The following is a 57,671-nucleotide window of genomic DNA, read 5'->3' on the forward strand; positions in this document are numbered from 1 at the left end:
TCTGCTTTCATGGCTTATTTGCCTCCCGCAATGCGGATTCTGGGATCGATGATCACATAGAGCACGTCCATGAGAAGCATTGCCAGTATGAACATGACGCTATAGATGAAGCTGATTGCCAGCACCACGTTGTAATCGTTCGACTGTATTGCCGTGATATAGAGGCTTCCAAGGCCAGGGATCGAGAAGATCTTCTCGATGACCAGGCTGCCCGTCATGAGGCTCACCAGAAGCGGGACAAGCACCGTAATGACGCTGATGAGGGTGTTGCGCAGCGCATGGTGAATTACCAGCTTGGCCTTCGGCAGCCCCTTCGACTTGGCCAGCATCATGAAATCGGACTCCATGATGCTCACCATCTCGGAGCGCGTATAGCGCTCGACGCTTGCCAGGGTAAACATGGAAAGCGCGATGACAGGAAGCACCGACGAAACAATGGGATGGGCAGGATCGAATATGATGGGGAAAAGCTTTGCCCTGTAGCCCAGGAAGTAGGAAAGCGCCAGCGCGAAGACGAATGACGGCAGGCTCACGCCCAGCACGGCAATGATGGTCGCTGCGGTATCCCAGCCAGTGCGCTGCCTGAGTGCGGCAATGATGCCCAGCACCACGCCCACAAGCGCACCAAGAATGCCCGCTTCGAGACCGATGCTCACGGACGTCCAGATGCGCGGCCCCACCATGCTCGAGATAGGCATGTTCGTCTGGATGCTGTACGAGACTCCGAAATCCCCGTGCAACATGTTCCACACATAGAGGAAGAACCTCTCCACGACCGGCTTGTCCAGGCCATAGTGGGCCTTGAGCGCGGCAATCTGATCAGGTGAGAGCTTCTCTTCGTTGTTGAAGGGCGATCCAGGCATCAATGTCAGAAGCAGAAACAGCACCAGCAGGATCACGAAGAGCGTCGCCAGGGCAATCAGGAGACGCTTTGCGATATAGCGTCCCATCTCGCTTCTGCCACGCTTTTGGGTCCTCTGGACTGTTGCGCCTTCCTGCGTCATCAAAAACCTCCTTGCCTGTCCTGCCCCAGGCACGGCCTACGGAGAGGAAAGATCTCCGCAGGCGCCTGGGCACGCTATGCCTTGGTGACGAACTTGTAGTAGCAGGGGATGCCGGTGATGTGCTCCGTGATTCCCTTCACGCTGCTCTTCGTAATCGTTGCCGTGCCGGTCTGATAGATCGGGATGCAGACAGCCTGCTCGGTGCAAATCTCGTTGCAGCGCATGAGCTCGGACCAGCGGGCATCGGCATTTCCGGCATCGGTCGTGTTCGCCTTCTCGTAGGTCGCATCGAACTCATCATTCTTCCAGCTCGAGTAGTTGGATGGATGGTTCGACTCATACATGGCGAGGATGGCTGTCGGGTCTGCGTAGTCAGGTCCCCATGCATGGAAGCAGACTTCGAAATCGCGGGTGCCTTCGCGGGCAATCCTGTTCTTCTTCGGCGTCGACTCGAGGTTGATGGTCAGGCCATCGAGTGTCTTCTGGAGCGTATCCTGGATATAGGCGCAGGTCGTCTGCGCAAAATCCTTCTCCTGGTCATACAGGATCGTGAACTCGCGCACATCGGTCTCCTGCTTGGCCTTCTCCCAGGCTTCCTGAGCCTTGGCAGTGTCATAGGCATAGAGCTGCGGGCTTGCCGAGGCGAAGTCCGTGCCATCCTCCTTGCTGTAGAGCCCGACCATGCACATCTGGTTGACTGGAGTGGATCCATCTTTCAGAACGTTCTCGCAGATGTCTTCCCTGTTCAGTGCGTAGGCAATCGCGATACGGAAGTTCTCGTTGCTGAGCCCTTCCTTCGTCGTATTCATCATGAGGTAGTAATTGAAGTTGCCCGATTCCTTCTCGAAGCCCTCATCGTCCTTGTACTGGTTCACGAGCTCGCCCGTCAGCTGGACATAGTCCACCGTGCCGTTCTCGTATGCCATGACTGCCTGCTGGGTATCGGAGATCACCTGCAGGTTCACGACATCGACATCGACATTCGCTGCATCCCAGTAGTCCGGATTCTTCGTCAGGGTGATGGTGTTGCCCGACGTATCGTACTGGGTCAGCGTATAGGGCCCGCAGTACAGCATGTCATCCTTGGTCAGAGCGAAATTGCTGCCCTTCTCTTCACGGAACTTCTTCTGCACTGGCGCCCAGGGCGTGAAGGCAAGAAGATCGAGGAGGAACGGCACCGGATGCTCGAGGGTGACCTCGATCGTCTGGTCGTCTGCCGCCTTGGCTCCGAGCTCGCTGACATCCTTCTTGCCAGCAAGGACATCCTCATAGTTCTTCAGTGCAGCCATCTCGATCTGATACTGGAAATCGGCAGCGCCATTCTCGGCAAGCGCATTGCGCTGCCAGGCATACACGAAGTCATCTGCCGTGACTGCATCCCCATTGCTCCACTTGGCGCCGTCACGGATGTGGAACCGGTAGGTCATCTGGTCATCCGATACCTCATAGGTATCGCAGAGGCCATTGACCGACTGGTTCTTTATGTCCTTCACGAAGAGGCCTTCGCAGCAGTTCGTGATGACGCCCATAGAGACTGCGTCTCCAGCGACGATGGGATCGAGCGCTACCACCGCAGTCGCGACGGCGATGTTCACGGTCTTCTGCTCCTCGGCAGAAGACTCCTGGCTGCTCTGGCTGCCTCCGCAGCCGGCGAGGCCGGCACCCATGAAGACCAGGCCAGCTGCCGAGCTTGCCTTGATAAAGTCACGCCTGCTCATTGTAGGAACGCCAAACTTGAAGTTCATCGTAAGCTCCTTTGTTCCGCCTGCGCCGAAAAGTATGGTGATGGAGCCACGCTCGAAGGGGAGTTTCTTCGCGTGGCTCCGGTGACAGCACGCATAGACCCTAGGGACATATGGCATGCGGGTGTCCGAAAGCTCCGTGGACCGTACAGGTATGCGAAGCACGCTCGGCCGCATATCTGAGAGAGGCACGTACGTCATGGGAATCTGCATAGCTCACCAGGAATGCTGCCGCGAAGGAATCTCCTGCACCCATAGCATCGATTGCCTGGCAAGGGACGATTGGCTGCTCATAGAGCTTGCCGCCGTGCAGCGCTATGCTGCCGCGCAGCCCCTTGGTGACGATCGCGATATCGGGACCCAGCTCCTTGGCCCTTCTGGCAAGGGAGACACACTCGCTATCCGTCAAGCCCTCTCCCGAGAAGAAAGCGATATCGATGCTGGGACAGATCGCTTCCAGCAGCTCCTGCCCATGTCCGACGGAAAAATCGTATGAGACGGGAACGACCTTATGGATGCGCCCGAGCTCGCTATCGATGCCCGCCTCGTTCGTCGTATGGCAGATATCGAATCCGGAGATGAAGTCGAGGTCTTCCTGGGAAATCCCGAGGCGGAGCAGATGCGCTACCGTATCGCGCTTTCCCCGGAAGAAGACCCTGTCCCCATCGATGATGCGCACACCAGGCATAGGGGTCGTGCCGTACGCCCTGCGGCAGCGCTCGAGGCTGACGCCCAGCTCTTCGAGGGCTCCCTCGATATGGCGGGCAGGAGCGTCATCGGCAAGGATGCCGAGAAAGCTTGCTTTCTCGGCTCCATCGAGCATAGCGTTCGCGGCGACATTGACTGCCTGGCCGCCTGGATAGAAGACGCCTTCGTCCAGATAGCCGTCGGCAACGCAGTCGCCTATGCTCACAAGCTTCATGTCCTTGCCTCCTGTCAGTCTTCCGCCCCGCCCCAGGCGCCTTCCCGGCTCTTCTAGTACTCCAGCTGCCACATATAGCGGCGGACAGAAAGGGAGTGTCCGCTGTCATGCGCATGGGCTTCCACAAAGACGCGGATGGCAGCGCTGAGCAGCTCGGGGGCGAAGTACTCCTGCACGTCCTGCGGCACGCCCTCATAAGAGAAGGCATTCTCGTCGAGGACCAGGAGCTCCTGAGAGTACTGCTTCGCGAAAGCCAGGGCACGCTCATCCAGATGCTTCGTCGCACCATTGCCGACAGAGATGATGAAGGGAACGTCGAAGTCCGTGATCTCGAAGGGGCCATGGAAATACTCGCCGGAATGGATGCAGTTCGAATTCACCCACTGCATTTCCATCAGCCAGCATATGGCAAGAGCATACATCTCGCCATAGCTCGCGCCAGAACCCATGGTGTAGATCAGCTTTGACCGCTTGGTCCTGCTGGCAAACCTGACGCAGTCATCGCGGTACAGATCTTGTGCCTTGGCCTTGAGCTCCGGCAGGGCATCGACAGCGCTGGAAGCCTTGGCCCAGCGCTCTGCATGCTCCCCATCAAGGCTCTTGAGGAACTCGAACCAGGCACGGAGCTCCACAGAGCCGCTCTTGTCCGCTTCTTCTGCCCCCTCGCCGTGATCGTAGTGGATGGGATAGGATGCTGCCTTCCAGAGAGGGGAATCCACGGCATTGCTGAATGCGATGGAGAGGGCTCCGGCATCGGTTGCCTTCTGCGCCGCAGCAACGGTCTCCGGCGTCGTGCCGGAATGGGAAATCGTGACCACGATCGAGCTGGCGTCGAAAGCCTTCGGCGTTGCGTAGTTGAACTCGTTCGAGGTGTAGATGGCAGAAGGGATAGCGAGCTCGCGGTCGAACATATACTGTGCCGGCATCATCGATGCCTGCGATCCGCCACATGCCACGAAGTAGACATGCGTTGCCTTGCCAGCCTCCACCCTCTCCCTGATTGCCGAGGCGGCGGCTTCGATCTGGTCGATGTGCTCCTGCTTCATATGATGCCCTCCTACATAACGTTCTATTACGATATAGTGCTTTATATAATGTCACATGATGTATTGTCAATAAGCAATTCGGCGTGGAAACAAATCGCTAATAAATGGGAAGCGAACCCTCGGCAAAGGCCGCGCTGCAGGCAGAAGACGCAGAGTGAAGCGGGTGACAGTCCGGCATTCCCACAGGCTGCACCATGCAAGCGCTGCCGTTTGGCCCTCCAGAATTGCAGCATTCCGGCATGAAACAGGTGCAATCTGCCACAATCTGCATTTCCTTCCTAGACTTTGGGGCAGATCGTAGGTCAGAAGTTCAAAGGAGGTATCTGTGGATGCATTGTTGGGTGCCATGAGCTGGTATGCTGCGCTACCTGCTGCAGTCATGGTCATGATCGGCATCTTCCTGGTAGGGCTCTTGCTGGCAAGGCTTAAGGTTCTTGATGCCCTCCGCTCGGCAATCTATGTCGCGGCAGCGATTGTCGGCATGAATGCGATGGTGGGGATGTTCGCCGGCGCGGCTACGCCCGTCCTGCAGCTGGTGGTGGAATCGACGGGTCTGAAGCTCGACATCATCGATCTGGGAGTCGGCTCGTCTTACGCATCAGTGCTCTTTCCGCTGAGCTTCTATTCCATCCTGTTGGTTGTCGGGCTGCTCGTGAACGTCGCCATGATTCTTCTCAAGTTCACCGACACTTTCGACGTGGACGTGTTCAACTACAGCGTATGGGCGCTTGCTGCCTCCTATGTCTGGGTCATCACCGGAAGCATCCCTCTTGCCATTCTGGCTTATGCCATAAACGAGGTGATCGTGCTGAAGTTCGCCGATCTGACAGCTCCTGCCATCGAGAAGGCATATGGACTGGACGGCGTCTCCATTCCCCATGGCAATGCCGTCATCTTCGCTCCCGTCGGCATGTTCGTGAATTGGGTCATCGAGAAGATCCCTGCCTTGGCAAAGATCGACTGGAGCCCTGAGAAGATCGAGGAACGTTTCGGCGGAATGGTATCGCCTTCCACCATCGGTTTTGTCATGGGCATCGTGCTCGGTGCAGCTGGTGGCAAGGACTTCGGGCAGACGTTGCTTTTGGGCATCACGATTGCCGCATTCATGATCGTGTTCCCGCGTGTCGAGAATATCCTCGTTGAAGGAATCACGCCCGTTGCAGACGGCATGAGGGAAATCTGCACGAAGAAGTTCAACCGCGACCTCCACATCGGACTCGATGCAGCAATCCTGATCGGCATGCCCGATGTCATGGCCACCGGAATCCTTGTGACCCCCTTCATACTGCTGCTTGCTTTCATCCTTCCTGGCAACCGCGTCATGCCAATGGCCGACCTTGCCATTGCAGCGCCCTTCCTCATCAGCTGCTGCATGCCCTACTGCAAGAAGAACATCTTCCGCGGCCTCATTGCCGGCATCATCGTCATGATCATCACTCTGTATGTCTGCACCGCGACAGCGGACTGGTACACCGCGTGCGCTGCAATGAACGGCCTTCCCTTCGAGTCCACATCGACGACGCTGGGCATCTGCTCGAGCTGGGTTGCCTGGGGCATCGCCAAGGTGTTTGCGCTCTTCGTATAGACGCGACCCGTCACATTTCCCTATCCGATACCGTTTCCCAACCGACCGACAGAAAGAGGCAGGAAAATGAAGAAGATCGTTGTTGCCTGCGGAACAGGCGGAGTCACCTCGAAAAACATTGCCATGAAGATCGAGAAGTACCTGAAATCCAAAGGCGTCGAAGCAAGCGTCACGACCTGCAGGGTGCTGGAGGTGGCCGATCTCGTGTCGCAGATCCATCCCGATGTGGTCTGCTCTGCAACAGAGCTTCCGCCGCTCGATGTTCCAACCATCAGAGCAACAGCAATCCTTACAGGCGTCGGCACCGAAAAGGTCTACCAGCAGATCCTTGACCTCGTCAAATAGGTTCTATCCAGAACAAGATGGGAGAGTTCCTGCCATATTCAGGATTCTCCCATCTTCCAGAGAGAAAGGAGACGCCTTGGGTGCACGTATTGCCATTGCATCGTCTCTGGTTGCCTTAGACCTTGCTGCAGAAGACAGCTCGGATGCCATCAGACAGCTGGGTAGCCGCCTGATCGAGGGCGGATTTGCCGGAAAGCAATACATCGATGCCGTGCTCGCGCGCGAAGCGACCTATCCAACGGGGCTTGAGTTCCCATCCTGCGGTGTGGCGCTTCCGCATGGAGAGCCAACCGGGGTACGGGATGCAGCGCTTGCTATTGCCAGATGCAGGCCCGAAGTGCAGTTCCGCTGCATGGACGACTCATCGAGAAGCATACCTGTCAGATTAATTGCGCTGCTTGCAGTGAACGCCCCTGAGGAACACCTGGATGTCATCGGCAGGCTCATAGGCGTGTTTTCTGATGCAGAGCTCTGCGAGAAGCTGCTCGAGGCAAAGAGTCCAGACGAGGCGGCAGCTGTTCTGGACAGGGCGATAAACGGAGGGGAAAGACAATGAACCATATGCAGGAGACACTGCTCAGGTGCAGACAGGATGGAAAGAAGATTCTGGTCGGCTACTTTCCCCTCGCAGATCCGGCTATGGGCGACCCGGTTGCAAGGGTGGGCGAATACCTGGAAAGCGGCGTGGATGTATTGGAACTCGGGCTGCCCTATGAAAAGCCTGCGCTTGATGGCGCCGTTGTCCGTGATTCGATGAAAAGAGCGCTCGGAGTCATGGGAGCAGAAGCCGCACTCAAGTCGATCGGCAGCCTCCGCCAGGCATTTCCGAATGCATGCCTTCAGATCATGACCTATCACGAAATCATCGAGGGCATAGGGCTGGATCGGTTCTGCAGGATGGCAAAAGAAGCGGGAGCTGACGGAGCGATGTCTCCCAATGCTTCGGACAAACAGACAGAAGAGCTGGGCCTCGCCCTCGAAGAGCAAGGCCTCATCATGCCGAGGTTTGCCCCCTTCCATCTGGATAGGTCCACCGCTGCAGATATTGCCCATTCAGCCAAAGGCTACGTGTTTGTGCAGGCACAGGACGGAAAGACTGGTGTCCAGACAGGCATTCCTGGAAAGGTGGGCGAAAACATCTCCCTGCTTCGCAGCTGTTCCGAAGACATTCCGCTGTACGCTGGATTTGGCATATCATGTCCTGAACAGATTCGGACGCTGATAGATATGGGTGCAGATGGCGTGATTGTGGGGAGCAGCATAATATCGGCTGTGCTGGAAGGAAAATCGAAGATCTATATCTCATCACTCAGAGCAGCTCTTGACAATCAGGCGAGATATTGAAGCAAGATGAGCCCGAGAGCATGGAACATATTCCGCATGCTTATGAAAGATCCTTTCGGAGCGACGACGGTCCAGCAGCTGGCGCTCGCACTCGATGTATCCGAAAGGACGATACGCTATGACCTGAATGCGCTCTCAGGCTTTCTGGGAGCGCATGGCATAGTGCTCCAGCGAGTACCTCACAAAGGCATCTCGATCTCTCCTGATGATGTTGCAGCTGCGCTCGACCTGATCCAGGATGAACAGAAGAGCGGCTGCGGCGGATACCTTTCGGCAGAGGAGCGTGAACGAGCAATTGCTTGGGCGCTCCTTGATGGCACGTGCCCCAAATCTCTCGCCGGCATGGCCGAGAGCCTTGAAGTCAGCCGGAGCACAGCCAAGAGAGACTTCGATCATGCAGCTGCCTGGTTTTCCCGACATGGAATACCTGTCTGCTACGATGCAAGGGTTGGATGGCACCTCGAAGCAGACGAATATGCACGGCGCAAGACTATGGTCGACTTCATTCAATCTCTGCCGGATAATAGTGCTGATATCATTTGGAGCAGCAAAGATGCCAAAGCCAGGCTTCCGTTCCAGGCCATCCTTGAACCATCCGATCTGGAGGCAGCTTCGGCAAGCCTGGCAGCTCTCTGCGCCCTTCATGGAGAGCGGCTGACCGATGAATCATTTCAGATGCTTGTTTATTACCTTTGCATAGCGATGTCACGCACGCGGGCTGGCAATTTTGTCAGCTATGGCGCCATCAAAGGACTTGCTAGCGGCTGGCTTGGAGACATCTGCGACATGCTTGCAGATCTCATGCCCGGCCTTCCTCCATCGCACATCGATGCAGAGGCCACGGTCCTGGATGCACTGATCATGGCAGCATCGCGCCAGTCGCTGTCATTGGCGGATTCCGATATGCCTGGCTGGGCTTCGAAGATCGCCGACGATTTCCTGGAGAGCATTTCCAAAGCCTTGGGATTTGACCTGTTTTCCGACAAGGACCTTGTCCAGGCAATGAGCATCCATGCAAAGGCGATGGTGGCACGGGCAAAGCTCGGCATTGCTGCCAGAAACCCGATGCTGGACCAGATAAAGACCCAGTTCACCGGGCTCTACCAGGAGTGTGCATCGACTCTTTCGGTTGTTCTGGGACCTTATGGACTCACTCCTTCCGATGATGAGATCGGATACTTTGCCACCTATGTGGGAGCTGCGCTCGAACGTCTGAAGAAGCAGCCTGCCGTCAGCAGAAAGACCAGGGTAGCCGTCGTATGCGGAGCCGGCATAGGGACAGCATCTTTTCTCTCCCGCGCCCTTGCGAATGAATACCCACACATGGAGGTGGTGGCCCTTCTGTCCACACGAGACTGCCAAAGCTATGACTATGCAGGAGTCGACCTGGTACTGAGCACGGTGAGCATACCCTTTGTCCTGCCGCGACCAGTCCTGCGCGTAAGCCCCATGCTCACCAGATCGGACATCAGGCTCATAGATGCGTTTCTCAATCCCGTATCTGCCACATGCACGGAATCGAGTGCTGCAAAGATATTGGAGATAGTCGAGAAGACCTGCGACATCAGGGACCGCACCGCTCTCGAGCAGGAGCTCAAAGAACTTCTTGAGCCCAAACCCTCCTATATCCTGCCGAAACCTGAAGGATTCATGACGCTCGCACAGCTTATGGAGCGGGGAGAGATCCAGACAGGAGTCAGTGCAAAGAGCTGGGAAGATGCCGTATGGATAGCTGCACGGCCACTTCTGGACGATGGACGGATGACCGAGCGCTATATCCAGCAGGTGTTCGATATGGCAAAGAGGTATGGGCAGCATGGCGTGATATTGGCACCGCTCTGTGCGCCACACGCAGAGCCAGATATCTCGAACAAGGCATCGATATCAGTTGTCACGACCTCCAATGATGTCGTGGTCTCCATGGGAGGCGATGAAGTGCGGCTGAATGTCATCATGCTTCTATGCTTGCAGACTCCAGTTGCGCATGCAGTTGCCCTTGACGAGCTCTTTTCCCTGGCCGATGAATATCCCGGCTTCATAGGCGATCTGCATGATGCCCACACTCCTGCCGAAGCTCTGGGCGTGACAAAGAGATACCTCAAGCATATGCTCCGCCAGCTGCCGGCAGGCTCAACGTCAGACATCTGATTGAATCGATCTGAAGTATTGAGCAAACGCTGCTCCAGTCAGGCTGAACAGCAGATGTCTGGCATCCTGCGCTGCCATCCCGTCTCTCAGATATTGTCCGCGCGGTAAGCCAGATTGCCTGTCCCTCCATCGATGCGGCTGCCAGTAGCTGTATCGACTCGTTTTGCGAGATAGCCCTTTATTCCAAGCCATTCGAACGGAATGTGGTCATCTTCTCCCGAAAGGACTTCGTCACAGATATCCATGTTCTCTTCGAGAACGGCCTTGTCTGATTCGCAGGTGCCATGCTGCCTGAGGACCCGGTCGTATCTGGCTTCATGCTCCTTCAGATGGGCCAGACTCTGCCGAAACTCATGCACAGAACTCGCCTCCGACCTCAAAAGCATCGTGAATACGCCGCAGGCATCGCCGAAGAATGCTATTCGTTCCTGGATATCCAAAAGCACCATCATCCCTGGTGTATGCCCAGGCACGTGGATGGTTTCGATATCAAGATTGCCCAGGTGGAACATCTGCCCTTCCTCGAGCGGCAGATAGCCATCGACCTTCGGCTCAATCCATTCGGATTCGGGAACCTTATCGAGATCGCTCTTCCCCGCCAGCGATTGATGGCGGGCAGCAAAGGTCGTCCTCTCGCGCGCCACAGGCAGATCAGCGAAAGACATATAGACCTTGTCGAATTGGGCAGCCCCCGAAGCATGATCCACATGCCCATGGGTGATGACCACTTCATAAGGCTTGTCTGTCAACTGCTCCACAAAGGATCTGAGGTCGCCGATTCCATAGCCCGTATCCACAAGCAGCGCCCGGTCGTCACCCTCAATCAGATACTGGCAGACACCCGTCCCCTTTGCCCGGATTCGTACGATATGGCTGGTGACCCGTTCACTTTCAAAGACGACCATCAAGAACTCCTTCTTCATACCAAGCAGCTGAACAGCTGAAAGACGATAGGAACGCTCATCACGGACAACAGCGTGGAAAGGCAGACCAGTCGGACCGAGAGTCTATAGTCTGCACCGCACTGCTGGGCAAAGATGGCCACATTCGCTCCAACCGGTGCAGCGGACGCAATGAACAATGCCTGCACCATTTCGCTGTTCCCCATTCCTGATAGCCTGATGAGCAGGGCCGTAGCAAGAGGCACCACGAACAGACGCACAATGCTTCCGGCCCAGACGCGAACATCCGCAACCAGGCTCTTGGGCTGTGTCTTTGCGAGATAGCTTCCCAAGACAAGCATTGCAATCGGCGTATTTGTATCGGCCAGCATCTCGACGCTTCTGCTCACTATGCCCGGAACCGGCAGCTGCGTAGCATAGAGGAGGATGCCCATGACTGTTGCAATCAGCACCGGATTTAGAAGCACGCTCTTGAGCTGAACCTTCCTGCTGTCGCCCGTAAGGAGCCACTCGCCGTATGTCCATTGGAGGATGTTGAGAAACGAGATCATGGGAGCGATATAGAACACCGCTTCCTTGCCGAATGTGGCGCTCACCAAGGGAATGCCGACGAAGCCTGCATTTGAGAAGGCAGCGCCAAAATCCTGCTCAGGTTCCCTCCGGGAAAAGATGATGTAGGAGACTGCCATGGCAATGGCAAGAGATGCCATCCCGAGGATGGCAGACTGCCCCAGCAAGCCAAGCCCGCCTTCCTTCATCGGTACCATGAAGGAATTCAGCGTCACACAAGGTATGATGCAGCTGACCAGCAGCTTGCCCAAAGCGCTGCTGACCGCATCGTCCAGGATTCCGATACGTGTCAGCACGACACCTGTGCCCATCAGAAGGAGCATAGTCAGGGTCTGCTGCAGGATGATGAGAGACACGAAGACTTCCAATCTACGCCAGCTCTGAAATCTGCCAGGACAGCCGATCTGTCCTGGCAGAGACAATTGCCAAAGCCTATGCTTCGACCTCGTTTGCCTGCTCCTGGCTGAGCAGCTGCTGGTCATAGGCCTTCATGAACGGAAGGCAGATGACCATATCAAGGGCGAGCTCGATTGCCCAGAGAACAAGGGCTCTCCAGTCCATGGCAGACAGGAATGCCGCAACGGGGACTGGGGTGAAGGCGGGGATGTTGAGATAGAACTTGGTCACAAGACCCGCATCCATGCAGAGGTAGACCAGCGTGAAGTTCAGGGCTCCGCAGATGACCATCGGGATATACATGAGGACATTCATCATGGTCGGAATGCCGAAGATCATCGGCTCATTGATGTCAAAGATCGAAGGTCCGATAGCGACCTTGGAAAGAGCCTTGAGCTGGGCAGACCTGCAGAACACCATCATGAGCAGGCAGAGTCCGAGATAGGTTGTCCAGTTGCCGAAGATAGCATTGACGTTGCCGGCAAAGATATAGGGAAGCGGATCTCCTGCTGCATATGCTTCTGCATTTGCAGCAAGTCCCATGGTCGCAAGCGGCGTCGTGATAGGGCCAGTGATGCCTGCCGGATGGATTCCGAAGAACCAGAAGGTGGTATTGAGGAAGTTGATGAAAAGGATGCCGGGCAAGGAGTTCACTGCACCCACCAACGGTGCAAAGATTGTCGTCATGATGCTTGCAAGGCCAGCTCCCGTAAGCGTCGTGCAGCCCAGGTTGAGCAGAACAAAGAGCGCAACATTGGCAAGGATTGGGTAGAGGATCGAGAACGCGCCGGAAACGGCAGGAGGTACGATATCCGGCATCTTGATCGTGATGTTATGTACCTCGAACAGCCTGTCGATTTCCACAACAACAAGAGCCGAAACCATAGCGAAGAACATCGAGCTGGTCCCAAGTCCCGAAATGGTGTAGACAGCTGCTCCCTCGGCAGTGCTGGCAGAAGTAGCCGTCACCGTAAAGAGAACGACCAGGGCGCATATGGCATTGGTAATCGGATTCATCTCATATGTCTTGGCAAGCGAGTAGGAGACGCCAGCCGATACATACACGGAGATAATGCCGATGGTCATGTAGTAAGGGACAATCAGCCAGGAAATATTGGCATTGGCCCATGTCTTCCAGGCAATCAGGAAAGAAAAGAAGAAGTTCGTGGGCTGGATGGTCGTCAAATCGACAGGCGGCATAGCGAGAATCATGAAGACGCCTCCCACGATAGTGGCAGGAATCATCAGCATCATGCCGTCGCGCAGTGCTCCAAGATGGCGCTGCTTGCTCATCTTCTCGGAAATGGGCATAAGTGTTCTCTCGAGCGATTCCTGGAACTTGCCCAGCCCGCTCGCCTTCTCTTCGGTCTCAGCCATCGTCAGGCTCCCCCTTCATTGCTCTCTATCATCTGCGTGCCATGAACGGACAAGCTACTTCAGCAGATCCAGCGCCGTTTCAAGAACCTTCTTGCCGTTCATCATCCCGTAGTCGACGCTATTGATGACTGCGACAGGCACACCCTTCGGGCTGCAGATGCCCTGAAGCTCCTTGAGGCGATAACGGACCTGAGGTCCCAGAAGGAGTACATCGGCATTCCCCAAATCCTTTACGACATCGTCCACGGGTCTTGCCTGGATATTGGCATCGATACCCTGCTCGCGGGCTGCGTCCTGCATTCTCTTTACCAGAGCGCTCGTCGACATCCCTGCCGCACATGCAAGCGTGATGTACTTCATTTCAGTCCAGTCCTTTCCTCTACCTTGGCAAGTCTTTCGATCACATCGATGCTTTCCTGCGCCAGATCCAGCACGGTGACCGCATTCATGAAGTGGTCCTGTGCATGCATCATCAGAAGCGTGGTCAGATCCTTGTTGCCATTTGCCTCTTCTGAAAGCAGCTTGAGCTGCATCTCATGTGCCTTCGTCAGACAGCTACGCCCATTCGCGATAGCCGACCTGGCCTCTTCGAATCTGCCTGCTTTCGCTTCTTCTATCGCCTCCATCGCGTCGCTTCTGGCGTCGCCAGCGCTGGCAATGAGCGTGACTGCAGCTTCTTCGATATCCATGGTTTCCCTCCTTGTCATGAGCTTCGTCTCCTGCCGTTCATAACACCGGATGCAAAATACGTGCCAATACACTAGATTTCTTCGTTTCTGCAGGAAATCTGGTGCCGCTGACGGAGTATTGATTTCTGTTTCGTGTGTATTCCATTAGTGTATTGCTCATTCAAAACAGGTTGGAGACACATGAAGCGCATCGAGGTCATCTATCAGAGGCTCACCAAGGCTGGCGAAGAGGGATGCACTGCCTCCGCCCTCGCTTCTGTCCTCGGCCTTGCACGTGCAAATGTCAGCAGCGATCTCAACCAGCTCTGCCGCGAGAATCGGGCCTACAAGACAGGATCCCGCCCCGTGTTCTATCACCCGGTCAAGACAGGTGATGCAATCTCCCGAAGACCGGCAGGCGCTGCAGGCCATACCGACCCCTTTGCCGAGACATCAATCAGGTATCCGAGCCTCTTTCATTGCGTCGAACAAGCAAAGGCTGCCGCGCTCTACCCTCCCCACGGCATGAACATGCTCATCAGGGGAGCCACAGGAGTCGGAAAGACAACCTTTGCAAAGCTTGTCTATGACTACTCCGTGTATGCCGGCATCCTTGACAGCGACGCGCCTTTCATTGCCTTCAACTGTGCGGACTATGCCGACAACCCACAGCTGCTCGTCAGCCAGCTCATGGGGTCGGTCCGTGGTGCCTATACCGGCGCTGAAGAGAACCGCGAAGGGCTGCTTGCGCAGGCAGATAACGGCATCCTGTTCCTCGACGAAGTGCACCGGCTTCCCCCACAGGGACAGGAGATGCTCTTCACCTTCATGGATCGGGGCGTCTACCGCAGGCTCGGAGAGACAGACGCCGAGCATAGGGCGAAAGTCATGTTGATCTGCGCAACCACAGAAGACCCCAGTTCAACGCTTCTCAAGACCTTCATGCGCCGCATCCCGATGGTGATCGAAATACCCGCTCTGAGCGAACGTTCCCGCAAGGAGCGATTCAACTACATTGCTGCATTCTTCCTTGATGAATCAGAGCGCCTGGGCATGCCGATCTTTGTTTCGGTCAACAGTCTGAGGGGGCTTCTGGCATACAGCTGCCCCAGCAATGTAGGACAGCTCAAAAGCGATATAAAGCTTCTCTGTGCAGGAGCCTACTCGCGGCTCCAGAGCCACCAGACAGCCCGTATGGAAATTTCAGGACGCCACCTTCCCGAAAACATACGCGAGGGCATGTATGCCGCGACATCCCGCGAAGAGGTATGGCTCCCCTATCTGGCGGAAAACAGGCGCTTCTGCGTCTTCGATGCCCAGAAAGAGCAGCCATCAGACATTCCCAGCTCCGCAAAGCCCGCCGGTCAGCATGAATCAATCTATGACCTGATCGATCGAAAGTATCTTGCGCTCAAGAACGAGGGCTTGGACGAAGAGGAGATAACATCCCGCATCAACGACATTATCCGCAGCTATTTCAGCGGCTATGTCACCCGTTCGGCCAAGACGACCTTTGCAGAGAGTGTCATAGATTCCGAGGCTCTTACGCTTGCCAACGAGATTCTCGATGCAGCAGCAAAATCGCTGGACAGGACCTTCTCAGAGAATATCCGTTTCGGTGTTGCAGGACATATCAGCGGCGCGATCAGCAGGGTCGAGCGTGGGCTTGCCATCCATAATCCACAGCTCGATGACATCCGGAAGAACCACCCCCGCGAGTTTTCAGCTGCCCTCACGGCTCTCCGCACCATACAGAGCCACTACTCCGTCGAGCTTCCTCTCGATGAGGCAGGCTTTCTTGCCCTGTTCATGATGCCGATCGAGCGCCACCATGACAGCATCCCTCTCATTGTGGTCATCGCGCATGGGCCAGCAACTGCCACATCCATGGTGGAGACGGCAAACTACCTGCAGGGAGCAAATCTTGCCGTCGGCATCAATGCCTCGCTGAACGAGAGTCCCTCGCAGGTCTATATGCGCCTGCTCGATCTGGTAAGGACCCATATGCCCCAGGCTGGCGTCCTCTTGATGGTCGACATGGGCTCGCTCTCGGAATTCGGTACTTCGCTTACACGGGATACCGGCATTCCCTGCAAGGTATTCCAGCTTGTCAGCACCATGCACATTGTTGAAGCCGAAAGGAAGGCCTCTCTGGGCTTTTCTCTCGATGAGGTCTACGATGCTGCGGCTTCGGTCAACGAGATTCTGGGGCCACAGAGGCCGGCTCTTGCGGCGGACGCCTCTCAGAGCCATCAGGTCTCTCGAGCGTTCATCGTCACAGTCTGCACCACAAGCGAAGGCGGAGCGCAGATGCTCAAGGACCTCTTTGACAGCCGGCTCAACTACCACAACGGATTTTGCGAAACCATTGCCCTGGCACTTCAGGCCAAGGAGAGCATCGCGGAAAGGCTCGAAGCCCTCTCCAAGGCCGGAACTATCCTCTGCGGAGCAAGCACCTTCGCTATCGACTATCCGATTCCCTGGTACAGCCCTTCCGACATCATTGCCGGAAACGCTATCCAGGATATACAGGAGAGGATAGAGGAGGCGCTGGTCATCTCGAAGACACGCGATGCCCTTTCCGAGCTCATAGACAGCTACAACGTGAAGGCAGCGTTTCCGCTGTTCCTGGATGCCATCAGCTCCATCGAACATGAAGGCAGACGCTCCCTTGCCTCCGACACAGAGATCGGTGTGCTTTGCCACCTTTCCTACCTTGTAGACCGCATCAAGAAGGGCGAAGGCCTCGATGTACCCCAGACCCATAGCAGCGCAGCCGAAGATCCCGCACTCTATCATGCAGTACTTGCGAGCCTTACCACGCTCGAGCAGAAACTTCAGATAGCGATTCCCCAACAGGAGGCGGGCAACATATGTGCCTTCTTCTCTCCTGAGAACTGCAGACAGGCGTAAAGATGGAGCTCGCAGCGAAACAGGCACCAAAAGCAGTACAGCAGCAGGCGCCGCGCCATGTTTTGTCTGCGCAGACCAGGCTATCCTTGAAGCTCCTGAATCTGCCCTGGGCCGAGCTCTCTTCCTATATCGAAGGCCAGGCAGAGGAGAACCCGCTGCTCGAGCTGCCCGATACCCCCATCAGCGAACCTCAAGGCACGGCATTTCCGGACTTCTCCGAAAGCGTCTACCATACCGAGCTCAACGAAGACATCTACATCCAGGAAACGACCTTCAGCGATCATCTCCTTCAGCAGGTACGTGAACTCGATCTGTCTACCGGGGAGGAGCGGGGCTGCAGAAGCCTCATATCGCAACTCGATGAACGTGGCTACCTCAGCCCCGACAGCGCTCTTTCTGCAGAAGAGGAAAGGGCGCTTCCAATACTCCAGTCGCTGAGCCCCGCCGGCGTCGGTGCCCGCTCTCTTGGAGAATGCCTTCGCCTCCAGCTGGAGCGCACGGAATCTGCCACACCTTCCCTCCTTGCAATGGTCGACCATCATCTCGAAGAGATTGCACGGGGAGAATGCCGCAAGATTGCGCAGGCACTCGGCATGACGGCTGCAGAGGTGCAGAAGGACGTATCTCTCATACGCAGTCTGTCGCCCATTCCATCCAGAGGCTACCGAACCTCTGCCGAGCCTGAAATCATCGAGCCGGAAGCCTATGTGGTGCAGGGAGACGGCCAGGGCCTTGCTTTCCAGGTGAGAAGAACGGGGCTCAGGTGGAATGATGCATATCTCGGTCTTGTCGGCCATGCTCCAGATGCAGCATCACAACGCTACCTCGCCGAAAAGAAAGCCGATGCCCAAGCTCTCATGGGCATGGTCTCGTTCCGCGAGAGCACCATGGAGCAGATCGTCCGCATCGTCGTCACGACACAGCATGAGGCACTCCTCTATGGAATGTCCCATCTGAAGCCGCTGACCATGGTCCAGGCCGCAGGCGAGCTTGGCCTCTCGCCCTCTACCATAAGCCGTGCCGTGCAGGGCAAATGGATGCAGGCGCCTTGCGGCCTCGTCCGCATGCGCGACTGCTTCACAGGTTCCATAACAAAAGAGACAGAAGGTAGGTCCGAAGAGCGCAAGGACCTATCAGCCAAGAGCATCCAGCATCGGATATCCACCATCATCGAGCACGAAGATCGAAATTCTCCGCTCTCGGACCAGATGATTCTCCGCAAGCTTCAGGACCAGGGCATCAGCATTTCAAGAAGAGCCGTAGCGAAATACCGCGATGAGATGGGCATACCTTCCTCGAAAGCGCGGGCCCGATAATCTGAGGCACATCCGCAATTGATCGTTCTCGGATATCCGGCACACATCGCTCCACTTTGGCTTGCCGCAATAAGAACTATCCGTACGTTGCGGCATACCAAGACCAGGCCCGCTATCCTTGTACCAGACACTTCTCGGCTCATCCATTTCGGGAGAACAGCATATGTCCAGCAAGAGTGACTGTCTTTCTATTGCAGGCGTGGAAATGCCCGAAGAGATCATCGAGGCGGCAACAAACGACAGCTTGGCAATCTTTGCGGGAGCAGGCGTATCAATGCAGCCGCCGGAGAGTCTGGGCAGCTTTGAAGAGCTCACCAACACTCTCTTCAATAGCATTGATGTGACAAATCAGGTTGCGGCTGATGAAGACCGGACTTGCGAAGCCAGGCTGGAAAAGCTTGTGGGTGTATACGGCAGCAAGGTCTATGACGAATGCGCGGACCTCATGAACAGGAACCGCCCCTCAGACCTTCATCGGAACATCCTTAAATGCTTCGATGGGCATCCCATACGCATCGTAACGACGAATTTTGATGAGAAGTTCGAATCTGCAGCAGGAGAGCTAGGCCTTGCGCTTGAAGAAGACCACAGCATCTACTACAGCCCTGCCCTACCCGACGGGGACCAGTTTGCCGGCCTTGTGCACCTGCATGGAGCAATCTGCCGGCCTCACGAGATGATACTGACCGAAACTGACTTCGGAAAAGCCTATATTACCAAGGCCCGAGCGGCACGTTTCCTGGTCGATCTCTTCAGTACCTACACCGTTCTGTTCGTAGGCTATAGCCTGAACGATATCCTTGTACGCTACCTTGCAAGATCTATCCCTCCCACTTCGAAGAATCATCTCTTTGTTCTGGCGAAGGACAATGAAGGCACTGAAGAAATCAAATCCTTGAGAATGACGCCAATACCGTTCCATGAGTTCGACGAACTCCCGGAAATCTTTTCGTGTCTCTCTAGACGGATTTCATACAGGCTCTACGACAAGATGAATACTGTCAAAGCAGTAGCCTCGCAGCCAGATCAGAGCTCCCTAGCGGAATGGAAAGATGTCGTTCGCTTCCTCAACGACCCTTCTGAGGATGCTCAAAGAGTCATCGCCAAGGCATACGCAGAAGGCGCATCTGGCTTTGAAGCAGTTGAGGCACTCGTCAAGCAGGGCATTGACAGCTTCCTGTTTGCAGACTCGCCAACAGAGCAAGACTCTGTGCTTGCAAAATGGACTGCCGAATCGTTCGCCCTGACAGAACCCCTATCTCTGCTCCAGCTATCAACAGAGCAGAGCAAGCGCTTCTCTAGCTCCTTCATGGCACAAGTATTGGGCGCCCTCAGCAATCCACCCGATGGACTGGATGGCAGGGTGTATGAGAATAGCCTAGGCATATGGGCACTCCAGCTTGGGCTTCTTGGGCCTCAAAACCTTGGAGCAGGCTACTGTATCACCAAGATTCTGGAAAGATGTACCTCGCCACGGATCGGCGTCGCCTATATCCGCAAGCTTTTCGAAGCACGTCCAAGTGTGCACATGAATACTTTGGACAAGAAGCCAGGACCGCTGGAGCTTGCGTTCACCTATGACAGATTCATTCCGGAACTGGCCGAATATGAGGACTCGGTAATCAGGCTGCTCCGCCCCACGCCAATGCAGGGGCTGCCCATATTCGTCAATCTGCTTGAGGGTTTTCATGACTTATTAAGTGCCTATGGGACCATTGATCATCCAATCGACCTTCTCAGCCTTGACAGAGCTGCGATAGAGGAGCATAAGCAGAATTCAACAGAAGAAGGTTCCATTCCCGACTATTTGATCGACATTGCCCGCGACATTGGACTGAACGCCATCGGTACGGAGGATGCAGACAAAGCCATTCAGCTCTGTCTCGGCTCGCGCTCCGAGATGGCACAACGCATAGGCATATTCCTTCTGCTCAGGCACAATCCCAGCCCAAACGATGCAATCAATACTGTTGTATCTCGAAAGCTCCTCGACAAGATCGCTCTTCGCCATGAGGCATTCAGCCTGCTTTACAGCGTCTACCCCCGAGCCGATGCAGAACACCGATCTGCACTCATCAGCTACGTGCTGAAGGTATATCCAGACCTGGCTGACGGGGATGACGCCTATGGGCGTTTCAATATATTCTCTTGGCTCGAGCAAGCAGCTCCAGGGGACCAGCTGCTGCAGATGAGAATACAGGAAGTCTTGGCAGTGCATCCTGGCTTCAAGCCCCGAGAACACCCAGACCTCCTCACATATACGATTGTGGAGACGAGCAGCGAGCTTCAACCCGATTTGCCGGAATCAGCCTTCACTGCAGAAAACATTATCCACGAGTATTCAGAGGTAAAAGCGACCGGCAGCGAATCTGCTATCAGCCATCAACTCGATAAATTCCGTAGGGCCATGCAGCACTATCCGATTCAGGGGCTTGCCATCATCGAAGATCTGGCTGCGAGGACAGATGTACCGCCAGTGCTGATCAAGACCCTAATCGGTTCCATCCGCTGGGACAAGCTTGACGGCAATTCCACGGCACGTGCCCTGGATCTAGTCCTTCTGATCTCTGACGATAGAGAGCTGTTCCTGCAAGCGCTGAACTCCCTCAGGCTGACGTTTTCTGACGATGCCGTAAATCACGACGTTCCGGTAGATCGCTACCTCAAGCTACTCGACGCATGCACCGATCATTGGAACTGGCTTCGTGACGAATGCAATTTGATCAAGAAGGGCTATGGTTTTCATGATTGGCTGATGCGCTCCCCGCTTGTACCAGCCTACGTTACAATGAAGCTCTACTCGATAGTTTCTGAAGCTTTCCTGTATCAGTCGAATCTTCTACAGCTCCAGGAGAGGACTTCCGACTTCATCGAGAAGGTCAGGGGCGCCATCGAGGAAGATAGCTGCTTTGGCCAGTGCATCTGCCGCTGCATTGGTTCCGCCCTGGATAGATGGCTCAACGTCTCTCCGAAGATTGCAACGACTTATCGAGAAGTGCTGTCTGAAAGCCATTGCAACTCCGCTGCCGCATGGGATGGCATATCGTATACCAGGGGATTGACGTCTGGTCTCTGGAGCTACATCAAAGACAGCCTCATTGATTGGGTCGAACATCATAGCGAACCATGCACAATGCGGCTCATTCGCTTGCTCACCATCGGAGCCATTCGCCGGGAAAGCATTCCAGAACGCAAAAGGATCGTCACGATCTGCGCGCATCTCTCTCCACAAGCTGCAGCTGCCTGTCTGCGAGACCTCACCACGTGGATCGAGGCTCTTTCGGACGCGGCACAGCAAACTGAACTTGATGAATGGCTCCGTGCCCTTCTTCCTTGTTTTGCAGAGCAGCCACAGTTTCGAGCATGTGCAAATGTCATTGTTTCATGGCTCGAATCAGAATCTGCTCTCAAGAACAGCGCCTTCGAGATGCTGATCGAACACTATGATGACGAATGCGAGGAACTCAGATTTCCGAGAGTCGATCTAACGCAGCTAGAGCTTGAAAGCGATTCGATGGCAAAGATCCTCATCTTCTTCCTGAAGAACTCGGACATTTATGCTTTGCGCGGGATGCATGCACAGGAGGCAGTTCAGCAAATTCATCCATCAGAAATCAGCCGCAACCTATTCAACGATCTAAGAGACCAAATAATGCGCCAGCAGCTGGAGCTCCCTGTAGATTGGAATTGCAGCTAGTTTAGCATTGAACTGACGCACTTATGCTTGGCAGAACACAGGATATGAAGCTAGCTGGAGGCATCCCCCTTCTCCTCGAACCAGACATCGGAGATCTTCCGCTCCGCACCCCGAGGTCCTTCGACCTCTCGAAGAGCCCCACCAACATCCTAGCCCGGGCTTCCATCGCCTCCTCCCGATAGGCATCCGGCATTCCTTCTCAGGACAGTATCCTATCGATCGGAGGAGCCAGCCACATCATCGCAGGCATGCGCTACCCACCCGAAGCCCATCAGGCTCTTCGCTGTCTCCAGTGGGTAGCGCATGCCTGCTCCTTCTAGGCAGCGAAGAGCCCAAAATGCAAGCACGGAGAGAAAGGGGCAGGCCATCTATCGTCAGAATTGAAGTGGGGCGACCTTGCTAACCATTCGCTCGAATGCCTCGCGGATTTCCCTGTCATCCCTATAGCGGTGTTCAGGATGTTCAACATCTATCCCCTTCAATGTGAATTCGGCAAGAGCCGGATCGTCTATTCTCGCGGGCTTCTCCTTGCCTGTCATCACGGAATAGATCAACCTTGTAAGGGCATAGACCTCGTTGGTCATGTCATACTCCCCGAAGGTCTTACGGTCGAGCAGCGGATCGAGCCAGGTGCCGTTTACTTCCGAGTCTCGCGACGTCAACGTACTATCAGGCCACTTGACGAGCCCAAAGTCTGATATTTTGACAACCAGCGTGTCCTCGTGCCGCTGGATGAGCACGTTATTCAAGCTTATATCGCGATGCAAGAGGCCCTTGGAGTGAATGTACTTGAAGCCTCGGAGAATCTGGCGGGCTATCCCAACGCGATCGGCGGCCGGCATCTTCTGGTTGTTGTAGCGGAGGTACTCCTTCAGGGTTTGCCCCGCGTACTCCATAGTGTACTGATACGGACACTCGTAAAACTTGTAGGCCTCGAGCACGTATGGGGAGTCAAGCCTCTTCAACGTTTCATACTCCTGCTTGAACCGCAGGAGCTCCTTCTCATCCAAATCCTTCTTCGCTCTCTTGAGGGCTACCAGTTTTCCGGTCACCGGATCTGTGAAACTGAAGACCGTCGCGTAGCCGCCCTCGCCTCTCATCGTAAGTGACAGTTGACCGGTATCTGTGGGTAGCCCCTTTATGGAGAGCTTGTCTGCCGGCGTTGCAATCGGATCCACATACAAGATGTTAATGGATGCGGAATGTGGCGGAATCTCGCTTCCACCAGAATCCTCGAGGAACCCGCTCAGCCATTTGAACACCTTCTGATAGTTGCTGTCTATCCTGATCGCATATGGCGTATCACTGAGACCTTTTTCTAGACCGGTAAGCATGTTCACGAGATATTTTAGCTGTCTGCTTTCCTCTGCCCAGTAGTGCGCGCTGTCGTCTTGAGTCGGAAGTCTCGAGTTCATTTTCTCAAACAATTCAACTAGGTGCTTCTGAGCTGTGGATAGGATTATCTGCAACGTCTGGTTATTTACGCCACGGTAGAGCTCCTTGTACTCAAGGTCATCCTCAAAGTACCGGTTTAGCCCCCTGTGTTGTCCCTCAATATAGTTACGCACTGTGCCCTGGAGCATACAGCATCCCTCTCGTCAACCCGTCAATCTCTTTAAGTGTAGGATTCCCAAGATGGAATACGCACCCAGCGGGATAGAATGCGGTGGGGGGAAGCTCGCACTCCACGTTATGAGATGCGTACATAGGCACCGATTTCAACAAGCCTTCCGCTACTGCTCCTTTCCATGTTCGGATAGGAACAGCTTGTGGTAGGTAGCGCCGATGCGTTGGCAAATGGCTATTTGCCTGACTACCAACCTCGATATGCATGGAGGAGACTAGATAGCCGATCATTTTCGGCGATGAAGCTCAGCAGATACTCTTCCGTAATCTCAAACTGAATGCCATTCTTATCTCTGGTAGCCAAAACCTGCTCCCCTTTTGCATTCGTAATCTGAAAGCTATGAACAATTCGGTTTCGCTCTAAGCATATTGTTTTAAAAAGGGAGCATATGTCATCACGCTCGGAGAGACTGGTCTGCTTTATGCGTTTCTGCAACTTTCCGCCCTCAAGAGTAATCAGTTCTCCCCAATCAAAAGACTTGGGGTCGTCCCGAAGCATATTCTCAACTATGAATGCAAAGTTCGAGTTGAAAACACATATGGCACTGCCCAGCAGAGCTCTGTAGCTTTCCTCTGGCAATGACTGCCTAGAATAGGGCTCGTACATTTGGCATCACGTCAGACTCCAGGGTAGTGTCGGAAAAGTTGGTGTAAAGGCCTCTCCGTAGGTTCTCGGCCATCACCTTGAATCGTCAATCTGCGCCTATCCTACGCCGCCTCCATCTCGTCCGCAAGCTCGAGGCTGACGTCGATCGCCCTCTTCGCCACCAGACGCCACTCGCTGAGCCCCTCCGGCGTCGGTGGCTCCTCCGCCCCCGCGGCCCTCGGCTCGTCGTGGAGCTCGTCCATCCTCCGCTTCGGGAAGTACCTTGCGTCCTGCCACCCCTTGTGTTTAGTCAAGCCCGGATTTAGGTTTTGAGCATGGATTTCTTTCGGGTCCGTGCACGGAACTTTTTCGGGTTTCGCCACGGACCCGCCAGACCTTCCTATCTTCCTGAGTATTTGCGCGGGCAGGCACCGGTGATTATTGCGGCTCGGCACCGGCTGCGTCGCGAATCGGCACCGGGGCGGCGCCGTGCAGCACCGTCCCCTCATGAGGCCTCAGCTCAATGCATCAGGATCTGGGGCTGGAAGATGCTGCCGTCCCGATGGCAGCACGCATGTTCATCTCTCCCATGTCGACCCATGCGGTCTTGTGGACGATGCGGTCCATGATCGCCTCGGCCGTGACATCGGCACCGAGCCGGGCATGCCAGTCCTTCTGCCGGTACTGGGTGCAGAAGATCGTCGACCTATCGTCGTAGCGGAGCTCGAAGATCTCGAGCAGGAAGCGCCGGAAGCCGTCGTCTGGCCTGCTGAGCAGCCATTCGTCGAGGACGAGGACCTGGAACGCGCCATACTTCCTCACGGCCTTCGCGACCCCTCCCGGACGCTCCTGGGCATCCTTCCAGGCCTCCTCGAAGTCGGGGCACCTGATGTAGTTCGTGCGCATCCTCGAGGCGCATGCCTCCTTGGCAAGCGCGCAGGCAAGATAGGTCTTTCCGGTGCCTGCGGGCCCGAAGAGCACGACGTCCTGGCCTCTCGTGGCGAAGCCGCAGGTCGCGAGCTCGCCTATGAGCACGCGGCCGGGACCGCGCTCCTCCGCATGGCCGATGCGGCGCACGTCCGCCTGCGGATACCTGAGGTTCGCCCTCTTCACGAGATTGCGGATCTTGTCGGCGACATATCCTGCATGCACCTCGTCGACCGCCATCTGGATCCTCTGCCCGGACGGCATCCCCATGCACGCCGCATCGTCCTGGGCAAGGAGCGCATCGGGCAGCTCGTCCGCTCCCATGTCCCTCATCTTCCTGCGGGTCTCCTGTCCGATGTTCATCGCGCATCGTCCCTTCCGTACCAGGCCTCCCCGCGGAGGCATCCTCCCTCTTCATGCACCGGCTGCTGCGCAGCTGCCGAATCCTGCCCTGACTTCAGGATCGGCTCTATGTCGCGGCAGCGCGGCGATCTCCTGCCGGATGCGAGCGCCATCCCGCATGCCCTCCCGGGCCGGGCGCTGCCGTGCCTGCGCGAGAGCCTCAGCGCTGCGAGGCATGCATTGAATGCCTGCTCCCCGGATGCATAGGACTGGAATATGCGCTCCGCCACTGCCCGGCAGTCGGGGCCGATGCGGTCCGCCCATCTGCGGATCCTGTCCGCATCCCATTCCTGCCAGGCCTTCCCGTCCGGCATGTCCTCCTCATGCGTTGAATGGCGGTTCCTCGCGCATGGAGGCATGAGCGCGTGCGCCGGGAGCCTCTCGGACCCCTTCCAGATCCCGGGCGCGGTGTCCGTGACCCTCAGGCCGGCCGGTGGAGCCGACCGCACGGAAGGGCGCGGAATGGAAGTTGCCCCTGTAGCTCACGTGGCAGTTCTGCTGGACCTTGCGCCCACGGACCCGCTCGCACACCTCGTATGGGACTGCGGGCAGCGGGCGAAGGAGATCGGCCTCCTCCTTCATGAAGCTCTCGGGCCTCGATCCCTCGCGCTTCTCGAAGGGGGCTGCATTGTGCCTCTCCACGCACTCGGCCACGGCTGCCCTGAGCTCGCCCATGTCGGCGAAGGCCCTTCCGCGCAGGGCGCCGATCACGTACATGGTCGCGCACCATGCCTCGTTCTCGGCGCTCGGCTTGTCGCGCGGATGCCTCACGCGGGCAGGGAGGACGGCTGCCCCATAGTGCGCCGCAAGCTCGCGGTATGCCTCGCTGGGGACGACCTCGCCCTCCTTCGGATGCTTCTTCACGCCCGTGAGCAGGTTGTCGGGGACGATGATTGGCGTGCATCCCCCGAAGAAGGCGAAGGCATGCACATGGCATCGCAGCCATGTATCCTGCTTCATGTCCAGCGTCGGCTCGGCATAGGAGTATCTGCTGAATGGCAGGGCGGCCACGAAGAGGCACGCCTCCGGCACCTCGCCGGACATGGGGTCCACGAGCTGCATCGTGGGCCCCGCCCGGCCGGCCCCGGGCGTCCTTCCCGCCTTGTGGCCGACCCTGCTCACGACATTGCGCCGCTCGGCATATTCCGCATATCGCTTGCAGAACCGGTCATAGGACATCCATGGCTTGCCTTCGGCCTTCAGGGCGTCTGCATACTCGCCGTGCAGCAGCCTGAGCGTCACGCCGGTCTTCCTGAGCTCCCTGTGGATCGCATCCCAGTCAGGATCGGGACAGGCGCATTCGGCTGCATCGGCCTTCTCCGGGAAGAGCCTCGAACAGGGCTCGCCCTCTTCCATGCCTTCTGCATCCTGCCAGGAGACCTTCTCCCTCTCTGCCGCCTCGGCGACAGCCTGGATGCTGTGCTTCGACACCCCGAGCGATCTCGCTATCGCGTTGCGGGATGTCCCTGCGGCCAGCTGCTGCAGCATCGGCCTGGTCCTGATCTTCCTTGCCATGCATTCCTCCTTCGTCTCGTTGGGACATGGCAGGAGGAAGCTATCAGCCGCAGGAGGGGCCCGCCGCCTGGTTTCAGCAGGCGGTGCCGAAGCGCAATATGGACGGTGCCGAAAGGCAATAACCTGCTATCGGCCGGCTGGTGCCGAGGCGCGACAACCGCAGTGCCAGTACGGGCTAATACTCAGTGCCGTCAACTTTTCGCGGCTTCCTGTCAAACATCAGGGTGAGCGACCCTCATTTGGAGCTCATTAATCTCAAGGTACAAGGAAAGCCTTCCGTTCTTCACGTCCAGAAAATGACATCTTTGCCGATAGGCGACGCATATTTCCTGTCGATGAATCCTGGCTGGACGGCCGTTATCCCTCTCAATCGATTTTTTTGCCAGCCTTCCTACGCCTTCTCTCCGGTCAAATGGCTAGCGGAGAGCGCCGAGGCAAGAATCTCCTCTATCTCCTCTATTCTCCGAGGACTAATCTCCTGGAGCCGGCCATCTGCTTGCCTCTTCTCGATTTCGTCCGATAGGTCTCTAGCGGCGCGGCGGAGCGACCTAACTATTCGTACAGTTATCTCGCGGTAGAGCTGTGGAAGGCAGCGATTCCCCTTCTTCTCTTGTGAATAAAAGCGGCAACGTCCTTTCCACTTTGCAATTCTTCCGTTGCTGTCAGAATCCGGCAAAAGGAAGAAACGCTCCTTGGCGACACCCTCCTCGAGCCGCACGTAACACGTCGCAGAGCTCTCAAAAGCCCTGTTATGGACGATTTCGTTTCTCAGATCTTCCAGATACGCAGCCTCAGGAAAAGCGCAGAAAACAAGATCCTTGTCGTCAGCATAGGGACTTCTCTTCCTGTAAGCAGAATAGAGGGCTTTTTTGTCCGAGGATATTTTCCTGAATGACCCGAAGCTGTCGGGGACGCTCTGCAGCTCACACAGCAAGCGGCTGAGAATATCTAGCGAAGAATACAGTCTTATCACGAACGATTCTACTTCTCGCATCATCCCATGGGAGTCCGTGGATGAAACGACATACACCCCATCCGATTCACATCGGATGGGGTCAATCTCCGTCAGTAGGCATAGCGCCATTCTCAGGGAGCTTATCGCCCTTTCGTGCGTCTCTACGAGGCTCTCGATCAAATAGCTAAGGTCCTGCAGATAGACCAACCGATATGCCTCTTCAAAAGAAAACCGGCTGGCGAAAGCGGCAAACGTATTCCTATCAAAAGGCACTTCCGGATTGAGCCCCCCTTCAATGAGCCCAATCGGAAAGGCCTCCACTATTGAATAGTAAGCAGATGCGCTTCCAAACAGCCTTTCGATGACAAGGTCGCCGAGATTGATAGCGGACGATTCGATCTGCTCCTGAATGTAGTCAAAGGAGTCATACAGGCGGTCTCTCGCTGCGGTTTCATATACATAGAACCCCTCTGGAGCCTCGTCCAACGCGCCCGTGCTTTTCACCCCCTTCTCGGAGTAATAGGAGAAGGCGGGTCTATCCCCTCTATCGGGACTATCCTCAGCAAAGCCACCCATAGCCAATTCCTTTCATGCTGACATGGCGACATCGAAATGTCGCGTCCTCAAATCGACTAGGCGACGGGCTCCCCGTCGCACCCCTCCCCGCCAAGAGGGCATCCAAAGGACGCATTGATTTTCCTGGAAGCGGATTCTACCAACTCTTTAAGATCTTTATAGTATTCCGACGCCTTCGAGTCCTTAGCCACTTCGGGCGAGGCTGAAACCGTAAAGCTCGTCGGAGTCTTAACCGTTGAGAATACCGCATTATACAGGTCGCCTACTTTCAGCTCGGGGCTCGTCAAGTCAATCGAGAAGCCCTCCACCCCTTCAAACGCCATCCTCCCGTTGCCGAGAACGACGCGAAGCGTCTTGTGCTCCGTAGCGCTTGAGGCGTCTTTTAACGACATCGGCTCCCCCTTCCACCGTATCGGCGACGATTCCGAGAATCGAATAATCCTTGCACTCATATTCAAGTGCGCCACTTCTGACTGTAATCTTCTGAGCCTTATCCCTCCCCAACGCGATGACGTTGTCCGCATCGAGGTTCACAACGAACTGTGGGTTATGCGTGACGATAATGACCTGCCTCTTTTGCCGCATCTCGGAAAAAGCCCTGATGACGTCTTTGCGGATTGCGGTCTGCGAAATCTGATCCTCTGGCTGGTCGACGAGATAAATGCCTTGTTTCTCATCTCCAGCCATCAAGTCAAAGTAGATTCGCCCATAAAGGCCGGCAGACGGCTCGCTGTCGAGGCCAATCTTTTCGTTTGTTATCTTTCCTCGCTCGTAGATCGAATTCACTGCGCTGTCCAGTCGGTCCTTCATCTCTGCCGCCCATCTTTCTGCAGAGGGCTTGCTCACGGAGAAGCCGGCTGCGACCATCTCTGAAGTGAGATTCGTCTCTCCCTCGATACCGTCGACGATTGACGGCAGCGGCCCCTTGTTGAACATGTCGCCCAGGAGCGAGATGCAGTAGTCCCGATTGATTTTCTTGACACTAAGCTCGGACACGAACTCGAGGTTGCCAACCGAAGTTCTTCCGGGCCTCACGTCAACGTCTACGGGGTCAATCGGCCGATTCTTTCTCCCAATACGAAGAGCGACCGCCTCGGCAATCTGGGAAGCCGCACCGTCAATCCGTTCTCGGTAGGCATCTCTCGAGTTCTCCTCGTCGGTCTTTGCTTGCTGAAGTCGTTTCTTCAGATCGCTGGCGGCGCTTTGGAGAATCCTTCTCTTTGTGTTGTCGAGCTTGATGGAAGTCATCTCCCCCCTGACAAGAGAGAGCAAATGGTCGAGCGCCGCAGTGGCATTCTCGAGGTCTGTTTCCGCTTCTTTTCCGAGTTTCGAGAGGACCGTACGATGATCGTCCCCGATGGCGGCAACCTTGTTCCTGACGGACTCGGCTGCATTCTTGAGGCTCTCAACCTCTTTCGTCGGTTTTGCACGCAGCAATCCAACGACGGCCATGCGATCGGAGACCTCATGAATCTCGAGCGGAAGTACGGCCTCCTCCAGGCGATTCATAAAGTCGTTATATTCGACTTTCGTCTCAAGCGCCTCAACACATGATGCGAGGTGCCTCTTCAGGGCCTCTTTGACAACATCGATATTCACGTGTTCTTGGAAATAGCCGTCAAATCTGCTGCCCTCCGTCCCATCGTGAAGTCCCTCTAGCGCCCTGCGGATACTGCCCTGGTCATCGAACTGGAAAAGCCGAGAAGAACCAATCTCACTTTTCACCTCGATCTTCTCGCGCTCGCAGTATTCGCGGTACCCCTCCTTAAGGCGTCGCGCATCATCCCCTTCGCCGTAGAGGCCGGTCAAGACGTGGAGGATCATCGACTTGCCAATTGAGTTGTCCCCGATGATGACGTTGACCCCAGCAGACATGGGAATCGAGAGGGGCTCCCCATCGATGACGAGGTCGAGGCTGTCCAACTTCGGCGCGGCGGGATTGAAGAACGAGGCGTTTCCGACCTTGATGCGCGACGGGTCGGTGATGGACATGACAAGGCCCTCGAACGTCGGGAGGCACTTCAGGGAGCAGAACCCGACCTCATCCTCCCTCCCGTGGAAGTTGGCGGAGGGGAGCGGGTAGGCGTCCCAGTCGTGGCAGTCGCTCCCCAGGACGAACGGCACGTCCGGCTTCGTGTACCGCTCAACGAGGTTCCGCATGTCGACCTCATTCCGCCTGTTGCGGATTTCCACCGCGTCGACGAACTCGGTGAGCACAATCTCGTCGGCTCGCTCGGCCCCTAGGCTGCTGACGTCGTTCCTCTGCTCTCTCCCTACGGACTTCTCGTGTCCGATGAGCACCGCGCTCAGGCCGATGTCGCTGAGAATCTGCGAGAAGCGTTGCGAGGAGAAGGCGCTCTTGTCCTCGCAGTCGTATTCCGGCCTGCCCTCTGCCGTCTTGGGGATGCGGCTATCCAGGGCCTCGATCAGGTCGTCTGGGCCTCGATCGTCAAAGATCGCGACTACGTGAATCGGGGTCGAACGGTCCATGTCGTCCGGGAGGGCGACGGTGAACTCGACACCCGGAAGGACCTTCTCTAGCGATCCATGCCCCTCTTTTGACTTCAGGGCGCGGTACATCTCGATGTCGAAGCAGTCATGGTCGGTGATTGCGCACATGTTGATGGAGAGCTTGGGATCGTCCATCTTCTCCACGAGCTTTTCGACCCCGTCGGGCGTGCAGCGGGCGAGCGCCTCGTTTCCCGCATCCCGGGTGCGCACGCTCGCCGCCGAGTGGATGTGAAAGTCGACGCGTACCGGCCTTGTCACAATCTTTGGGTCGTCCATGGGCATGTCCCCCGTATGCTCTTGCGCCATAACTCGGTATTCAGTTTTATTCCCCGAACATTCACGCCCGAATCGGGCAATGAGCTTCCCTATGGTATAATTTGTATTACTTTGACTACCAGAAGGAGCGAACATGCAGCACCGCGCGAGCGAGGAGGACGGGCGCTTTACCGCGCTGACCGCGAAGGTCGGGCCGAAGGGCCAGATCGTGATCCCCAAGGACATCCGCGACACCTTCGGCATCGAGCCGGGCGACACCGTGCTCGTGCTCTCCGACTCCGAGCAGGGAATCGCCCTGAAGCCCGTGAAGGGCAACGAGGAGATGTTCCGGAAGCTCTTCGGTGGGGCGCTCTCGCTGGGGGAGGCCTAGGGCCAGATGGTCTTCCCAAAGGGGCTCTGCTCCTTTTTTCTTTTGCCACATGGGTATTACTTGTATTACCAATTATACCTATACTATCCTCTCGGTACAACAAGTATAACATGTTCTACCAAAAGGATACTACGATGGAACTGACGGGAGGGGCGGCTCGCCGCTCCTGAGGTGACGGGGCTCCGCAAGCGCTACCCGTCCTTCGAGCTGAGAGACGTGTCGCTGGAGGTGCCTGCCGGACGGATCGTGGGATTCGTGGGGCGCAACGGCGCCAGGAAGACCACGACGCTCAGATGCGTCGCCGGGGCGGCGCGGGCCGACGGAGGCAGGGTCGCGGCGTTCGGGCGGGACGCCGCGGAAGACTGGGCTGCCATGCGGAGGCTCACCGGCATCGTGCTCGGTGGGGCACTCTATTACGAGACCAAAACGCTCGCCGCGATCGCGGGCGTGACGTCCCGGATATTCGACTCGTGGGACGTGCGAGCCTTCGACGCCCTCGCACGGCGCTTCTCGCTCGACACGGGAAAGCGCGTGCGCGAACTCAGCCAGGGAAAGCACGTCAAGTTCGCGCTGGCACTCGCGCTCTCCCACGGGGCGCGCCTGATCGTGCTCGACGAGCCCACGAGCGGCCTCGACCCGCTCTCGCGCGACGAGCTGCTCGGCCTGTTCCTCGACCTCGTAGCGGATGAGGAGCGCACGGCGTCCTCTTCTCGGCGCGTATCACCTCGGTCTCGACAAGTGCGTGACGGACATCGTGCACATCGGGGGCGGGCGCGTCGAGGCGGCCTGCCCGCTCGCGGAATACCGCGCGCTTTCGCCTTGTTGGGGCGGAGGAGGTGCGGCGCGCGGGCGCCCGCGTCCTGGGGACGAGGCGGACTGCGTCCGGCGAGACCGCGCTTGTCCCCGCCGCGTCGGGGATCGGCGAGGCTGCCGACCTCGACCAGTCGAATGTTAATGGCAATCTAGAAGCTGCCAGTCAGGGCAAAGCGGTATTCCAGCCGGGGCAGTGCGCTTCCACCATCCAGGCCAATGCAGTTTCGCCATCCAGGGCAGCGAGAATCCGCTCCGTACGGACATGCGGAGACGGATCCGGAGGCAGCCAGGATGGAGACCAGCCTGATCGGAGAGATGGATATGCTCAGGGAGATGGGCGTGCGCCCCAGCTTCCCGGAGATGGCGCGCAGATGCGGGATGGACCGGCATGCGGTCGCGAAGCACTGGAAGGAAGGCGCAGTGATGGAGGACGGGCGCTCTGCAAGGCGCAGCGGCTTCGACAGATACAGGTATGAGATAGAGGACAATGAGCTGGACGACGTCGACCTCGCCGAACGCCGAGATGGCAACCCGATGCTGGAAGCAGCCATCAGGCTTGCCGGGCCCGGCGAGAGGGTCCGCTTCATCGTCCACAGCGGCTGCGGATGCCACTGCCGGTGGCCCGGGTGGATATCGATCTGCGAGGAGGCGGGAATCATCCGCTCGATGTCGAGGAAGGGCAGCTCTCGCGAACCGGCCAGTCCGCAACGCCGAGGTGCCGCCCTTCTGGAGCGGCCCTAGTGCGGACTGTTGATGTTCACTGGAAAGTGACGCAGATGGTCATCGGGCTGCGAGCGCCGTGGTCATCAGGAATTGAGCAGATTGGTCGAGGAATGGCCGTGCCCCAGGCGTCAGGGGCACGGCCAGAACTATGTTTTCCTTCCGGGCGGGGACTTTGGCAAGAGCCGCCCGGAAGGAGGAAGGGAGCATGACCGTGTCCCTGGATGTGCAAGAGGATATCAGGAGGATGGACAGGGATGGGGCGACGAGGGCCGACATAGCGCGCGAGCTCCATCTCAGCAGGAACACCGTCCGGAAGTACGCGGACATGGAGGACATGTCGCCGGAGCCGCCGGCCGGGCAGGAGAGGCCGCATCCAGCGACCGACGGGATAGCGGGGTGGATCGACTCGATACTCGAGGCCGACCTCGCCGTGCCAAGGAAGCAGCGCCATACGGCCAAGAGGATCTACGACAGGGCGGTCGCCGAGAAGGGGTATTCCGGATCCTACCCCTCGATACGCAGGTACGTGTCCGGCTGGAAGAGGGAGCACGTCCAGGGGCCGAAGGATGGCTTCCTCGAGCTCCTGTGTTTAGTCAAGCCTGCCTTTCGGTTTTGAGCATGGATTTCTTTCGTGTTCGCGCACGAAACTTTTTCGGGTTTCGTCACGGGCGCGCTGCCGACCCTACCTCCCCGACTTGCCCAGCATGAGGCTCTCCTCGAGCCTGTGGCTGGGTCCGCTTTCGGGTTCGGCCCCCTGCATTTTCTCTGCCCGGGGGCGAGCCCGCCGGCCCAATAGCAGAGGCACTCCCTGCTGGCGGGATAGCCTATCCTGCGCATGGTCCTGGCGGGGCTCTTTCCGTGCGCGGGGCAGCAGTCCACGGCAGCCTGCCTCATCTCCAGGGCGAGCTTGGGCTCCCGCTGCCGCTTCGGGGGCCTGACCTCCCCATGCTCCAGATAGCCCTTGTACCAGGCTCTGAGCGAATGCCTCGTCGGGCAGCCGGGCTCGGCAACGGTGTCTGCCGCGCTCAGGTCGAACTTGATGTAGGTCTCGATTGCCAGCTTGCGCTGCTCTGTGCTGTACATGCGGTCCTCCGTGCAACCTTTTCTTGGTCCAGGATCACCACCGCAGTCCCCATCGGCTAATCTGGGGTTGACTTTAACACCTGGCAGCGCCCTGTCGCGTCGTCGGGGAAGAAGCTGTCCGTGCCCCGGTCGCCTCGCAGAGCCGGTCCGCCTCGGCCGGCATCGTCTCGTTCACGACCGACTCGGCGAGCTACCTGGGCAGCCCCGCATGTTCACGAACCCGTCCTCGAAGCGCGGGATGGCAAGCGCCGCCTCCAGCGCCCTCACGTCTGCTATGCCGTTCATCGCGGTCATTACCCTTCACCAGAACCTGTCTTGTGGTGATTCAGATTGTAGGCAATGGCCGTTCTTCCTACCTAGGGGCCAGTCCCGGGCTTACACCAACATTCCCGACGCGATCATTCCGAGGCCTCTTGCCGTCTTTCCGCCCGGGACCGCTACACCAACTTTCTCGACACTAGCAAAGTGCGCAAGAATCTTGACGGTACCGAAGCCGAACAAAAGATGTCGCAGCACTGCACGAGCGTCTGCGCATACGAATGGCGACTCCAGAAGGAGTCGCCATGAAACGAGCAACTATGCGTCGAGAAATACGCTACAAGAGTTTATGTTCATCAGCATACTGTGAGGCATAGCTACCTTTTTCAGCTTCAACCTTCACCAATGGGCTACCCGCAAAAGCATCCACAGGTGCCTGCCCAGCAGTAGGCTGCTTGGACTCCTGCTCGACAAGTACTTCTCCGATAGAAGTAACAGATTCAGGAAGCCCAGCAATCTCAAGATTCTCACATCTTTCGAAAGCACCTTGTCCAATCTTTGCGACCTTATTTGGAAGTTCGATTTCTCTTAGAGTCTTACATCCGCTGAATGCAAAGTCGTGAATTTCCGTAAGCTCGCTTCCGTCATCAAACGTGACGGCCTTCGCTTTATCAAGGCCAGCAAAGGCATACGCGCCAACCGTTTCCACCTTCGGGCCAATGTGGATGGAAACGATGCTCTTAGACAGTTCAGACCAAGGTGCAGGTCTATCGTCAGAATAGTCGTCCATCTTACCGTGTCCATCAATGATTAAAGACCCACTCTCATCGACAGACCAAGTAACAGCTTCCCCACATCTGCCTTGCTTGGGAGCTACTTCCTGTTCGCTTCCTTGCTTATTCTCAACACCAGCCTTCTCTCCAGATGCCTTTCCTTCTTTGTCGGTAGCATTTGAATCCGACGGGCTGTATCCTTCCGTGGTTACATCCGTACGACTAGACTTTGCCGCTAGCTTCTCGGATACCTTGTTCTGATCATCCACGCTTGTGGCACTTGACGTGCCTGATGACACAGTATTTGTTTCTTCCGGCTCTCGCGAGGTGTACCTGACGTTGTGGTCCTTCGCCCACTGCTCGGCATACGTGCCGCGGGCGACGGAGAGGGTCACTGTCGACTCCTTGGTGAAGTCGTAGCCGGAGCCGCCGCCGATCCAGGCGACGCCGTCTGGGAGATAGAGGTCCGTGAGCGAGCCGCAGTGCGCGAAGGCATTCCAGCTGATGCTGGTGACGCCGGAGGGGAGCTCCACCGAGGCGAGGCTGGTGCAGCCGTCGAAGGCGTTCATGCCCACGGAGGTGAGCTTGCTGCCCTCGGCGAAGGCGACCTTCTGGAGGTTGGAGCAGTGGTAGACCGCCCAGTCGGACAGGCTCGTCACGCCGGCCGCGACGTCGAGCTCCTTGATGGAGCCATGGTACTGCCACCAGGGCACGTCGCCCGCGCCGGCATAGTTCGCCATCGCGCCGTCTCCGTCAATCGAGAGGACGCCGTCGGCTGAGAGCTTCCACGTCAGGCCGTCGCCGCAGGTGCCGGATGCGATGTCCTCCGGCTCTCGCGAGGTGTACCTGACGTTGTGGTCCTTCGCCCACTGCTCGGCATACGTGCCGCGGGCGACGGAGAGGGTCACTGTCGACTCCTTGGTGAAGTCGTAGCCGGAGCCGCCGCCGATCCAGGCGACGCCGTCTGGGAGATAGAGGTCCGTGAGCGAGCCGCAGTGCGCGAAGGCATTCCAGCTGATGCTGGTGACGCCGGAGGGGAGCTCCACCGAGGCGAGGCTGGTGCAGCCGTCGAAGGCGTTCATGCCCACGGAGGTGAGCTTGCTGCCCTCGGCGAAGGCGACCTTCTGGAGGTTGGAGCAGTGGTAGACCGCCCAGTCGGACAGGCTCGTCACGCCGGCCGCGACGTCGAGCTCCTTGATGGAGCCATGGTACTGCCACCAGGGCACGTCGCCCGCGCCGGCATAGTTCGCCATCGCGCCGTCTCCGTCAATCGAGAGGACGCCGTCGGCTGAGAGCTTCCACGTCAGGCCGTCGCCGCAGGTGCCGGATGCGATGTCCTCCGGCTCTCGCGAGGTGTACCTGACGTTGTGGTCCTTCGCCCACTGCTCGGCATACGTGCCGCGGGCGACGGAGAGGGTCACTGTCGACTCCTTGGTGAAGTCGTAGCCGGAGCCGCCGCCGATCCAGGCGACGCCGTCTGGGAGATAGAGGTCCGTGAGCGAGCCGCAGTGCGCGAAGGCATTCCAGCTGATGCTGGTGACGCCGGAGGGGAGCTCCACCGAGGCGAGGCTGGTGCAGCCGTCGAAGGCGTTCATGCCCACGGAGGTGAGCTTGCTGCCCTCGGCGAAGGCGACCTTCTGGAGGTTGGAGCAGTGGTAGACCGCCCAGTCGGACAGGCTCGTCACGCCGGCCGCGACGTCGAGCTCCTTGATGGAGCCATGGTACTGCCACCAGGGCACGTCGCCCGCGCCGGCATAGTTCGCCATCGCGCCGTCTCCGTCAATCGAGAGGACGCCGTCGGCTGAGAGCTTCCACGTCAGGCCGTCGCCGCAGGTGCCGGATGCGATGTCCTCCGGCTCTCGCGAGGTGTACCTGACGTTGTGGTCCTTCGCCCACTGCTCGGCATACGTGCCGCGGGCGACGGAGAGGGTCACTGTCGACTCCTTGGTGAAGTCGTAGCCGGAGCCGCCGCCGATCCAGGCGACGCCGTCTGGGAGATAGAGGTCCGTGAGCGAGCCGCAGTGCGCGAAGGCATTCCAGCTGATGCTGGTGACGCCGGAGGGGAGCTCCACCGAGGCGAGGCTGGTGCAGCCGTCGAAGGCGTTCATGCCCACGGAGGTGAGCTTGCTGCCCTCGGCGAAGGCGACCTTCTGGAGGTTGGAGCAGTGGTAGACCGCCCAGTCGGACAGGCTCGTCACGCCGGCCGCGACGTCGAGCTCCTTGATGGAGCCATGGTACTGCCACCAGGGCACGTCGCCCGCGCCGGCATAGTTCGCCATCGCGCCGTCTCCGTCAATCGAGAGGACGCCGTCGGCTGAGAGCTTCCACGTCAGGCCGTCGCCGCAGGTGCCGGATGCGATGTCCTCCGGCTCTCGCGAGGTGTACCTGACGTTGTGGTCCTTCGCCCACTGCTCGGCATACGTGCCGCGGGCGACGGAGAGGGTCACTGTCGACTCCTTGGTGAAGTCGTAGCCGGAGCCGCCGCCGATCCAGGCGACGCCGTCTGGGAGATAGAGGTCCGTGAGCGAGCCGCAGTGCGCGAAGGCATTCCAGCTGATGCTGGTGACGCCGGAGGGGAGCTCCACCGAGGCGAGGCTGGTGCAGCCGTCGAAGGCGTTCATGCCCACGGAGGTGAGCTTGCTGCCCTCGGCGAAGGCGACCTTCTGGAGGTTGGAGCAGTGGTAGACCGCCCAGTCGGACAGGCTCGTCACGCCGGCCGCGACGTCGAGCTCCTTGATGGAGCTTTCAAAAGTAGACCACGGTACTACCGGTTCACGATAGTAGGCATACATATCGCCCGTGCCGACAAGTTTCATCACGCCGTCATTGCGAAGAATGAAATCAACCTTATCCCCCGCACGTCCTGCTGCCAGGACATCGCCATCAGGACTGGACTCGAAATAACCGCCCTTGAACGTACAGACAGTGCCGTCAATCGTATAGTCACCGTCATAGGCATAGCCATCGTCGTCGGCGAAATAGAACTTGTTGCCGAACCGTACAGAACCCTTTACCAACTCGCCCGACACAAAGCACATCGTCTTGCCAGACTGCTTCTCTTGGACAAAGCCGTTGTACTTTTCATCGACAGGATCCATTTCGTAGCCGCACTTGGTGCATACCAGCTTCTTAGAGTCCTTGTCATAGACATAGTTGTGCTCATCGTTGGCACAAGTCTTTGACTTGGTATAGGTATCCAGAACACTCTGGTTGCCGTTGGTATCGACGTTGTATGCCGTAACCGTAGCCTTGTCTCCACTGGTCTCGAAGGAGACATAGATACTGTTGAAGTCAAGCGTCGCGATATCGAAGTGGAAATCAGGATTGTTCACGACGCTGTAGGACTTACCGCCCGTAGAACCGCAGATGTAGTAGACAACGCCATTTTCCTTATCCACCTTGCCCTGTGTCAGAGGCTCCGTACGCGCATAGCTGTGGTCGTTGCCAGCAAAGTAGAAGTCGATGCCTGCCTTTTCGACAGCATCAGGCAGCTCGGCAAGATACTCCTCGCCGCCGCCAGTCGGGTTGGTGTAATAGACCGGAATATGCGTAACCAGGATCTTCCAGTTGCAGTTGGATGCAGATGCGTCCTGCACCAGCCAATCCTTGAACTGTTCAAGCTGGTCCTGGCTGCTCGTATAGTTGAGCACGGCGATATAGACATCGCCATATTCGACAGAGTACCAATTGCCGGCAAGGTTGAAGGTCTCCTTTGCAAGAGCTGCGCCATTGCCGTCGTCATCCGCCTCATGGTTTCCTACGACATGCAGCATGTCCTTGTCGGCAATGCCATCAAGCGTAAATAGCTTGAGTGCATCGGTCCACTGGTTGTAGTAGCGAACGTTATCAACAGCGTCGCCCAGCTGGATTCCAAGATCATATCCGCCGTCTTTGATGTGAGACGCGATGCGACCGAAGCCGGTAAGCGCGTCGTCTTCCTGGATATCGGCAGTCAGGAAGATCTTTTCGCTGTTCTTGTGCACTGCAGTGGTGAATGAGCTGACATCAGACCATTTCTGGCCATCGCCGACCTGGAAGTAATAGGTCTTTCCTGCTTCCAAGCCCGTAAGATTCGCATAGTTGATACGGCTCACAACACCGCTCTGCGTATAGGAGCCAAGCTGCGAAGTTCCATCCACAACCGTTGCGTCAGACATGTCCTTAGATGCAGCGACCTTCACCTGCGCCGTAGCGGCAGAAGCGGACGGGCTGCTATACCATGCAATGTTCTTCTGCGTGGTCGAATCCTTGGATACATTGAAGTGAACGTACTGAGGCAAGCCTTCCTTACCGGTGTCGTCTTCCGTCGACTTGTATGCAGTGCAGGAATACGCGTAAGACCTGTTGCCCTTAGAATCCTTCGCATACAGCGTATGCGTGCCTTCGGCCTTTGTAAGCACCGAAGTAGTCAAGCGGCCATCGGAGTCCGTCTTGCCCAGGTCAGTTGAATCGTCGGCATACACATCGACATCGGCAGCAGCATTGCCATCGGAATTCTGCACCGTGATCGTAGTCGGAAGGCCGACAACCATGGCTTCAGTAGAAAGCGTGTAGGCAGCAGTAATCTTGTGGGTCTCAGACGGCGTGCTGAAGCCCATCCAGTAGGAATTGCTATCAGACGTCACGGAGTTGACCTTGTAGGTACCCGAAACTACCTGGACGCTGATCTCCGAGCCCTCAGCAGAGGTCTCGGAGACAGGAACGGTGATCGTAGCAATCTCGCTGCCCGATGAATTCTCCACCTTTGTGACGCTGACAGTGAGCTTACCCGTATCGTCGGCGTATTCATAAGTTCCGGTAACTCCGCTGGAGAATTGGACCGTCGGCTTGTAGCCACGGCTCAGCTGCACGGTAGCTGTCATCTTCACAATGTCGGAAATATTATTGGTCGTGAGATGCAGCTTCCAGTCTTTGCCGACAATCGGCTCGCCGTCGGCGGCAAAGCTAACGCCAGTGAGCTGTGTCTCCTTGCCGTCTATCGTGACGGCATTGGAACCATTGACAGTGAAATGACGGGTTTCTCGAGTGATATTGCCAAATCCATCCTTGAGATAGAACGTAAGAGAGTGCTCGCCATTGGGAATCTGGACGCCCTTCAGCGTCGAACCCAGATTGTCCTTGTCGCCAGCTCCATAGTAGGTGCCATCAAGATAGAAGTATGCAGACTCAACGCCAGTTGCGAATTTGTCCGTATCCTCATTGTCGTCGTAAGTGGCATAGAACGCAGGGGCATTCGTCTTGAGCTCGGCCCCATCCGCCAAATCAGACTTCGTACCGTCATCATTGATAATCTGGAGAGACTTCACCGTAGGTGCCGTCACGTCCTGATTATTGGCACCATAGACAAAGGAGATGTTGTCAACCAAGATGTAGCCCTTAAGCTGATCTTTGGAGAGCTTGGTGCCATCAGTCGTATACCAGCCGATGCCGCTCTGGGTGACCATAGCGCGGAACAGCATGCCACTGTTGACGCGAATCTTCTGGCCAGCATACTGTGTCATGTCAGCTTCGAAATAATTCCAGCCCGCCTGGGCATCCTTGCCATTGGAGTTGGCATCGGTAAAGTTGATATAGGCATTCGTATAAGTCTTGCCGTCTTTGGACGTTGCAATCTGTGCACGAAGCCAAGGAACCGGGGCACCTTCAGGTATATACACCCAAGCGCCGAGTGCCGTCGGAGTACCAGGAACATCGATATCGCTTCCCAGGCCAAGGCAAGCGCCATCTGTACCTGTAATCCCGGTCCAATCGAAGTCGAGCTTCACTGCCTTATGCCCGAAGCGAATGATGTCTGCAAAGTCCGAATCGGTATCCGACACGACCGAGCCGGTAACTATACCGCCACGGTCAGGATAGCTATAGGTAGCCACTGCACTGGCACTCATTCCATCAAAGCTGTGTACCGTTGTGCCAATCGTGCTGTAATCATGGCCGTCATCGTCGCCACCGTCGAGAACGATGGTAGGCTGCTTGCCGACATTCACGGTCGTGGTAGCCGTGAGGCTTCCATACTTGGCGGTGACTTTGGGGCTCGTCGACACTGTAACATCACTCGTGGTCACAAAGGTGTTGCCCTCAAAAGAGCCCGCCTTCATGTCATCGATGGCCCAAGTGATGTCTCCATCTTTGAGGATGACCGGCTCTTGCTGATAGAGGGCGGTAAGACCCAGGTCGCTCTTCTCCCCATAGTTAAGGTTGACTTCGTCCGAAGTGAACGAGAGAGTATCTGGATTCTGGATACGGATGCTCGTCTTCCCGACAACCTTGCCCTGATACATAAGCTGTACGGTCGCCGTTCCACAGGTTCCGTTAGAGACGAACGTTGCAGAAGCGGTGTCTCCAGAAACATCCCCGGCCTTTAGTTCGCCAAGACTCTTGCTGTCATCCGTCAGAGACCATGACACACCTGAGGGTATGCTCTTGGCTGCTGCACCAGAGTAGTCCATGCCTGTTGCAGTGAGAGCAACTGTCGTATTGGGTGTGAAAATATTGTCGTTGGGGGTAATGACCGCATGGTCAAATTCGCCAGACGGCGCTGCCGTTGAAACCGCGAGAAGGGAGGTAGAGATTACTCGCTCGCCACCGCCTGCAGGCGTATTGCGCATTGCAATGTCAGACTCGCCTTCGCGCTGGGACACGAACTCGGATGATCCGCCTTCATCGAGCTCCAGGGCATAGGTGCACCCCAGGCTCTGCATCATGCGGCCCATTTCCTCAAGAGTGTACCCAAGGGAACGCGGAGGCATGGTGCCGTCAGCCTGAAGCATGACGACCGTGCCATCTGCCTTCAGACCAATAGCGCTGCGAGAATAATATCCACCATTGGAACCCTGCGTTGCAACAGTCTTGCCATCCACAAGGATGCACCAGCCACCCGCCGCATCCGTGACGGTGACCGTAGAGCCGACTTTCTTGCTCTGCTCAGCGGCTGCCTGGTCGAGTGTCGTTCCTGCTGGATAAATTCCAACAGAGCCATCGCTGAATACGGCAACGAACGGAATCTTTGCATCATCCTTGTATGTCGTACCCCTCATGCGGAGATAGCCCATGGGCTCACCCGTCGTGATGTTGAAGAGCGATGCATTGATGCCGCCTACAACATTCTCGTTGTAAGTCTTCTCGTACAGATGCGTCTGATCCGTAAGGGTCGACATCTTCCAGCCATCTTTAGCCGGATCGACATTGCCGTAGCTTGCGGCAAGCTTCGCATTGCCATTCGCGGTGTTGATCTCCATCACATTGGCAACAGTCTGCGAGGTACCTGCAGCATTGTTGGTAACAATCGTCCGCTCGGTTATATCTGGCGCAATGGCATATGTCTTTGCCGAAGTAACCGAGTAATCTGTTCCGTCAATAGCTGAACCTTTTGAAATATCCTGCGTTTGCGAGGCGCTAGCAGTATTGGCGTCCTCAGCCAGTACGGGTGTCGGACACAATCCCGGGGCTGCAGTGAGACATGCCGCAAGCAATACGGCCATACCACACCGCGCGAAGCATCTGTGCTTCATAACCTGATGGCTCCTTAATCGAGAAAATCACTTTGGCAGCATTTATTTGCCTGCCCTCAACGCTCTAACTGCGGCACAGAAATTTGGTTCCCGCAGAAATGATATCTGCTACCTTACCGGCACAGAGATGGCATTATGGCCCCCTTCCGCAATTGTTATAACTATAAGCTTAATGGAAGTTTTGCTAAATCGAATTTGGCAAATAGTGTGTGAATGGTTTAATACGAAAAACAGCTATGCAGAAGTGCCTGAAAAATGAGTTGCTTAGGATACTACGCTTGTATCTTGTGTAACTTGAAGCTCCATGTATACACACGCTGATTAATCAGCGTACCTTGACAGCGCTACGAAATTTGCCCTATTAAATCCATGGGTGCATTGACCCGCAGCCTTAGTGTGTACCGTTCCTTTTCAATGAATTCTTACTGTGCTTGACCACAGGAACAAGAAGAACTCGATATATCAATTTCTTAGTTTTTTCTTTTGCATTATCTGGTATACCATGGTGCCATCGCCACCACTTTTCGACTTTGCTCCAACCGCCATCACGATAAGCTTTTAGGCAGCTTTTTCTATCCGATGGCAATGTACTTGGATGGCGTAGCTGATCATTACCTGATGCGATGTCATTGAAACTGACTTCCCTCAGATTAAGCCTAGCGCCGAATTTTTCCAAGGCCTCGCGCCCGTGAGCGTTATTCACGAGCAGACAAGAGATTCCACGCTTCATATTGAAGTGAACCTCATCATTCATCACTTCAGGCCGAGTCTTCTGAATACCCCAGAAGTCACCGAGCGTGAGATCTCCAGCGCGAAATCCGCTCGCATAGGGACAAACATAGCAGCTATCCCGCAATGTCTCCAAGCCTAAGAACATAGCGTAGTATGCGGAACGGTCAGCTGGAATCAGTTCTTCTGAGCCACCCTGTAGCTGCAGAAGCAGCAGGGAATGTCCCCAACCGTTATTTTTGCATCGGAAGCGAACATCCACTATTTTTTGTCTCAGCTGATACTCTTCGCTCTCCACCCAGTCGCGGAACATCTGCTCGCTAGGCACTCCATGGCACACAAGATCAGCCGTGTAGAGATTGGGCCATAGCCCTCCCTTCCCCAGAAAAGCCCTAAGCCCAGCAACTTGGCAGGGCGTCCCACAGAACAGAACAGTCTTTCCTTCAATAAGCTCCTGTTTCACCCTTGGGAAGCAGGGCCCAGCCGCGCTCTGCACGTATTTAGAATTTTGGAGGGCTGCAAGGCGATTCTCATCAGTCGCCTCGATATGGCTAACATGTAGGCCATCATCCGTCAGATGATATGCAGCCCCAAAAACAGTTCCTCCTTGAGCAATTATCTCGCGTGCCAAAGAGACGAAGACTCCTGCAGAAGCCGACTGAGATACATCGCCATTGCCGGAAGCGGCATACCAAGGTCCTTCAGTCTGCTGACCAACATGCTGATGGAGACCGCATGCCCTCGTACAGGCCCTGCAACCGACACAGCTCTCCTGATGAATCACTGGAAACATGAAGCCGTTCTCGTCTGAAACCATCTCTATGGCATCCATAGGGCAGATAGCTGCGCAAGACTGACAGCCACAGCAATCATTCTTCCCCGAGAACAGCGTGGGGACACTTCCACCCTTCTCGCTATCGACCATTTTTATGCCAATCCATTTTCTCCCTGACTACCGCCATGAATTTAACGACAACAGCGCGATTTGCAACGGTGAAAAAAGAGCAAGCTATGGCCAGGCAGCCCAGTAGGGCTGCGAGATTGCCTGTATATACATTTATATAGTAGAGGGTAAAAACCGCCATACAACAGAGTGCTGTAAGTACCTGCTCTCGCGCGTCTTCGATGAGGGTGGCATATTTGGCAACTTTAAGCCTGCGATATTCATTCACAACGAAAGTCGAGGCAACTGTGGCAATTGAAGCTCCATAAAGCCCCAGGGGCGGGATTAAAGCGAAACACAGAGCCACACAAATTGCCGCCGATAGCATGGTAGTCGTCCCCATGATTCCCGTATCCTTATATGCGGTGAATATGCCGCCGTAGAATCCGCTCATATTGCTATAGAAGGTTGCAAGGAGAAGTATCGGCACATAGAGCAGACCGTCCCTGTAATCGCCTTTCACCAAAACACCGTAGACGAAAGGCATCAAGGCAGTCATGCCCAAGACAACGCCCATCATGAAGCGACGCAAGGCTCTGTAGACAGCATTGTAAAAAGAATTGTTGTCCTCGTTCGAACCCAGAATACGAGCTGAGCTCTCTTTCCAAGACTGATAGAAGAAGCCATACACCTGATCCATTACATTAGGGAATTTGTAGGCTACCGCATAGACGCCAGCGGCGTCTGCGCCAATGGTATTCATGATAATCAGACGGTCGAGCATATTCATGATGGTCCATGAGACCTTATTAGGAATGAGCGGCACCGAGTATCGAACGAGCTCCCGCACTTCGTTCTTATCCAGTGCAGAGAGATCAACATAGCGCCACAGGCGCTTCCATATCAAGAACACAAGAGCCGATCCGAACTGCGCGATGGATGTAGCCGACAGCATGCCCGTAACTCCCCACCTGAACACCGCGATAAAGACCACGTTCAGGACAATGGTGATAGCACTAGCCGCAAAATTCATAAGGGCATAGCCAACCGTATCGCCAAAACCCCTAAGAAAGGCAGAGGCCATCTGCAGGAAACTGGCAGACAGGACCAGCACCACTATCCAGCCCATATTTGCAGGATGGACGAGAAGCCATACTATCCCTGCTCCAAGTGCGAAAATCACACACCCCACCAGCAATACGGCACAGGAAGATGTCACGACTCTTGCTCTCTGTTCTACCGTATCGCAATCAATTAGAAATCGGAAAAGTGCCTCGTCCATAAGTATCGACATGATAGGCACGCAGAAGAGCGCAATTGTTTGTAGGTAATCCACCATGCCATACTCTGCAGTGGAGAGAACGGTGGTATACAACGGCAGAAGCAGAAAGGATACGAGCTTCGTCGCCAGACCGCCGATTGCGATAATGCCAGTGTTTTTAACCAGTCTCTTGCTTTCCCCCACTAAGCAAGCGCCCCCTTTAGAAAGTCCCAAGACCTTTCCCGCATGCCAATCACACTCTTATCAGACTCGCTCCAATCAACAATAGTCAGAGGGCGAATATCGGTTTTCGTTGAAAGGCATTGATCAATGCCTAAGTCTTTAAGAAAGCCTCGTACGCGAGATGAGCTCAAGTCACTTGCAAAAGTCCTAAAAGGCGTATGGAATATAACCGAGAAGAGCGTTGCGTGAAAAGAGTTCGTGAGCACTCCAGTTGCATTCTTGATGAGCCAGAGGAATTCTTCTGGTCCTATCCCGAAAAGATTCTCCGAATTTGCGATATCCAGCGCTTCTTCGGAAACGTAAAACACCTTCACGCCCAATAACTCGGCCACGCGCGCGGCGCTCTCAACGAGTTCAGGGCAGCTTCTCAACATATATACGAATAAGTATGGTTCTTCCATCTTCTGCCGAGCCCCTTGGAGCAGCGGCTCATATGAGGTTGCATCAAGAAGCAGCGTAGGATCTGCGCATATTTCAATACGCTTATTCACAAGCGGCTGGAACAGGTTAACTGTCTCCTGTTCTCTAACCGAAATCGCATAAAACGGCGCAAGAAGCCGGGAAAGCTCCTCCTTATCAAAATACTCAGGCCGAAAAGATGTGTGAGCAAGACTGGGAGCGTATGCAACCCTCCTCCCATCTCCCGCAAATGACAGAAAGAAGGGCTTTACAATGCCCCGTGTTGCGTCGAGATTCCAAATTTGGTCGCTCCCGCAAACAAAGCAGTCAAATTGACTTGGCAACTCATTTAAGGCAGCCTCATCTTTGAACGAATACCTTCTTGAGGTCATAGTGAAATGCTCCCGCCAGAAGGATTCAAAACTATTCTTCCGCTCTAGATACGGCACCAATTTCTTCATTGTCTTATACATGATGCGCGGGTGCTCAGGACGAAACAAACGGTACTGCTCAAAATCCCAAGAACGATAGTCAATTATCTTAGATTGATGACCCAAACGTTCAATAGCTGTTTGCAGAGCATAAGCCTGTAGTGCCGATCCAAAATTATACGAGGCATGGAAAGTTATGATACCTACTCTCACTTTCATACCGCCTTATCATTCATGTATTTGAACCCTCTTGTATTGGGTTCGCATCACCAATAACTGTCGATCCAAGTCTTCTCGTCTTTGAGAGCTTTCCTTTGATGATATACGAGACTCTGTATAGGAATGGGAAATGCTTGCATAATAAATATCGCATGCGCAAATTACCTCGGAGATGATCGTGTAAGTAATCGAAAGCAAGCAATCTATTCCTGAGCAGTTCGAAGGATTCACCGAATCTGCCCTGCTTGCAGAGAAGCGCTAGAACTCCAAGCGTATGTGTTACAAAAAACTCGTATGCGGGACAGCATCGCGATTGCCTAAGCTCCGCCTTGAGAATATGCAGCTGTACTTCATTAGCGTCTACATATTTAGACACACCCAGCGAATTTACTGCAGAATCCGCCCTGGAAATAAAATATGCATACAGCGGCTTATCAATTATTGCTATTTTTCCCTTAACGTTGCAGCATACGCGATAAAGGAAGTCTCGATCCTCGAGCAGGCTGAGGCTGCTATCAAATCTCTCGTCTCGAATAATATTTCTGTTCAGCACATGTGCATAAAGATACAGCAGGTCGCCTGAAACAAGAGGTCCATTCTTAGCATAGTCCGCTTTTGTGGGAGCAGGGATAATACCCAACGCCCTTTCGTCAGAGTCTTCCTCCATCACGGGAAAAACGATCATATCTGGCATGGATACAGCTATAGTTTTAAGAACGATCTCAAGCGCATGCGGAAGCAAACGATCGTCACTGTCACAGAACCAGATATATTCGCCAGATGCAAGCGCCAGCCCACGATTTCGAGCAGAAGACACTCCAGCGTTAGCCTGGTGGGCAACCTTCACATTTTTGTACTTTTTTCCGTAAGCGTCGCAGAGCTCTGATGAACCATCAGCCGACCCGTCATCCACCAGCACTATCTCGTAAGAGCTTCCGTCCTGCAAGAGAATGCTCTTTATGCACCTGTCGAGATACATTTGCGTGTTATATACAGGTATTACTATAGATAATAGTACTTCAGACATCAGCGCATCTTCTCCTGGTGGCAAGCCTTAATCGTTACCTGGCAGTCAACGGCCTCGGAACCATAGACAGCAGCACTGGTATCAAGAAATAATTCATAGGGTTCCCGTTCAAAATCATATCTTCAAACAAGCCTATAAACAGATACGTCACCATAGCAGCAAGCACAAACACATGCTCACGTCCATCTGTATATTGGAGGGCGCTTCTGAAAAGAACGAAGAGGGCCGCCATAATGATTAGGATGCCAATAACTCCTGTAGCAACAAGATAATAAATATATCCATTATCAAGCCACAGGGTGTGATAAGGAGTAAGTCCTTCTCCATAGGCGGTATTGGAAACATATCCAAGCCCTATCAGAACTCTTCCGCTATTGAACAGCGAGGGTACAGCATACTCGAAGAGCCAAATACGGTTCGACTGGTTGATTGCGGTTTGCAGGTTAGTTGAATCAATCGAACTAAGTACGTTGTAGAGCAGCGTTAAAGCGATAAACAGCACCGCAATACGACGCGAAGCTTTTCCCCCATTCGCGTTGAGCGAAAAGCTGCCTATCATCCAAGAACCTAGCAATAGAACAAGTCCAATGATTGAACTCCTCGAAGCGCTGCACAAGAGCATAATCACGGCAACTGTTAGAAGCACGTAGTCTAAGCATCTTACGAAAACCCCTCTGTGTATTTCGGCGGTAGTCAACCGATAGAGGTACATCATAAAAAGAGCAACACACATGCCGCCAAGCGTATTCGCATGTCCAAAGCCAAAAACGCTTCTAGTCCTTCCTTCAGCATCGAAGACAGCACCAACGCCGCTGAGATTTATATCTGCTGGATGGAGCAACATCTGCAAAAGAAGAACAGCACCTAAAACATAGAAACACATCGAAGCAAGGTGCAGAGGAATGCTGCGGCTTCTCACAAACCAAGCAGTAAATATAATAATTAGAAGAAATAGTCCATTTGTTTGGGCCAGGCTCAAATTGGAAGGCATGGCTGGATTTACTAATACAAAACAAAATAAGAATAGATGTAAGACCATGAGTACGACAAACAGGCTGAAAGCCGTAGGCTGATAATGCCCGTATTTGAGCTCCATCAGCCATAAGAGACTAACGAATCCCAAATAAACAAGCTGGATGAAGATCGTTATATTGGATGATTCAATGACCTGAGAAATCACGAGAACCCTGCTGGCGTACATTATGACGAACAGGGCTGAAAAGACTGCAAGCGTAAGTTTTTCACTCTTGGCGAGGCTGATTTCCTTCATCATTTGCCTTTCAATGCAAAGCTGGCAAGCGAATAGAGTCTATGTGATAGAACAGCCCTTCTGAAAACATCTTTCCAACCAACAGTAGACGCATCTATTACATCCTGAATCCTCTCGATGCTGCCAAGCGCACGTGCGATCTTGAGCTTATTAAAACCTTGCCTCCTAAGGCGGGCTGCGTAGTTTGCAATGACTCGCCTCATGGAGGAGAGTGCCAGGTTTCTACCTTGATCGCCCAGCCGACATGTAGAGCAGAAATCCAGCAAGCCCTGCAGCATAAGCTCGTATTCTCGAACGTCCTGAAGGCAAGCTTCGCTTTCCGTTCTGCTGCCATCGTTCTCCACATAGACATACATCGCATCGGGAATATAGGCAGCGCTACTTGCGACCGCAAGAAAACGCAAATTGAATATCAAGTCCTCCCCCAAGCTTTGGCCTAGAGGAAACCTCACCTCTTTGCACAATGCCCTCTTGTAGAGTTTCGTACAAGGAGAATTGCTCTCGCAGGTAAGTGCTAAGAGCCTAGCGGATTCTAAATCGTTCGGTATGACAGGCGGCTTCACGATATGGCGAATACCAGACCGTTCGCGTACATAGTCGAAAAAGATAATGTCGCTATCACTTCGTATCATCGAAGCGCATATGCGAACAAAATCACTGGTTACATAGTCATCGGAATCCACGAAGGAAAGGTAAGTTCCAGCCGCAATGTCAATTCCTGCATTGCGGGCAGCACTGACCCCTACATTTTCTTGGTGAACTACATGTATAAGAGAGGGGTACCTCTGTCTTAAGGCATCGCAGAGAGCTCCTGAGCCGTCTCGCGATCCATCATCCACCAAGATGATCTCGTATTGCCCTGTGAATTCTTCATCAATGAGAGAATTCACGCATCGCTCAAGGGTACTTTTCGCCTCGTAGACAGGGACTATTATGCTAATTGCGGGGGCCAAGTAGCTCACCTAACCTTTGATCTTTACAGCAAGCTTTGCTGCTCCAAGGGCCAGAGAAAAAAAGCCCGACCTTATTAGTCCGAGATAGAGAGCCGCCGCTTTGGGCAAACGCGAGCAGTCGATATCATCAGCAGAGCGATTTGCCTCGATTTCTCGCTTGATATGCTTGCAGCCAGAGCGGAAGCCAGAACCTGCCCTTGCTTCATGAAAGATTGCCATGAAGAGCCAGTATGCCTTGAATGCATTGAGTTCATCATCCAGCCAAGCTTCCTTACCTCCAAGGCGCGCAACGAGGTAGTCTACAAGGAGACGGTTATTACGAAAACGTCCTGCATCATAGCTACTCGTAATTGATTTAGCATTCTCTTGATAGTAGTTGTAGAGCACGTCATCAAGAATGCAGAGGGAGTTCGAGTAATAAAGGCACTCAAAGATATAAGCATTGTCCTCGCCCATCCGAATACGCTCATCTGTGCAGTAGTGACTCAATAGGATGGAACGCTTATAAATCTTGTTCCAAGCAGCTGGATTGAATATACCCCTGCAAAAAGGCTGTCGTTTGTCCCAAATCATATAGGGGAGAACCTCGCTGAGCATTCGCTCCCGATTGTAGAAACCAGGTTCGGCATAGCAAGGAATTTTCTCTTCATGATCTACAAAGACTTTTTTAGCATTGAATATCACAGCATCTGGCGCATAAGGAACAATCGCTTTAGTCCAGATGGCTTCAAGCGCACCATCGACAAGCCAATCATCGGAGTCAACAGGGACTATGTATTCTCCTCTTGCTACGGCAAGGCCCGCATTGCGAGCGCTGCAAAGTCCGCCATTTGTCTTATGTACAACTTTGACGCGTGAGTCTTGAGATGCATAGGCGTCGCACATCTCTGGACAGCCATCGGGGGAACCATCATCCACAAGGATAAGCTCGTAGTCGCGATAGCTCTGTCCCAGGATACTTTGGATACACCGATCAAGGTATTTCTCAACGTTGTATATAGGCACAATGACGCTAAACGTAGGCATATGACGTATCCCATCTAAGATCTGAGACAGAAATAAAGTGGATGAAGCCACACATAAATGATAGGTATTGTGCAGAAGAGCGGGCCTCGACAGTTGCGATATCATGTCATGGATTCGAGTTCTCAAGTGAGAATCCAGCAGTCGTTGAAACAGAAGTCAACGTTCCGCATTGGCTGGGGATATGGCCGACCAAGCTATGCCACGTTTCTCTCTAGCATCAATGCCTCGCAGTGCCACACCTTAGCAAGAGCCCGTTCAGTCCAACGTTGCTTGACCTACCTTAATAAAACGGGCAGTTGTCCAAATGCCTATGGCGAAAGCCATGGCCAATCACCAATCTTCTTTGCCTCCCTGGCCTTCTGGCAATGACTGCTGAGCCTTTGCTTGTCTTACAGCTTCCTCAGCGTGCGCAAGAACTTCGCTTGTCTCAAACACATGCGCTTCGGCTTTGCTTGCTTCAGAGAGGCCATCGTTTACAACGGCAAACATATCGCAGGTAGAAAGCTTGTCTAGCTCTTCCTTGGTGACCTTTCCATCCTCATAGTCACGCACGATCTTGAGCTCATGCATGTCATACTTCTTGCCAGGACGCAGCTTATGGGCAAGCACCCATGCTGCTGGCTTCCAGATGTACTTGTGCATGGCAGGAGAAACGCTGCCTATCATCCAGCAGTTCCTATCGCAATTGCGTACAATGTTGCGCACCTTTTCTGCCTGCTCGGAGTTCCAGAGCTCATCCCAGCTCTGCTTGTTGAGGTTGCCCATGACCTCCTTGTCCTTTGTGCCATTACAGGGCATCACATCCCCATAGGGGTCGATGAAGAAGGTATCGAAAGCCATATCACAAGGAAGCAAACGAGGCTGTCCATAGATGTAATTGATGAGGCCATGGTTGAAGTAGGCACGGAACCACTTCTTAGGCTCGTTGCTCTTCAGGAGCTCATTGATCAGGTCTTCGAAGTTCTGCGCAACCATCGGACGGTCATGGATGATGTTCTTGGCTTCAACGAAGTAGAAGCTGTTATGCAGGCTTGCCGTAGCAAACTCCATATGCAGCTCGTTGGCCAGATGGTAGAGCGGCACAAGATCCGGGGCGTTCTTGTCCTGTACCGTCACGCCAAAGCCCACATCGGGATGTCCCATCTCGACAAGCTTCTTGAGCGTTGAGTAGCCACGGTTGAAGCCATCGGGCAGGCCACGTATCTCGTTATTGGTCTGCTCGAGACCCTCAATAGATACGCGGATGCCTACCTTGGGGAACTCCTCGGCAAGCTTGATGATGCGGTCTGTGAAGTAGCCATTCGTAGAGATGACGATGCGGTCGCTTTTCTTGTAGAGTTCACGCACGATATCAGGAAGATCCTCACGGATGAAAGGCTCTCCTCCCGTGATGTTCGTGAAATACATCCTGGGGAGCTTCTTGATCGTATCGAGAGATATCTCCTCATCCGGACGGCTTGGCGCCTTATAGCGATTGCACATCGTGCAGCGAGCATTACAGCGATAGGTGACTATTATTGTTCCATTTAGCTTCTTTTCTGACTTTGCCATCTAGTACCTTTCACGCATGCCGGAGTATATTCCTAGAGTTTGTTGAGCGACGATATCCCAATCGTAACTTCTTGTTACGTGTTCTCTTGCAGCTTTGCCAAGTAGCTTCACTCGTTCTGGTGCTTCCAATATGTTCTCGAGTACCGTTTCCAGTGCATCAGCGTTGCCCTTTTCAAACGTCAGCCCATTCCCAGCAAGCACATCGGCACACTCGGGGATATCGGACGTTACGCAACATCTTCCGTATGCCATGGCTTCCAGAAGGCTCATGGGCATGCCTTCAACATCCGAAGGCAAGACGTAGCAATAGGCATTAGAGTAGAGCTCCGCCAGAGTATTGCCAGTCACGAAGCCCGTAAACAGAATTCTCTTGTCGCCCTCTGCCATATCCCGCAACTGTTTCTCGTACTCCGAGGTATCAGAGGCACCGCCAGCAATCACGAGCCGTTTGTCTGTATCAAGCCTCTTGAAAGCCTCAATCAACAGCTCTGGTCTCTTTTCCGGAACAAGTCTTCCCAGGAAGAGGATGTAGGAGTTCTTCTTCAAACCCCAACGTTTCTCAATCTCGTCTGCTGGTCGATATTCCTTAGGATTCATACCGTTGGGGATAAAAACAGTACTTCGATTGTAAGTCTGTTCGAAGTAATCCTGCGCCGAATGCGAGAGCACGATAATCTCATCCGCGCTCTCGGCAGCAGCCTTCTCCCCATGCTTGATATAGGCAGACCCAAGCCTTCCCCACTTGGCACGCTGCCAGTCAAGCCCATGGATGGTTGCGGCGGTACGAATTCCTGCCCTGCGCGCCATAGGAAGACACACGCACGGCCCCTCAGCATGGAAGTGAATAACATCGGGCTTGTCTGCAATTGCTGCCTTAGTTGCATAGTATGAAGCGCTCGCAGCGGCGAGTCCCTTTTTATCGATGGTCTTAACTGGCACGACACGGACGCCATCTATAATGCGTTCACGAGTCTCGGTCGCATCACCAGTCATAACATCGGAACCCGATCGATCATAGCAGGTAACCTCGTGGCCGAGAGCAGCCATCCTCTTGGCCAGCTCAGTGACAACAACCTCGACTCCACCTTCTCGAGAGCCAAAGCGCTTATGTCCAATCATCGCAATACGCAAGCCGATTCCCAACTGTCCTTATTGTCGAACATACCAAAACGGGTCGCTGTCTTAGCTTCCCTCCACCGTGAGAACACACCCTGCGGCCTGAATCACAATCCTGAAATCCTACCAAGCATTGCACTGGTTAATATAGATCAGGACCAGGCCAGCCCCTCGTCGTAACCTATCACATCACGCTTCATTCTTGTCTGCATGTAGCACGTAATGCCCGGCTTAACGAGAAGACTCTCGTACTGAAGCAATGTGCTGTCCATATTGCTGGAAATCAACTTCGATTCAGCAGCTTCTGCACCATATCGCACACTCCTCAAATGTTTTCAGTTCCCCTGAGCAGTCAGCACAACACCTACCGTCTGAATGATGAGCTTCAGATCGGTCAGCACGCTGCACTTCTTGATGTACAGAAGATCGAGACCGACCCACTCATCGAAGCTGATGTTATCGCGGTTCCTGCGTGTCTGCCAGAAGCAGGTGATGCCCGGCTTCACCAGAAGGCGTTCCTTCTGATAGGGCGTGTACTGGCGCACCTCGCGGGGAAGTGCCGGACGCGGTCCCACGATGGACATATCGCCCTTCAGGACATTGACGAACTGCGGCAGCTCGTCGATGCTGGTCTTGCGGATGAAATGGCCCACGTGCGTGATGCGTGGGTCATCTTTTATCTTGAAGACAGGACCATCCTTCTCATTCAGATCCTGCAGGTCTTTCAGACGCTCTTCCGCATCTACATACATGGAGCGGAACTTGTACATCTTGAAGGTTTTGCCATCCTTGCTGACACGTTCCTGATTGAAGAACACCGGCCCTTCGCTGTCATGTTTGATCGCAATGGCTGTAGCGACATAGACCCATGACAGAAGAACAAGCACCAGGAGGCTGAACATGATATCGAACAGGCGCTTTGCAACACGGTAGCCATACCGCGAGACAAGCCGCTGGGCTGCCTGCACTGCTTCCTGGTCCAGGACCGTGTGGTCCTGCGTCTGCGAAGCGTCTGCACCCCACAGCTTCTGAGACGCACGCTGCGTCTTTTCCTGTGGCATCCTGGTGCTAGCCGCTGCCATATCCTGTGAACCCATGTCGACGAGCACCCCTCCCCCGACTTTTTCCGGGTTGCACTTATCACGCCGACACGTCAGATTTTCAGTAAGCTGCATTGCCAGACGCAAGAAAGCTGATTTATGCCAATTGCTAAAGAGAATCCCCTTGAAGTCTACGATGCTTTCTGCATCCTTTCAACATGCTGATTGATCTAGGAGTCCGAATTCAAGCTTTCTTATTCATGCCATTTTCACGTATCGTCACGGACAATTGGAGCTGGAATTTTCTCTTTTGATGCAACTGATGCATGATGTCAGGTTTCTGTAATTTGTTCTTATAAAAGCACTATGACTACAAGCCACACGTTTGCTGCAAGACTTCTGTCAGTTTGCTGAAATGGCATGCCAAGGGAGATTTGCGTTTGCTTTACTTGCATGGCAGAAAAGTGCCTTGCATGAAGGACCAAGTTATATACATCTTAAAGAATTCCTGGTCTGTCGACACGCTGTGCAGACCTGATGAAGGGCTCTCCATAATCGAAGGATGCATGCCCTGCTTTTCACAGAGCATGCATCCTTTTCTCTCCTCCCTCACTCAGAGGGCGTTTCAATCATGCTTTCCTGCCCTTGGTGCTTCCTCTTCCACTTTCGCCATCCCCCTGCAACCGCTCCGGTAAGGATCGCGGCATCGAGCAGCCCCAGTCCGATGGAGAGGATGGGCATGCCGGCATGCTTGATCGGACGCACGAATGCCTTGGCTGCCGTCTCGTTGTACTGGAGATTCTGTGCCCGCGCATTGAGCCAGACATAGAGCACGTCTTTCGCAGCGCGCCTCAGATCCTGCTGGAAGGTTGCAGATGCAGTCTCGTACACAAAGGCGCCGTCGCGCATGATGCCGTCCATATAGAGGTCTCCGCCAGCCCTGAGCATCTGGTCGGCATTCATGTACGTGTGGTGGTCGGCGTAGTCGGTGATGACAGCACCTTTGAAGCCCCACTCATTCCTGAGGACGCCCGTGAGGAGTGCTTCGGATCCTCCTGCCCAGACGGCACCAATCCTGTTGTACGAGCTCATCATGCCCGTCGCGCCGCCCTCTTCCACGAGGATGCGGAACGGCTCGAGATAGAGCTCGCGCAGCGTCTGTTCCGTCATCCACTCGTAGAGGCCGTCCCTCATCGTGTCCTGATCGTTGCAGATCAGGTGCTTCACGAAGCAGTAGGTGCCCGTATTCTTGATGCCTCTGACCTCTGCTGCCGCCATCTTTCCTGTCAGCACAGGATCTTCGGAGAGATACTCGTAGTTCCTGCCGCCGAAGGCGGAGCGGTGGAGGTTTGCGGAAGGCGCGTATATGCCATCGACCCCGATATAGGCAGCTTCTGCTCCCAGCGCCTCGCCGATCCGGCCAGCAAGCTCCGTGTTCCAGGTCTGTGCAAGCACCGTGCCGTTGCTGAAGCCGGTACCATACTTGAGCTGGTTGAAGGAGCCTACCTGCGAAGGGCCATCCACTTCCTTGGTCTGCGGCTTTCCGATGCTTGCGACATCAGCCGTATTGGAATACCCATGGAGCACAAGGTCTTCCTGCTCGGCCTGGCTCATCTGGTTCAGGAGCGACTCCCATTGGGGGTTGCCGTAGTCGAGACCTAGGGCATAGCCAAGCTCTGTCAAGGACCCATCATCCCCCAGCGCCTTCGTGCCTGAGGCGCCATACTTCACAGCTGCATCCGTACTCTCGATGGCAGCATCTGCATCCTGGGCATGGTAGAGGTTCTTCTCTATCACCTTCGTTGTCATGCTCCTGTTTGCCGTCTTCTTGGGATAGGTGGCCGTGAAGCTTGCGCGGTCAAGCCAGGTCAGGGGGTATCCCGCATTGCTCCCATCGATCGAGACGCCGTCTTCTGCAGAATCTCCCGTGAAGCGGTTCTCTACCGTGGCGCCGGTCGCGGCATCGGTCGTGAGCTCTGCCGTCCTTGGCAGCTCGACCGAGATCGTGGAGCCTTCCGTCTCATCCGGCGTATGGGCATCATGCCTGAGCGAGATCGTGTAGGTGCCGGCATCGAGCTCGTATCCTTTGAAGCCATCCTTGTTTGCGTCATAGCAGTCATACGATGCCATGTCCCGCGCAGCGAACGTGAGCGTCACATCGGTGCTCTCCCCAGGAACCAGGAGCTTCGTCTTTGCGAAGGCGCCAAGCTCCACAGAGGACTTCTGCATGCCGCCTGTATAGTAGGGAGCCGTGTAGTAGAGCTCCACGACATCCTTGCCGGCATTCTGGCCCGTGTTCGTGACGCGAACGGTCACGGATATCTGGCTGTCCTCGGAGATCGTATCGCCGTCCTCTATCGAGGAGTCCACGACCTCCCAGCTGAAGTTCGTATAGGAGAGGCCATAGCCGAAGGGATACTGCACGACGCCGTCGTATCCCTTGCCATACTCGTTGTCTACATCGTCCCAGAAGCCTTCCTCGTCTGCCGTCTCGTACCAGCGGTAGCCGACATAGATGCCTTCCTGATAGTCATAGTAGGACACCCCCTCATAGGCAGAGATCGTGCCGACGTTGCCATTGAGCGTGCCATCTGCTGGATAGGAGCCCTTGGAGTTCGTGTAGGTGCCGATGCCCCAGGTGCCGCT

Annotated in this window: 41 protein-coding genes and 1 pseudogene (1 of these 42 running past the window's edge); 13 read left to right on the forward strand and 29 right to left on the reverse strand. The window is 55.1% G+C overall.

From position 1 onward, the window contains the following. Positions 1–14 precede the first annotated feature (14 nt). The 4 genes from ABVS03_RS05380 to ABVS03_RS05395 all read right to left on the reverse strand — a co-directional run bounded on the left by ABVS03_RS05380 (position 15) and on the right by ABVS03_RS05395 (position 4,714). Entirely contained in the window at positions 15–1,004 is a 990-nt protein-coding gene (locus ABVS03_RS05380) for an ABC transporter permease (protein ID WP_368018330.1), read from the reverse strand. A gap of 74 nt (positions 1,005–1,078) precedes the next feature. Further along, a complete protein-coding gene (locus tag ABVS03_RS05385) occupies positions 1,079–2,749 on the reverse strand; it encodes an ABC transporter substrate-binding protein (protein WP_368018331.1) in 1,671 nt (556 codons plus the stop codon). A gap of 100 nt (positions 2,750–2,849) precedes the next feature. Next, positions 2,850–3,668 carry a PfkB family carbohydrate kinase gene (locus ABVS03_RS05390; RefSeq protein WP_368018332.1) on the reverse strand — a complete coding sequence of 273 codons (819 nt, stop codon included), beginning with the start codon at positions 3,666–3,668 and terminating at the stop codon, positions 2,850–2,852. A 53-nt stretch (positions 3,669–3,721) separates the two neighbouring features. After that, positions 3,722–4,714 (reverse strand): SIS domain-containing protein, encoded by a 993-nt coding sequence (locus ABVS03_RS05395; protein ID WP_368018333.1) that lies wholly within the window; start codon positions 4,712–4,714, stop codon positions 3,722–3,724. Between the two features lie 325 nt (positions 4,715–5,039). Here ABVS03_RS05395 and ABVS03_RS05400 point away from each other — a divergent pair, with 325 nt between their 5' ends. From ABVS03_RS05400 to ABVS03_RS05420, 5 genes and pseudogenes are all read left to right on the forward strand, one after another. Then, a complete protein-coding gene (locus ABVS03_RS05400; protein ID WP_368018334.1) occupies positions 5,040–6,299 on the forward strand; it encodes a PTS transporter subunit IIC in 1,260 nt (419 codons plus the stop codon). 66 nt (positions 6,300–6,365) lie between these two features. Further along, positions 6,366–6,644, forward strand: coding sequence for a PTS sugar transporter subunit IIB (locus tag ABVS03_RS05405; RefSeq protein WP_368018335.1), 279 nt, complete (start codon positions 6,366–6,368; stop codon positions 6,642–6,644). A 76-nt stretch (positions 6,645–6,720) separates the two neighbouring features. After that, positions 6,721–7,200, forward strand: a complete 480-nt coding sequence (locus ABVS03_RS05410) for a PTS sugar transporter subunit IIA (protein WP_368018336.1) — start codon at positions 6,721–6,723, stop codon at positions 7,198–7,200. After that, positions 7,197–7,988, forward strand: coding sequence for a tryptophan synthase subunit alpha (gene trpA, locus ABVS03_RS05415; RefSeq protein WP_368018337.1), 792 nt, complete (start codon positions 7,197–7,199; stop codon positions 7,986–7,988). Before ABVS03_RS05410 ends, trpA begins: the two co-directional genes overlap by 4 nt. A 42-nt stretch (positions 7,989–8,030) precedes the next feature. Continuing rightward, a pseudogene (locus ABVS03_RS05420) lies at positions 8,031–8,111 on the forward strand (hypothetical protein); the annotation flags it as partial. Between the two features lie 12 nt (positions 8,112–8,123). Here ABVS03_RS05420 and ABVS03_RS05425 read toward each other — a convergent pair. Beyond that, the gene (locus tag ABVS03_RS05425; protein WP_368018411.1) at positions 8,124–8,408 is read right to left on the reverse strand and encodes a hypothetical protein; all 285 of its coding nucleotides are present in this window, start codon (positions 8,406–8,408) and stop codon (positions 8,124–8,126) included. 366 nt (positions 8,409–8,774) lie between these two features. On the opposite strand from ABVS03_RS05425, the gene ABVS03_RS05430 reads away from it, so the two are divergent. Then, positions 8,775–10,136, forward strand: a complete 1,362-nt coding sequence (locus ABVS03_RS05430) for a BglG family transcription antiterminator (RefSeq protein WP_368018407.1) — start codon at positions 8,775–8,777, stop codon at positions 10,134–10,136. Positions 10,137–10,222: 86 nt separating this feature from the next. Here the strand turns inward: ABVS03_RS05430 and ABVS03_RS05435 are convergent, their stop codons facing one another. From ABVS03_RS05435 to ABVS03_RS05455, 5 genes are all read right to left on the reverse strand, one after another. Further along, a complete protein-coding gene (locus ABVS03_RS05435; RefSeq protein WP_368018338.1) occupies positions 10,223–11,041 on the reverse strand; it encodes an MBL fold metallo-hydrolase in 819 nt (272 codons plus the stop codon). Between the two features lie 14 nt (positions 11,042–11,055). Continuing rightward, complete coding sequence (locus ABVS03_RS05440) at positions 11,056–11,964, reverse strand: AEC family transporter (protein WP_368018339.1); 909 nt, start codon at positions 11,962–11,964, stop codon at positions 11,056–11,058. A gap of 76 nt (positions 11,965–12,040) precedes the next feature. After that, the gene (locus tag ABVS03_RS05445) at positions 12,041–13,381 is read right to left on the reverse strand and encodes a PTS sugar transporter subunit IIC (RefSeq protein WP_368018340.1); all 1,341 of its coding nucleotides are present in this window, start codon (positions 13,379–13,381) and stop codon (positions 12,041–12,043) included. A gap of 54 nt (positions 13,382–13,435) precedes the next feature. Then, positions 13,436–13,741: a PTS sugar transporter subunit IIB gene (locus ABVS03_RS05450; RefSeq protein ID WP_368018341.1), complete on the reverse strand. Its 306-nt coding sequence runs from the start codon at positions 13,739–13,741 to the stop codon at positions 13,436–13,438. Further along, the gene (locus ABVS03_RS05455; RefSeq protein ID WP_368018342.1) at positions 13,738–14,070 is read right to left on the reverse strand and encodes a PTS lactose/cellobiose transporter subunit IIA; all 333 of its coding nucleotides are present in this window, start codon (positions 14,068–14,070) and stop codon (positions 13,738–13,740) included. The genes ABVS03_RS05450 and ABVS03_RS05455 overlap by 4 nt, the downstream gene beginning before the upstream one ends. Positions 14,071–14,250: 180 nt before the next feature. On the opposite strand from ABVS03_RS05455, the gene ABVS03_RS05460 reads away from it, so the two are divergent. From ABVS03_RS05460 to ABVS03_RS05470, 3 genes are all read left to right on the forward strand, one after another. Next, positions 14,251–16,962 (forward strand): sigma 54-interacting transcriptional regulator, encoded by a 2,712-nt coding sequence (locus ABVS03_RS05460; RefSeq protein ID WP_368018343.1) that lies wholly within the window; start codon positions 14,251–14,253, stop codon positions 16,960–16,962. A gap of 2 nt (positions 16,963–16,964) precedes the next feature. Then, a complete protein-coding gene (gene rpoN, locus ABVS03_RS05465; RefSeq protein WP_368018344.1) occupies positions 16,965–18,278 on the forward strand; it encodes an RNA polymerase factor sigma-54 in 1,314 nt (437 codons plus the stop codon). A gap of 163 nt (positions 18,279–18,441) precedes the next feature. Then, entirely contained in the window at positions 18,442–21,975 is a 3,534-nt protein-coding gene (locus ABVS03_RS05470) for an SIR2 family protein (RefSeq protein WP_368018345.1), read from the forward strand. A 374-nt stretch (positions 21,976–22,349) separates the two neighbouring features. Here the strand turns inward: ABVS03_RS05470 and ABVS03_RS05475 are convergent, their stop codons facing one another. From ABVS03_RS05475 to ABVS03_RS05505, 7 genes are all read right to left on the reverse strand, one after another. Further along, the gene (locus tag ABVS03_RS05475) at positions 22,350–23,558 is read right to left on the reverse strand and encodes a serine/threonine protein kinase (RefSeq protein WP_368018346.1); all 1,209 of its coding nucleotides are present in this window, start codon (positions 23,556–23,558) and stop codon (positions 22,350–22,352) included. Between the two features lie 751 nt (positions 23,559–24,309). Continuing rightward, the gene (locus ABVS03_RS05480) at positions 24,310–24,450 is read right to left on the reverse strand and encodes a hypothetical protein (protein WP_368018347.1); all 141 of its coding nucleotides are present in this window, start codon (positions 24,448–24,450) and stop codon (positions 24,310–24,312) included. A 265-nt stretch (positions 24,451–24,715) separates the two neighbouring features. After that, the gene (locus ABVS03_RS05485) at positions 24,716–25,477 is read right to left on the reverse strand and encodes an ATP-binding protein (RefSeq protein ID WP_368018348.1); all 762 of its coding nucleotides are present in this window, start codon (positions 25,475–25,477) and stop codon (positions 24,716–24,718) included. A 360-nt stretch (positions 25,478–25,837) separates the two neighbouring features. Next, a complete protein-coding gene (gene istA / locus ABVS03_RS05490) occupies positions 25,838–27,031 on the reverse strand; it encodes an IS21 family transposase (RefSeq protein ID WP_368018349.1) in 1,194 nt (397 codons plus the stop codon). A 391-nt stretch (positions 27,032–27,422) separates the two neighbouring features. Next, a complete protein-coding gene (locus ABVS03_RS05495) occupies positions 27,423–28,562 on the reverse strand; it encodes a hypothetical protein (protein WP_368018350.1) in 1,140 nt (379 codons plus the stop codon). Between the two features lie 56 nt (positions 28,563–28,618). Then, positions 28,619–28,885, reverse strand: coding sequence for a hypothetical protein (locus tag ABVS03_RS05500; protein WP_368018351.1), 267 nt, complete (start codon positions 28,883–28,885; stop codon positions 28,619–28,621). Next, positions 28,875–31,349: a hypothetical protein gene (locus ABVS03_RS05505; protein ID WP_368018352.1), complete on the reverse strand. Its 2,475-nt coding sequence runs from the start codon at positions 31,347–31,349 to the stop codon at positions 28,875–28,877. The genes ABVS03_RS05500 and ABVS03_RS05505 overlap by 11 nt, the downstream gene beginning before the upstream one ends. 133 nt (positions 31,350–31,482) lie before the next feature. Between ABVS03_RS05505 and ABVS03_RS05510 the strand changes: the two genes are divergently transcribed. From ABVS03_RS05510 to ABVS03_RS05525, 4 genes are all read left to right on the forward strand, one after another. Next, positions 31,483–31,719: an AbrB/MazE/SpoVT family DNA-binding domain-containing protein gene (locus ABVS03_RS05510; protein WP_368018353.1), complete on the forward strand. Its 237-nt coding sequence runs from the start codon at positions 31,483–31,485 to the stop codon at positions 31,717–31,719. A 216-nt stretch (positions 31,720–31,935) separates the two neighbouring features. Beyond that, complete coding sequence (locus ABVS03_RS05515; RefSeq protein ID WP_368018354.1) at positions 31,936–32,685, forward strand: ATP-binding cassette domain-containing protein; 750 nt, start codon at positions 31,936–31,938, stop codon at positions 32,683–32,685. A 138-nt stretch (positions 32,686–32,823) separates the two neighbouring features. Continuing rightward, positions 32,824–33,273 (forward strand): hypothetical protein, encoded by a 450-nt coding sequence (locus ABVS03_RS05520; RefSeq protein ID WP_368018355.1) that lies wholly within the window; start codon positions 32,824–32,826, stop codon positions 33,271–33,273. 187 nt (positions 33,274–33,460) lie between these two features. Beyond that, positions 33,461–33,871 carry a hypothetical protein gene (locus tag ABVS03_RS05525; RefSeq protein WP_368018356.1) on the forward strand — a complete coding sequence of 137 codons (411 nt, stop codon included), beginning with the start codon at positions 33,461–33,463 and terminating at the stop codon, positions 33,869–33,871. Between the two features lie 1,062 nt (positions 33,872–34,933). On the opposite strand, the gene ABVS03_RS05530 is transcribed toward ABVS03_RS05525, so the two are convergent. From ABVS03_RS05530 to ABVS03_RS05585, 12 genes are all read right to left on the reverse strand, one after another. Then, positions 34,934–42,604, reverse strand: coding sequence for a leucine-rich repeat protein (locus ABVS03_RS05530; RefSeq protein WP_368018408.1), 7,671 nt, complete (start codon positions 42,602–42,604; stop codon positions 34,934–34,936). Positions 42,605–43,268: 664 nt separating this feature from the next. Further along, positions 43,269–44,531 (reverse strand): Coenzyme F420 hydrogenase/dehydrogenase, beta subunit C-terminal domain, encoded by a 1,263-nt coding sequence (locus tag ABVS03_RS05535; RefSeq protein WP_368018357.1) that lies wholly within the window; start codon positions 44,529–44,531, stop codon positions 43,269–43,271. Continuing rightward, a complete protein-coding gene (locus ABVS03_RS05540; protein WP_368018359.1) occupies positions 44,521–45,954 on the reverse strand; it encodes a lipopolysaccharide biosynthesis protein in 1,434 nt (477 codons plus the stop codon). Before ABVS03_RS05540 ends, ABVS03_RS05535 begins: the two co-directional genes overlap by 11 nt. Next, positions 45,954–47,042 (reverse strand): polysaccharide pyruvyl transferase family protein, encoded by a 1,089-nt coding sequence (locus ABVS03_RS05545; protein WP_368018360.1) that lies wholly within the window; start codon positions 47,040–47,042, stop codon positions 45,954–45,956. Before ABVS03_RS05545 ends, ABVS03_RS05540 begins: the two co-directional genes overlap by 1 nt. Positions 47,043–47,055: 13 nt before the next feature. Continuing rightward, complete coding sequence (locus ABVS03_RS05550; protein WP_368018361.1) at positions 47,056–48,069, reverse strand: glycosyltransferase family 2 protein; 1,014 nt, start codon at positions 48,067–48,069, stop codon at positions 47,056–47,058. A 34-nt stretch (positions 48,070–48,103) separates the two neighbouring features. Next, on the reverse strand, positions 48,104–49,339 hold the full coding sequence (locus tag ABVS03_RS05555; RefSeq protein ID WP_368018362.1) for an O-antigen ligase family protein: 1,236 nt from the start codon (positions 49,337–49,339) through the stop codon (positions 48,104–48,106). Then, a complete protein-coding gene (locus ABVS03_RS05560; RefSeq protein ID WP_368018363.1) occupies positions 49,339–50,301 on the reverse strand; it encodes a glycosyltransferase family 2 protein in 963 nt (320 codons plus the stop codon). Before ABVS03_RS05560 ends, ABVS03_RS05555 begins: the two co-directional genes overlap by 1 nt. Continuing rightward, positions 50,302–51,318: a glycosyltransferase family 2 protein gene (locus tag ABVS03_RS05565; protein ID WP_368018364.1), complete on the reverse strand. Its 1,017-nt coding sequence runs from the start codon at positions 51,316–51,318 to the stop codon at positions 50,302–50,304. A gap of 330 nt (positions 51,319–51,648) precedes the next feature. Then, positions 51,649–52,869: a radical SAM/SPASM domain-containing protein gene (locus ABVS03_RS05570; protein WP_368018365.1), complete on the reverse strand. Its 1,221-nt coding sequence runs from the start codon at positions 52,867–52,869 to the stop codon at positions 51,649–51,651. After that, positions 52,870–54,012 (reverse strand): glycosyltransferase family 4 protein, encoded by a 1,143-nt coding sequence (locus tag ABVS03_RS05575; RefSeq protein ID WP_368018366.1) that lies wholly within the window; start codon positions 54,010–54,012, stop codon positions 52,870–52,872. It abuts the gene before it with no gap. A 308-nt stretch (positions 54,013–54,320) separates the two neighbouring features. Continuing rightward, positions 54,321–55,082 (reverse strand): sugar transferase, encoded by a 762-nt coding sequence (locus ABVS03_RS05580; RefSeq protein WP_368018367.1) that lies wholly within the window; start codon positions 55,080–55,082, stop codon positions 54,321–54,323. Positions 55,083–55,634: 552 nt separating this feature from the next. Beyond that, positions 55,635–57,671, reverse strand: partial view of a glycoside hydrolase family 3 N-terminal domain-containing protein gene (locus ABVS03_RS05585; RefSeq protein WP_368018368.1) — the 3' portion only. The gene runs 945 nt beyond the window's last position; 2,037 of the gene's 2,982 nt are visible here — the last part of the coding sequence; the start codon falls outside the window, past its right edge — the gene reads right to left on this strand; its stop codon occupies positions 55,635–55,637.

It is taken from the genome of Olsenella sp. AGMB03486 (assembly GCF_040884255.1).
Lineage (GTDB): Bacteria > Actinomycetota > Coriobacteriia > Coriobacteriales > Atopobiaceae > Olsenella_L > Olsenella_L kribbiana.

Excerpts from the sequence above, each read along its gene's own strand:
- ABVS03_RS05510 (WP_368018353.1), top strand. The coding sequence starts at position 31,483 with ATGCAGCACCGCGCGAGCGAGGAGGACGGGCGCTTTACCGCGCTGACC.
- ABVS03_RS05455 (WP_368018342.1), bottom strand. The coding sequence starts at position 14,070 with ATGGATATCGAAGAAGCTGCAGTCACGCTCATTGCCAGCGCTGGCGAC.
- ABVS03_RS05450 (WP_368018341.1), bottom strand. The coding sequence starts at position 13,741 with ATGAAGTACATCACGCTTGCATGTGCGGCAGGGATGTCGACGAGCGCT.
- ABVS03_RS05580 (WP_368018367.1), bottom strand. The coding sequence starts at position 55,082 with ATGGGTTCACAGGATATGGCAGCGGCTAGCACCAGGATGCCACAGGAA.
- ABVS03_RS05460 (WP_368018343.1), top strand. The coding sequence starts at position 14,251 with ATGAAGCGCATCGAGGTCATCTATCAGAGGCTCACCAAGGCTGGCGAA.
- ABVS03_RS05525 (WP_368018356.1), top strand. The coding sequence starts at position 33,461 with ATGACCGTGTCCCTGGATGTGCAAGAGGATATCAGGAGGATGGACAGG.
- ABVS03_RS05470 (WP_368018345.1), top strand. The coding sequence starts at position 18,442 with ATGTCCAGCAAGAGTGACTGTCTTTCTATTGCAGGCGTGGAAATGCCC.
- rpoN (WP_368018344.1), top strand. The coding sequence starts at position 16,965 with ATGGAGCTCGCAGCGAAACAGGCACCAAAAGCAGTACAGCAGCAGGCG.
- ABVS03_RS05505 (WP_368018352.1), bottom strand. The coding sequence starts at position 31,349 with ATGGACGACCCAAAGATTGTGACAAGGCCGGTACGCGTCGACTTTCAC.
- ABVS03_RS05550 (WP_368018361.1), bottom strand. The coding sequence starts at position 48,069 with ATGTCTGAAGTACTATTATCTATAGTAATACCTGTATATAACACGCAA.
- ABVS03_RS05475 (WP_368018346.1), bottom strand. The coding sequence starts at position 23,558 with ATGCTCCAGGGCACAGTGCGTAACTATATTGAGGGACAACACAGGGGG.
- ABVS03_RS05545 (WP_368018360.1), bottom strand. The coding sequence starts at position 47,042 with ATGAAAGTGAGAGTAGGTATCATAACTTTCCATGCCTCGTATAATTTT.
- ABVS03_RS05395 (WP_368018333.1), bottom strand. The coding sequence starts at position 4,714 with ATGAAGCAGGAGCACATCGACCAGATCGAAGCCGCCGCCTCGGCAATC.
- ABVS03_RS05445 (WP_368018340.1), bottom strand. The coding sequence starts at position 13,381 with ATGGCTGAGACCGAAGAGAAGGCGAGCGGGCTGGGCAAGTTCCAGGAA.
- ABVS03_RS05405 (WP_368018335.1), top strand. The coding sequence starts at position 6,366 with ATGAAGAAGATCGTTGTTGCCTGCGGAACAGGCGGAGTCACCTCGAAA.
- istA (WP_368018349.1), bottom strand. The coding sequence starts at position 27,031 with ATGGCAAGGAAGATCAGGACCAGGCCGATGCTGCAGCAGCTGGCCGCA.
- ABVS03_RS05535 (WP_368018357.1), bottom strand. The coding sequence starts at position 44,531 with ATGGTCGATAGCGAGAAGGGTGGAAGTGTCCCCACGCTGTTCTCGGGG.
- ABVS03_RS05480 (WP_368018347.1), bottom strand. The coding sequence starts at position 24,450 with ATGGACGAGCTCCACGACGAGCCGAGGGCCGCGGGGGCGGAGGAGCCA.
- ABVS03_RS05530 (WP_368018408.1), bottom strand. The coding sequence starts at position 42,604 with ATGGAGATCAACACCGCGAATGGCAATGCGAAGCTTGCCGCAAGCTAC.
- ABVS03_RS05485 (WP_368018348.1), bottom strand. The coding sequence starts at position 25,477 with ATGAACATCGGACAGGAGACCCGCAGGAAGATGAGGGACATGGGAGCG.
- ABVS03_RS05380 (WP_368018330.1), bottom strand. The coding sequence starts at position 1,004 with ATGACGCAGGAAGGCGCAACAGTCCAGAGGACCCAAAAGCGTGGCAGA.
- ABVS03_RS05425 (WP_368018411.1), bottom strand. The coding sequence starts at position 8,408 with ATGTCGGGAAAACCAGGCAGCTGCATGATCGAAGTCTCTCTTGGCTGT.
- ABVS03_RS05520 (WP_368018355.1), top strand. The coding sequence starts at position 32,824 with ATGGAGACCAGCCTGATCGGAGAGATGGATATGCTCAGGGAGATGGGC.
- ABVS03_RS05565 (WP_368018364.1), bottom strand. The coding sequence starts at position 51,318 with ATGCCTACGTTTAGCGTCATTGTGCCTATATACAACGTTGAGAAATAC.
- ABVS03_RS05570 (WP_368018365.1), bottom strand. The coding sequence starts at position 52,869 with ATGGCAAAGTCAGAAAAGAAGCTAAATGGAACAATAATAGTCACCTAT.
- ABVS03_RS05435 (WP_368018338.1), bottom strand. The coding sequence starts at position 11,041 with ATGGTCGTCTTTGAAAGTGAACGGGTCACCAGCCATATCGTACGAATC.
- ABVS03_RS05390 (WP_368018332.1), bottom strand. The coding sequence starts at position 3,668 with ATGAAGCTTGTGAGCATAGGCGACTGCGTTGCCGACGGCTATCTGGAC.
- trpA (WP_368018337.1), top strand. The coding sequence starts at position 7,197 with ATGAACCATATGCAGGAGACACTGCTCAGGTGCAGACAGGATGGAAAG.
- ABVS03_RS05385 (WP_368018331.1), bottom strand. The coding sequence starts at position 2,749 with ATGAACTTCAAGTTTGGCGTTCCTACAATGAGCAGGCGTGACTTTATC.
- ABVS03_RS05495 (WP_368018350.1), bottom strand. The coding sequence starts at position 28,562 with ATGGGTGGCTTTGCTGAGGATAGTCCCGATAGAGGGGATAGACCCGCC.
- ABVS03_RS05500 (WP_368018351.1), bottom strand. The coding sequence starts at position 28,885 with ATGGCGTTTGAAGGGGTGGAGGGCTTCTCGATTGACTTGACGAGCCCC.
- ABVS03_RS05555 (WP_368018362.1), bottom strand. The coding sequence starts at position 49,339 with ATGAAGGAAATCAGCCTCGCCAAGAGTGAAAAACTTACGCTTGCAGTC.
- ABVS03_RS05430 (WP_368018407.1), top strand. The coding sequence starts at position 8,775 with ATGCTTGCAGATCTCATGCCCGGCCTTCCTCCATCGCACATCGATGCA.